Origin of the sequence: Streptomyces sp. NPDC048275 (assembly GCF_040652275.1) — a bacterium.
Taxonomy (GTDB): Bacteria; Actinomycetota; Actinomycetes; order Streptomycetales; family Streptomycetaceae; genus Streptomyces.
Map to the genome: position 1 here is coordinate 1 of NZ_JBEZLR010000032.1, position 57,671 is coordinate 57,671.

Genomic DNA, 57,671 nt, shown 5'->3' on the forward strand with positions numbered 1-57,671 from the left:
CCGGGCCTCCGCAGCCATCAACAGCCGCCGCTGGCGCTCGTCCAGATGTGGGAGCAACACCGCGAACTTCACGGCGAGTTGGTCACGAGTCTCATTCGGGATGCGCATACCACACCAACGAGCTTCAGGACGGGAAGCAACACTTTGATTCCCCGCAAGCCCTAAGGGCTGTCCCGGAAGTCGTGCACGTCTGCCCCGAATTCGTGTGCGTGCTGGTAGAGGAAGCCATGTGCGGAGTCCGGGTACAGCTTCACGAACGCGTCGGGGATCAGGCTGGCCGTGAGGTGCGAGTACCAGGGCAGGATCATCCGGTCGTCGTCGCCGTTTGCGATGAAGACTGGCTGTTGGATGGCGGCGAGCCGCTGGAGCATCCCGAAGTTCGGTGTCCCCCACTTCAGGACGGCGTCGTACTGGGCGTTGCGGGTCTGCCAGGTGGTCTCCTCGTCGCGGCCCTCGGTCCGGGTGAAGATCCTTCCCAGGAACTGCTCGCCGACGGCCCTGCTGGCGGGCGACTTGGTGAAGAACGCGTGGAGCATGCCCTCGGCGTCGGTCGTCGGTTCGCCGATCGCGCCGATGACGTCTGGCGCCCAGCCGTGCATGCCTGGTGCGCCCTGGGGGCGGTCGAGGCCAAGATCAACTTTGCCGTCAGTGACGGCCTCGCGAGTGCGAACTCCTGCGCAATGAAACTGCCGATGGAGAACCCGAGCACATCGATGCTGTCGAGTCCGAGTGCCTCGACGAAGACGATCGCGTCGTCGGCCATCTACGCGAAGGTGGTGGGAGTGGTCCCGGTGGTGGCGCCCACGCCCACGTTGTCGAAAGCGATGACGTCGCGTGAAGCGGCCAGCGCGTCGATCAGCTCGGGATCCCAGTTTTCCAGGTTTCCTCGGAAGTGCTGCAGCAGGACCAGCGGGCGTCGGCCCCTCGGCCCGAGACGCCGGTATGCGTACTTGATTCCGTTCGTTCCTGCGACCGTCGAGGTCTGGACCTCCAGGTACTTCACGCTGTCCTCCATTGCCGGTCCAATCTGTGCGATGAGTGGCAGGGCGGGAGGCGCCGGTGCCAGGCCTTCGGGCTACGTACGCTGCCCGTTGCGGCGCAGGCATCTTTCTCAGTCTCCCGAAATGCGCCGAGGGGGCACGCCTCGATTGGTCCGGAAGCAGGATGGATCAGCAACGGGGTGCTCGTCCCCCACCTATATGGGTGAGGGAGCACTGGCTGACGGACGGATCCGGGGTTGCGCTGTTCACGGCCCGCGCCACGGAGGATCGTCCCGGCTGCGGTGCTGAATCCTGGCGTGCCATCGCCGGTGAGTGGACCGTCCCATGAGGGGACGGTCGAGCCAGTCCTATGTTCAGGTCAGGGTCCGTAGCGGAGAGCCCGTGGCCCACGCTGCGATGTCTTCGACTGCGTCCTGGTAGAACACCTGGTACAGGTCCCGGCTGACGTATCCGATGTGCGGGGTCACCACTGCGTTGTGCAGGGAACGCAGAGGATGGTCGGCAGGCAGCGGTTCGCGATCGAAGACGTCCAGTGCCGCGCCCGCGATCCTCTTCTCGTTCAGCGCGTCCAGGAGGGCGGCTTCGTCGATCACGGGCCCGCGTGATGTGTTGACCAGGATCGCGGTGGGCTTCATCAGGCGCAGTTCACGTTCGCCGACGAGCCCGCGGGTGCGCTGGCTCAGCGCGACGTGGATGCTCAGCACGTCTGATCGGGCGAACAACTCGTCGCGTGGAACGTAGGTCACGCCCTTGGTCTGAGCGTCTTCCGGCCGGAGATTCTGGCTCCAGGCGATGGTCTGCATGTCGAAGGCTTTGCCGATCTCTGCCACACGGGTGCCCAGCCGTCCCAGGCCCAGGACTCCCAGAGTGGCGTGGCGCAGGCTCGTTCCCAGGCCCACCTGCCAGCCGCCGCGACGTACCGACTCCACGTTCTGGGGGATCAGGCGGGCTGCTGAGAGGATCAGTCCCCATGTCAGTTCGGCCGTGGGGTGGGAGAAGTACCCCGTTCCGCTGACGGTGATGTTCAGTCGCCGGGCGGCATCGACATCGATCGCGGCGTTGCCGGGGCCTGTGGTGACGAGCAGGGCGAGTTTGGGCAGCCGGCCCAGTGTCGAACTCGGAAACGGCGTCCGCTCGCGCATCGCCACCACGACGTCGTGGTCGGCCAGCGCCGCGATGACTTCCGCCTCGTCGCTGAACGGCTCGTTGAAGACGTCTACTTGAGCGTGCAGGGAATCCCAGTCCGCCAGGCTCAGGGCGACGTTCTGATAGTCGTCGAGTACTGCGACCTTCATGTTCGGTCACCGGCTCTCGTGATCGGCACGCTTTCATGGATACCAGGCGGAATCGTGCTGGCGGCCCGTTTGCGCCATCGGCCCGCCAGTTTCCTCCCAGCGGCTTCCGTCTCAACCGCGGGGCAGGCCTCTGGCACGTTCACCTTTCCAGTACGCCTGCGCGTCGATCTCGGACAGGGTCCAGGGCAGGAAGATGACGCGGTAGATGATCGGGGCCACCACCCGGTCCATGACGTCGTCACCACTGAAGGCGCCGCCGGACCGGGCGGGCAGTCCGACCGCGACCATCGGGACGGTGATGGCGTCGCTGCCCCGTTCGGCGATCAGTTCCTCAACAGCTTTCCTGATGGACGCGAGCACGGTGGCACTGCGGCCGCCGGTGCGGCGCCGCAGGGTCGACTCTGCAGCCATGAACATCACAGTAACGCACAGATCCTGGCCTTAGTTCGTGGCTAGCATTCCCGTACACATGGCGGCGTGGACGCCGGCCGGGCTGTTCATGGGGCTCGTGCCCACCATCATCCGCGACCTGCCAGCACTGCACAGCGGTCTCCTGACCGGCGCCACGGCCTTCGTCCAGCCCGCGGCCGCCGCCATGGCCGGCCTTTCCCTCGGCCGCCTCCCACCCCGCCGCACCGTCGCCGTCGGCGGTACGGGCGTGCTGCTGGGCACCGCGGTCAACATGGCCTGTGTCGCCACCGCGACACTCCCGCTGCTGTGGGTGGGAGGCCTCATCGGTGGTGTGGGCGTCGGCGCCTCCTTCTCCGGAGCCCTGCGCACCATCACCCCCCTCGCACAGCCCCACCAGAGGGCCGGGCTCTTCGCGGCCGTCTACCTGGTCACCTACCTGAGCTTCGTTGTCCCGGCGATCATCGCGGGACTCCTGATCACCCCGCTCGGCCTGCTCGACAGCGTCCTCGGCTACGGCATCGCCATCATCGCCACCGCCGCCCTCTGACTGCTCGCGCAGTACCGCATTCACACGCGCCGCTGACCGATGGCGCGCGCACTGGTGACGGCCGATGAGTACCAGCGGCTGTCCGCCCCTTGTCTCTCGGCGGGCAGACCGACTCCCTCACCTATACAGATGAGAGAAACACAGCCGGCTGATGACTAGGAATTGAGGTCATGAAGACCGCCGAGCGCATCCGACGCCACCTCGCGAGGACAACGCCCGGGTTCGCCACCGGCGAGGCCGAATTCCAGGCCCTCGGCCGAGCCGCGGCAGCAGCGGCCCGACCGGCCCAGCGCACGGCACGCCCCCCTGCGGGCCAGGGAAGATCCACGCACACAGATCCGCAGCACGAATAACGCATTCACCCCAGTGAGGGACAAACAATGCACTCCGCACCTCGCACCGCACCGCAGCAGTCCCTGGGCCGCTTCGGAATCTTCAGCCACGAACTGCGCTCCGAAGACCCGGCGCTTCAAGAACAGCGGCGACGCGCGGCAGCCGAGCTGGAAGGACTCGGCTTCGGCGCGATCTGGCTCGGGGGCAACAGCAGCGTGCACCACGCCGCCGCGCTCGCCGGGTCCACTGAACGCATCGCCCTGGCCACCGGCATCCTCAACATCTGGCACGAGGACGCCGACACTGTGGCCCGGCAGCGAGCCGAGCTGGAAGAAGCCCACCCTGGCCGGTTCCTCCTGGGTCTGGGCGCAAGCCACGCGCAGCTGGCCCAGAACTACCAGCGGCCCTACTCCACGATGGTCGGCTACCTCGACGCCCTCGACAACGCTGCCACCCCCGTCCCGGCCGACCGCCGGATCCTGGCGGCGCTCGGACCGAAGATGCTGCGTCTCGCCCGCGACCGGGCCGCCGGCGCCCACCCCGCCATGGTCACCCCCCAATACATCAAGCAGGCCCGGGAGGTCCTGGGCGACGGACCGCTCCTGGCTCCCGTGGTCACCGTGGTCCTGGAAAGCGACCCCGTCCGAGCACGTGCCATCGCACGCGACTTCCTCGACCTGTATCTCCGGCTGCCCAACTACACGACTAACTTCGAACGCCTCGGCTTCACCGACGAAGACTTCACCGGCGGCGGCAGCGACCGCCTGCTCGACGCCCTGGTGGCCTGGGGAACCGACGACGCGATCAGCGACCGCCTGACCGGGTTCCACACCGCCGGCGCCGACCACCTGGCCCTGCAGCTCATCACCAGCGAGGAAGGCGAGACCCCGCCGCTCACCCAGTGGCGCCGCCTCGCCGACCTCACCGGCGTCACCGCGAAGAGCGCGTAGCCGCACACGTGACGACGTCCGAAGCACCCATGACAATCATCCTCTGGAGCACGGCATGTCCACACCCGAGCAGAACAAAGAACTCGTTCTGACAGCCTTCGACACACTCTTCGGCAGGCGCGACTACGCGGCCGCGGAGGAATTCTGGTCCGAGGACTACCTTCAGCACAGCCGACACATCCCGCCGGGACGGGAGGGTCTGTTCAACCTCGTCCGCGCCCTGCCCGCCACCCTGCGCTACGACAACCAGCTCGCGGTCGCCGAGGGCGACCACGTGATGCTCTTCGGCCGGTACTCCGGCACCGGCGAGACCGCCTCCGTCGTGGCCGACGTCGTACGTGTCGAGAACGGCAGACTGGCCGAACACTGGGACGTCTGGGAGGACGAGGCGACCCGCGCCGAGTCCGCAAGCGCTCTGCCGATGTTCGGCAACCACTTCCCGCCCGACCGGGCGAGGTGAGCCGAGATGACCGGCACCAATCGCCAGTTCCGCCTCAAGGCCCGCCCGGCCGGCCCCTTCAAAGATTCCGACTTCGAGCTCGTCCAGACCCCCATTCCCGTGCCCGGCGACGGCGAGCTCCTGGTCAAGGTCACACACCTGTCGATCGACCCTGCCATGCGCGGCTGGATGAACGCAGGTCACGTCACTCCGGCGGACGTCGGAGCGGTCATGCGGGCGATCACGATCGGACAGGTCGTGCACTCCCGCCACCCCGGCTTCGCGGAGGGCGACGTCGTCCACGGCATGTTCGGCGTCCAGGAGTTCGCTCTTTCGGACGGAACCGGGGTCTACAAGGTCCACCCCGAGGAGGGCAGGTCGCTCGCGGCGTATCTCGGCGTCCTGGGCATGACCGGCATGACCGCCTACTTCGGGCTCCTGGACGTCGGCCGGCTCGCCGCGGGCGACGTGGTGCTCGTATCGGGAGCGGCCGGGGCCGTCGGAAGCGTCGCCGGTCAGATCGCGAAGATCAAGGGCGCGCACGTGATCGGGATCGCGGGCGGTCCCGAGAAGACACGCATGCTCGTCGACCGGCTCGGGTTCAACGCCGCCATCGACTACAAGCAGGACGACTTTCTCGACCAGCTGCGCGACCGCACCCCCCGATACGTCGACGTGTTCTTCGACAACGTCGGCGGTGACATCCTCAACCAGGCACTCACCCGCCTCGCCCGCGGCGCGCGAGTCGTCATCAGCGGGGCGATCTCCCAGTACGACAACGCCGATACGGTCGTGGGACCGAGCAACTACCTGACCCTGCTGTACCAAAGCGCCTCCATGGCAGGCGTCGCCGTTCCCGCATTCGCCCACCGGTATCCCGAGGCCATGGCGCAGATGTCGCACTGGCTCGCCGCCAGTCAGCTGACGAGCGTCGAGGACACGGTGTACGGCGACATCGAGACGTTCCCGGCCACGCTCAGACGCCTGTTCACCGGCAAGAACACCGGCAAGCTCGTCCTCGAACTCGAGCACCGGGCGTGAGCCCCCGCCCCGGACACACCTGCACTGGTCCGCCGGACCGACTCCCTCACCTGTTCAGGCGAGGGAAGAACAACCGACCAATGACTAGGACTTGAGGTCATGACAACCACCCAGCGCATCCACACCCCCTTCGGAGAAGAGTCGACGGCCGCCGAGGTCATCGAAGGCGTCGACCTCGCCGGCAAGCACGCAATCGTCACCGGCGCCTCCGCAGGTCTCGGCGCCGAGACCGCGCGTGCCTTCGCCGGCGCCGGCGCCTCGGTCACTCTCGCGGTCCGCAACACGGACGCCGGCGAGCGCACCGCGACCGACATCCGTAAGGCGACCGGAAACGACGCCGTCCATGTCGGCCGGCTCGACCTCGCCGACAAGGCGTCGATCACCGCCTTCACGAGATCCTGGTCCGGGCCCCTGCACATCCTCGTCAACAACGCCGGCGTGATGGCACTGCCCACGCTCGAGCGCACACCGGACGGCTGGGAACTGCAGTTCGCGTCCAACCATCTCGGCCACTTCGCGCTCGCCGTCGGCCTGCACGACGCGCTCGCGGCGGCCGGCAACGCGCGGATCGTGTCGCTGAGCTCCCGAGGCCACCACGCCTCGCCCGTGGAGTTCGACGACATCAACTTCACCTCCCGCGCCTACGACCCGTGGCTCGCCTACGGGCAGTCCAAGACCGCCAACGTTCTCTTCGCGGTCGGAGCGACCAACCGCTGGGCCACCGACGGGATCACCGCCAATGCCGTCCACCCCGGCGTGATCATGTCGACGAACCTGTCGCGCTACATGGTTCCGGACCAGGCCGCACAGCTGCGCGCCGCCGAGGCGGCCGGGGAACTGGGCTCGATCCAGGGCGCGCCGTTCCGGTTCAAGACGATCGCCCAGGGCGCCGCGACGAGCGTGCTGGTCGCGACCTCTCCCCAGCTGGAGGGCATCGGCGGTCGCTACTTCGAGGACAACAACGAGGCGGAGAAGCTGACGCCCGCGGCCGTCGGATCATCCCCCGGAACTCTCAGCACGGGTGCCTGCCGCCACCCGAGTCGTCCTCGAGGTGTGAAGGCCTGAGACCCGGCGGCGGCCGACAACGTTTCAAGTGTTGTAGGAAATCCTGTCGCACATATTGCTGACAGTGTCCCGCGCGGTTACGTTTTCGGACACGCGAGCACGGCTCATCGTGCTCGTGACACACGTCCCGTCGCAGCGTGAGCAGCCGCCACAACCACATACGCACGTGCCCGCACACCGTTCCGCCGCGCCGACCGGTGCGTATCCCATTCACTGGTTTTCTTCAGCCGCCCCCACCACCGGTCTCCCGGCGTGACCCTCTCCTCGGAGGCGCGCGTGATCAGACCTGCCATGAAACAGCGCTTGGCCGCATGGACGGCGGCCCTCGTCGTACCCGCCATGGCCCTCGTGGCCTCGACCGTCGCCACTGATTCCGCCGACCACGCGAACAACGCGGCGGACCGGGGCGGCTCGACCCCGGTCGTCCGGACCGACAGCGGTCTCGTCCGGGGCGTCACGACCGCCCGAGCCGAGCAGTTCCTCGGCCTTCCCTACGCGAAACCGCCCCTGCGCGAGCTGCGGTTCGCGCCTCCTGCCGCGCCCGCGCCCTGGACCGGCGTACGCCAGGCGGACCGGCAGTCGCCCGCCTGTATCCAGTTCGAACCCACTGGCATCCGGGAGGAGCAGACCGTCAGCGAGGACTGCCTCTACCTGGACGTATACCGTCCGTCGCAGATCCCCAAGAACACCAGGCTGCCCGTCATGGTGTGGTTCCACGGCGGCGGCCACACCCAGGGCACCGGTGTCATCTACGGCGGCAGCACCATGGCCGCGAAGACCGGCACCGTCGTCATCTCGGTCAACTACCGCCTGGGCGCGCTCGGTTTCCTCGCCCACCCGGCCCTCAGCGCGGTCACCCCGGGCGGGTCCGGCAACTACGGGCGCATGGACCAACTGGCTTCGCTGAAGTGGGTCCGCGACAACATCGCGCGCTTCGGCGGCGATCCTGGGAACGTGACCGTCTACGGCCAGTCCGCGGGCGGCAGCGCCGTCTGCGACCTGATGGCCATGCCCGCCGCGCGCGGTCTGTTCGACAAGGCGATCGTGCAGAGCTCGGTCTGCACGAGCACCCGGACGACACTGGCGGCCGGTGAGCAGAGCGGTGTCAAGTTCGCCCGGTCCGTGGGCTGTACGGACGCAGCCGACGTGGTGAACTGCCTGCGCAGGGCGTGGCCCGGGACGCTCGTCGCCAACCAGGCCAACTACCTCGGCTCCTCCAAGGTGGGCGGCGCACTCCTCCCGAAGTCCTTCACGACCGCCTTCGCCGACGGCACTTGGAACGCCGTACCGCTGCTCACCGGCAACACCCGATCCGAGAACCGCCTCACCTCGACCGCGCTCGCCGGGATCACCGCCCAGGGCTACAAGGACATGGTCCGCGAGACGTACGGTGAACGAGCCGACCGCGTACTGGAGTTGTACCCCCTGGGCAGCTTCAAGAGCCCCTATGACGCCATCACACAGGTCCAGACCGACGCGCAACGCGCCTGCCCCAACGCCCAGATGGCCCGGACCGTGGCAGCCAAGGCCCACACCGCGGTCTACCGCTACGAGTTCAACGACCCGACCTCACCGACGCTCTACGGGTTCCGCATCCCCGGCGAGGACATGTCCAACGGGCACAGCGCCGAACTCGCCTACCTCTTCGACTTCGCCCTCGGCGAGAAGCCTCTCACCGCGCAGCAGAAGCGGCTCTCGGACCAGATGATGCGCTACTGGGGCGCCTTCGCCCACAGCGGCGACCCAAACGTCAAGGGCGCCCTTTCCTGGCCGCTCCACGACGCCACCGCTCAGCAGGTGATGCAGCTGCGCACCGCCGGAGCGAGCCAGGTGATCACCACCTACACGGCGGACCACCACTGCGGCTTCTGGCTCGGCTGACGTCGGCCCGGAACCCCCCGTACGTCCCAACCCCTCACCCTCACCCTCAACAGGAAGCAGGGATCGATGAGCCGCGGAAGAATCCACGGAAAAGGCGGAAGAGTCGGCACGGCCCTGGCCATCGCAGGCCTGCTCGGTCTGGGCCTCATGACCCCACTGTCGTCGACCGGCGCGTCGGCGCAAGGCAGCGAACGCCCCACCTCGACCGTGGTGCAGACCACGGACGGCAAGGTCAAGGGCAGCAGCCAGACCGGGTACGACGAGTGGCTCGGCATCCCGTACGCCGCTTCGCCCACCGGCGCTCAACGCTGGACCGCCCCGCAGCCGGCCGCCGACTGGAAGGGCGTACGCGACGCCACCGGGTTCAGCGACCGCTGCGCCCAGCCCTCCGGCTGGGACCCGGGCTACGAGAAGCCGACCACCACCGAGGACTGTCTCTCCCTCAACGTCTATGTGCCGGAGGGCACGAAGGGGCGCCTCCCGGTCCTCGTCTGGATCCACGGCGGTGGCTACTTCGGTGGCGCCGGGCAGGACACCGACCCGCGCAAGTTCGTGGAACAGACGGGCTCGGTCGTCGTCACCGTCAACTACCGGCTCGGCCCGCTCGGCTTCCTCAACCTGCCCGAGCTGCGCAAGGAGAGCGCAAACGGCGCCGGAAACTACGGGCTGCTGGACCAGCAGGCGGCCCTGCGCTGGGTGCAGTCCAACATCACCCACTTCGGCGGTAACCCGAAGAACGTCACCATCGCCGGCCAGTCCGCCGGGGCGAGCTCCGTCTGCGCCCAGCTCGCCTCGCCCACCGCCAAGGGCCTGTTCGCCCGCGCGGGCATCATGAGCGGCAGTTGCAGCATGCAGTCCGCGGCGGCCGGTGAGACGCAGAGCCAGGCCTTCGTCAAGGAGATCGGCTGCTCCACCGCCTCCGACGTGCTGGCCTGCCTGCGCGCCAAGCCCGCCTCAGCGATCGTCGCCGCCCAGCAGAAGGCAGCCGTACGGCCCTCCCTCGGCGGCACCGCCTTCCCGACCGACCCTGGAGTCGCCGTACAGACCGGGAAATTCAACCGCGTCCCGGTCATGCTCGGCCAGACCAACAGCGAACGCGGCCTGTCCACGTTCCAGAACTACGACTACCTCGGCAAGCCGATGACCGCCGCCCAGTACGAGACGGAGGTCCGCGCGGCCTACGGCGCGAACGCCGACAAGGTCCTCGCCGCATACCCGCTCAGCGCCTACAAGACGCCCGGCGAGGCCTGGACCGCCGCCCAGAACGACTCCACCTCGTACACCCGCCGGCAACTGATGGGCACCCTCGCGCGCTGGACGCCCACCTACGCCTACGAGTTCGCCGAGAGCGACACACCGCACTTCACCTCCATCTTCCGGATCCAGCAGCAGAGCGAAACCGCGCGGAACTTCCCGTTCGGCGGCGCCATTCATGTCGACGACCTCGGCTACCTCTGGGAATACCTCGGTCAGACCATGCCGTACGACGACGACCAGCTGGAACTGTCCGAGCAGATGATCCGCTACTGGGGCCGCTTCGCCGCGAACGGCGACCCGAACGGCGCCCGCACCCCGACCTGGCCGAAGTACAGCACCAGGACCGGGGCCCTGATGTCGCTCTCCGCCTGCGACACCTCCCCGGCGAGCGGCGCCTCCCCGGCCGCCTGCTCCAAGGTCTCCACCCAGTTCGACGAGGCACACCACCTCGACTTCTGGCAGAGCCTCTCCTCCTGACGGCCCGCGCACGCCGACGCTCCCGTGCTCCTGGCAGCCGGGAGCGCCGGGCAAAGGCGCGCACACCGAGACGCCCCTCACCCCCTGAGGCCGTCACCGGTTTGGGTGGTGCCCGCGGGCACCACCCAAACCGTCTGCGTCAAGCCGTGCGTCCCACCACCTGCCACTTCGACGGCAGCTCCAGCCGTGTCCCTGCCGACGTGTACTCCGTGGTGACCAGCGGGAGTTCACCGCTCGCGAGCACGGTCAGACCCGCCGCGCCCAGGTACACCGGCACCGCGGCGTCCGCCACCTCACCCGGGGCGATCCCGTGCTCCAGGACCGGCCGGAGTTTGGGCGGTGGTCCCTCCGGGCTCTGCGCGAGGCCCATCAGAACGGGGCGCGCGTCTTCGGACAGCTCGACCAGGAAGGCGCGGCCGCGCTCCCCGACGAGAGTCGCGATGCCGTCGACGAGGACCTGCCGGTCCTCGGCCTCGCACTGGTGGAGGACACCCCGCATGTACACGTTGGCGTCGCCGATTTCCCCGTGCAGCGCCTCGACCTCGCTCTTCTCCGCGAAGTCGAGCGCCCGGTAGCCGGCCGTGCCCTCCGGGTCCGCCCGACGGGCGTGCTCCAGTGCGGCCGGCGAGATGTCGGCGCCGACGACCCGGGTGAACCGCTCGGCAAGGAACCGTGTCTGAGTGCCGTTGCCGCATCCCAGGTCCACCAGGGGAAGCTCGAAGTCCACGAGGCGCGGTTCGAAGAGGGCGAGATGGACGCCGGCGGTCAGCACGGGCTCCGCATCCCAGAACACCGCCCCCTTCTCGTCGGAGGCCTCACGCCAGAAGCCCTCCCAGGCCTCCCTGTAACGACTCGTCACGCTCATGCACAACTCCCCAGGATGCGACGCCGACCCGTCGGAGGCGACGGCCGAGATCGGTCTATCGCGCCCCGGTCACCGTCACAAGCGCCTGGCGCATTCCTTCACGGCTCATTCGACGTGCGTACGTCGGTGGGCGCCCCGCGCGCCCCTCACTCCCCGGCGGATCGACTGCGCCGCGGCGGGAGCGTCAGCTCGAACCAGACGGTTTTCCCCGCGCTCGTACGGCTCGTGCCCCACTCCCGGGCCAGCGTGCTGACCACGCGCAGACCGCGTCCGTACTCGTCGTCCGGGCCTGCGCTGAGCAGCGTGGGCAGCGCGTGGTCGTCGTCGGCCACCTCGCACAGCAGGGTGTCGCCGCGCACGAGCCGCAGCTCGACCTGACGGCTGTGCGCATGCCGTACGGCGTTCGCCACCAGCTCAGCGGCCATCAGCTCGGCCAGGTCGGCGAGCCCGCCGAGGCCCCATTCGTGGAGCTGTTCGCGGACCACGGCACGGGCCCGGCCGGCCTCGATCGGGTCGAGCGCGAGCCGCCACTCGGCGACGTCCTCGGGCTCGATGCCGTTGAGCCGCGCCATCAGCAGGGCCACGTCGTCCTTACGGCCGCCGCGGGTGTTGAGGGCGCGGATGATGGTGTCGCAGGCGTCGTCCATGGACGCGGCCGGGTGGGCGGCGGACTCGCAGAGCGTGGCGAGGCCGACGCCGATGTCCTCGCCGCGCACCTCGACCAGGCCGTCGGTGCACATCACCAGCCGGTCACCGGGGGCCACGCGTACGCGTATCGCCTCGAAGGGCACGCCGCCGACGCCGATGGGCGCGCCGGTCGGCAGGTCGAGCAGTTCGCTGTGGCCGTCCTCGGCGCGGACCAGGACGGGCGGAATGTGGCCGGCGTTGGCGATGTGCAGCTCGCCGACGATGGGGTCGTAGACCGCGTACAGGCAGGTCGCGAGGTAGTGCTCGCCGAGTCGCTGGGCCAAGTCGTCGAGATTGCGAAGGAGTTGGGCGGGCGGCAGGTCGAGCGCGGCCATGGTCTGGACGGCGGTGCGTAACTGGCCCATCATCGCCGCCGAGTTGAGGCCGTGCCCCATGACGTCGCCGACGACGAAGGCGGTTCGGGAACCGGGCAGTTTCACCGAATCGAACCAGTCGCCACCGACGCGGCCGAGGAGTGTGCCGGGCAGATAGCGGGTCGCGATGTCGCAGCCGGCCATGCGGGGCGCGATGTGCGGCAGCATGCTGTCCTGGAGGGTCTCGGCGACGCTCTCCTGGTAGGTGTACATGCGCGCGTTGTCGAGCACGAGGCCGGCGCGGGCGGCGAGTTCGGCGCCGGTGACCCGGTCCATGTCGTTGAACTCGACGCGCTCGGGGTGGCGCAGCAGGACCATGAAGCCGAGCACCACATGGCGGGCCTTGAGGGGCACGACCAGCATGGAGCGGTGGGTGATGAGCGGCCGGATGTCGCGCTTCTCGAACTGCGCGGCGATCATGTGCCCCATCTGCTCGCTGATGCGCGGCACCAGGACGGGCTCACCGGTGGTCATGCACTGGAAGAACGGCGTGTGCGCGGGGAACGGCATGGCCTCGCCGACCGGTACGACATCGTCCCAGCGGCCGGGCTCGTCCGTGTGCTCGATGGCGACGCGGTGCCACATGGTGGTCGTGTCGGGCACACCGTCGGGGAAGCCCTCGCCGGCGACGACCTGTTCGCGCAGATAGGTGCCCGCGACATCGGTGAAGCGCGGCACCACGGCCCGGCTGACCTCGATGATCGTCTGCGACAGGTCGAGGGAGGTGCCGATGCGTCCGCTGACCTCGTTGAGGAACTCCAGGTGTTCGCGCACGGCGACGTACTCGAGGTCCTCGCCCTCGTCCACCACGTCCTGGACGTCCCGCGGCAGGGGCTCGCCGGACGCGGCCGCCCGGGCCGCCAGTTCACGGCGCGCCTTGCGCTCGGTCCGTCGGGGCACACCCCAGTCGGGGGTGACCGGCACCCGGTCGTTCTGGCTGAACTCCAGGACGGGATAGCCCAGTTCGAGAACCTGCGCGACGATGCGGGCGCCCTCGCCCACGCTCATACTGGGCAGGATCTCGGGCAGTCTGCGGGCCAGTTCCTCGGCGCCGGGGAAGTCGGTGTGCAGCGCGAAGGCGGGCGCGATGCGCTCGACGGCCACCTCGTCGTCCTCGTGGCGCAGTGCGCCCGCGTCGGCGGCGAGCACCAGCAGCCGCTCCTGTCCGGGGCCGATCAGCGGGTACGCCCACCACAGCACGTCGACGCGGTCCCGGTCGGGCACCGTGAGCCGGGCGCGCCCGGCGGCCGGGTAGGAGAGCCGCCCGTCGAGGGAGGACTCCAGGTCGGGGCCGAGTCCGTCGTACGCCGCGTACGCCCCGTAGGGCGCCGACTCGTCCTGCTCGGGGATTGCGCCGGAGACGGGGAGCAGGTCGACGGCGGGGCGGCCCACCGCGTCCTCCTTGGGGGCGCCGAACAGACGCCGGGCTCCGGTGCTCCAGTGCGACACGAGGCCGTCGTGGCCCACGACCACCACGGCCAGCGGGATGCGACCGGCGTCGGCGTGCTCCGCCGCGCCGCTCCCAGCTCCGCGGCTGAGAGGTGCGCCCACTTCGGTGCCACGCGCGTTGCCGCTTTCCATGGCCCAGGCCCTTTCTCCCCACGGCTCCGCAAGATCTGTGCCGCCTCCACTACCGTACGGCGGCGGCCTGTCGCCATGTGTGGCAATACGGGAATTGACCTCTCCAGGGGGCGGCTCCGGCGCACCCGGCTCTTTCCGTGGACGGGATCAGTCCTCGTGGCCGAGTTGCAGATCCCGCTCCGTACGTCCGCCACCGGCCACTTGCAGCACGGTGGCCACCGGCGGATAGCCGGCCGCGATGACGGTGTACTCGCCGGAGGACAGGTCGATGAACCGGAACGTTCCGTCGGCGCCGGTGGTGAGCGTGTCCACCACGTTGCCTGCCGCGTCCAGGAGCGTCACGCGGGCGTCCTCGACGGGCCGTCCGCCACCGGCCCGCACGGTGCCGCGCAGCACGGCGCCACCCGCGAGTTCGACGTCCTGGCGGGTCTCGCGGGCGGCCTGCACGCTGACGGGGAGCGCGGCCGGGCGGAACGCGGGCGCGCTGGCGGCGAGGGTGTACTCGCCCGCCACCAGCTCCGTGATGGCATAGCCCCCTTCGCGCCCGCTGCGGGTGGTGGCCACCACCTCCCCGTGCACGTTGGTGAGCGTGACGATGGCGTCGCGCACCGGGGTGCCGTCCGCGGTCACCACGCTCCCGGCGAGGCGTCCCGCACCGCCGAGGACGACGTCGAGCTCCACGGGGCGCTCGCCGACCGTCACCGAGACGGCCTGCGGCTGGTGGCCCCCGGCCGCGGCGATGAGGACGTACGAGCCCGAGCCGGGCGTGGAGAGCGCGTACCGCCCGTCGTCGCCGCTGGCGCCCCGCCCGATCTGCTGTCCGGTCACGTCGATGAGGGTGAGCGCGGCGCGCGGCACGACGGTCCCGTCGGGGTGTTGGACGGTGCCGCAGACGGGGATCCCGGCGGCGTACGACGCGCGGGCCTGGGGGATCTGCGTGAGGTGTGCGGACTCGGCTTCGGCGGTGGGGGCGTTGTGGGACACCAGAGGTTTCTCCTTGAGGAAGAAGGCGATGAACAGGCCCAGGACGAGCACCGGCACGAGGTAGAGGAAGATCCGCGGCATGGCCTCCGCGTAGGCCCCGATGTAGTCGTCGCGCAGAGGGGCCGGGAGCGCGTGGACGAGCTGCGGGGTGAGGGCCTCGGGGTCCGGGAGACCGGTGCCCGGGTGCGCCGGCAGGCGATCGGCGAGCTCGTCCGAGAGCCGGTGGGCGAACAGGGTGCCGAAGATCGCGGCGCCGACGCTGCCGCCGATCTGCCGGAAGTAGTTGTTGGCGCTGGTCGCGGAGCCGAGGTCGGCCGGGCGTACCGAGTTCTGCACGGCGAGGATCAGGACCGGCATCACCATGCCGATACCGGTGCCGAGGACGGCCATCCAGATGCTGTAGTGCAGCCGGGGCGTGTCGACTTCGAGACGGGAGAGCAGCCACATGCCGACGGCCGACAGGGCGCTGCCGAGGACCGGATAGATCTTGTAGCGGCCGGTGCGGGTGATGAGCTGACCGCAGACGACCGAGGCTCCGACGATGCCGCCCATCATCGGGAGCATCAGCAGTCCGGACTCGGTGGCGCTGGCACCGTCGACCATCTGGAGGAAGGTCGGCAGATAGCTGGCGGCGCCGAAGAGGGCGATTCCGATCACCAGGCCCACCAGGCCGGTGATGTTGAAGATGCCGTCCCTGAACAGCCGCAAGGGGATGAGGGGTTCGACGGCGAAGTGTTCCACGACGAAGAAGAGGACGGTCGCGGCGAGCGCGCCCGCGCCGAGTCCCAGGATCACCCGCGAGTCCCACGCGTACTCGGTGCCGCCCCAACTGGTCAGCAGGACCAGGCAGGTCGAGGCGGCGGCGAGCAGCAGCACACCGAGCACGTCGACGCGGCCCCTGCCGAGGGGCTTGGGCAGCTTCAGTACCACGGTGACGACGGCCAGGGTGAGCAGACCGAAGGGCACGTTGATGTAGAAGCACCACCTCCAGGAGAGGTGGTCGGTGAAGTAGCCGCCCAGGAGGGGGCCCGCGACCGAGGCGAGGCCGAACGCGGCGCCGATCAGGCCCATGAAGCGGCCGCGTTCGCGCGGCGGCACGATGTCCGCGATGATCGCCTGCACGCCGATCATGAGGCCGCCCGCGCCGACGCCCTGGAGCGCGCGGAAGGCGATCAGCTGGTCCATCGTGCGCGAGCGGCCGGCGAGCACCGAGCCGATCACGAAGACGACGATCGCGAACTGGAAGACGCCCTTGCGGCCGAAGAGGTCGCCGAGCTTGCCGTAGACCGGGAGCCCGATGGTGGACGTCAGCAGATAGGCGCTGATCGCCCAGGACATCTTGTCCAGGCCGTGCAGCTCGCCGACGATCTTCGGGAGCGCGGTGGCCACGATCATCTGCTCCAGGGCGGCGAGCAGCAGCGCCAGCATGAGCCCGAAGAAGACCAACCGCACCTGTCGCGGGCTCAGTCGGGCGGACTCGGCCGCCGCCGGAGCGGAGTGCTGCGGGGGCGCGGCAGCCGGTTCGTCCTGCACCAGAGTGATCCCGCCCACTACCGCTCCCCTCGTCGCACTCACTTCGTCGCGCCCACTGCACAATTCCCGCTTATCGCGACAACTACGAGCAAGCGCGACGAGTTACGGCATAATGCCGCGCCGCGAGGAGATCCACTCGAAACGGTGAGGGTGACAACACGCCCCGGAGAGTTGCCTCTTGGACCAGGAGTTCGACCAAGTGGCCATTGGGCTACTTCTGCGTCTCGGTGGCGAGCTTGTCGAGCACCAGGTCGTAGATCCGGCCAAGGCCCTTGGGCGCGAAGGTCCTCTCGAAGAAGCCGCCGATGCCGCCCGCGCCGTTCCAGACGCTGCTGACGACGACGCGCGACGTGCCCTCGCCGGCCGGGGTGACCCGCCAGGTGGTGACCATGGAGGAGTTGCGGTCCTTCTCGACGAGCTCGCCGTCGGTGGGCTCGCTCACCTCGAGCAGGCAGTCGCGGACGCGCTTGCTGGTGGCCTGGAGCTTCCAGTGGACGAGGGTGCCCTCGCCGTCGCCGCCCTCGCGCACCTCGTACTCGCTGAAGTGCTCGGGCAGCAGCTTCGCGCGTGTGCCGCTGTAGTCGGCCAGGGCGTCGAACACCGCCTCCGCGTCCGCCGCGATGACCCGCTCCGTCGTCGCCTCGACCTGCGCCATGGCACTTCCTCCAGCACTTGTTCTCTCGGGGTTCGCGGAAAGCCAACCACCACGCGGTCCGGCCGCCCAAATCGGGGTCCCCGACGGGGCGCGAAATACCGGGTCGCACGATCAAGGGAACATGTGTTCTATTCTGTGGTCCGTGCTACCGAGGAGGCGTCATGCGCTGGGAGAACCTGACAGTGGACCCCGCCGGGGACCGCGCCCGGGACGCCGCGCTGTTCGGCGCGGACGCGGTGACCACCCGCACCTTCGACAGCCCGGAGTTCCGTGGCATCACGTTCCACGAGATCCGGGCCCGCTCGATCGTGAACCGGGTGCCGGGGGCCTCACGCATGCCCTTCGAGTGGACCGTGAACCCTTATCGGGGCTGCACGCACGCGTGCGTGTACTGCTTCGCACGCAAGACGCACAGCTACCTGGACCTCGACACGGGCATCGACTTCGACTCCCAGATCGTGGTGAAGGTCAACGCCCCGGACCTGTTGCGTCGGCAACTCGGCTCGCGCCGCTGGCACGGCGAGCACATCGCGATGGGCACCAACGTCGACTGTTATCAGCGGGCCGAGGGCCGCTACCGGTTGATGCCCGGCATCATCGCGGCCCTGCGCGACCACGCGAACCCCTTCTCGATCCTGACGAAGGGCACGCTGATCCTGCGCGACCTCGACCTCCTCGAGCAGGCCTCCCAGGTCACCGACGTCGGGATCTCCGTCTCCGTGGGCTTCACCGACCTCGAGCTGTGGCGCACCGTCGAGCCGGGCACACCGGCCCCGGAACGCCGCCTGGACGTCGTACGCACCCTGACGGACCACGGCATCGACTGCGGGGTCCTGATGGCCCCCGTGATCCCCTTCCTGGGCGATCACCCGGCTCAACTGCGCGCCACCGTCAGCGCGATCGCGGCCTCGGGGGCCACCTCCGTGACCCCGCTGGTGCTGCATCTGCGGCCCGGCGCCCGCGAATGGTTCATGGCCTGGCTGGAGCGCCACCACCCGTATCTCGTGCGCCGTTACGAGCGGTTGTACGCGGAGGGCGCGTACGCCCCGAAGTGGTACCAGCGCCGGATCACCCGTCAGGTCCACGAGCTGGCTCAGGAGTACGGCATCGGCCCCACGCGCGCGGGGATGCCCCGCAGGATCACGGCCCCCGAGCCCGCCGCGCCGGAGCCGACCGCTGCCGAGCCGACCCAGCTCACGCTGCTCTGACGGCATCCGAGCGCATCCCACGACCCAATCGGGTCAAGTCTTTACACAACGAGTTATTCCGGGCCTCCATTCCGGGACGATGCCGCGAAGGCCGTGGCCTGCACGGCTCAGAATCCTCCGTCCTGGGAGGCCTTATGACGAAACGCGCAGCTGCTCTGTGCGGGGCTGCCGCCGTGGTGGCCGGGATGATCACGTCGATCCCCGCCGACGCGAGCGCCGGCTCCGCGACCGCACCGCGCACCACCCAGACCGCGAAGCTCAGCTGGACGAAGTGCGGCACCGCCGACTACCCGACGCTCCAATGCGCGTCCCTGAAGGTGCCGCTCGACCACTCCGACCCGCTCAGCGAGCGCATCACACTCGCCCTGTCACGCGTCCCGCACACCGCGGAGACGTACCAGGGGCCGCTCTTGGTGAACCCGGGCGGCCCCGGCGGCAGCGGGCTCCAGATGGCCGGATTCGTCGCATCCTCGCTGCCCAAGAAGGTCGCGGCGCAGTACGACGTCATCGGCTTCGACCCGCGCGGTGTCGGCGCGAGCAAGCCCGCCCTGGACTGCAAGCCCAAGCACTTCGGCCCGGTGCGCGTGGACTCCCTGCCCAGCACACCGGCCATGGAGAAGGCCAACCTCGACCGCGCCGAGTCCTTCGCCAAGGCATGCGGCAAGAAGTACGCGAACCTGCTGCCGTACATCGACACGGTGAGCGCGGTCCACGACCTCGACTCGATCCGGAGCGCTCTCGGCGCCGAGAAGATCAACTACTTCGGGTACTCGTACGGCACCTACCTGGGCGCCGTGTACGGAAAGCTCTACCCGGAGCGGGTACGGCGCCTGGTGCTCGACTCCGTCGTCGACCCCGACGGTGTGTGGTACGACGACAACCTCGGCCAGAGCTACGCCTTCAACGACCGCCACCTGGCCTTCATGGCGTGGGTCGCCCGGCACGACGCGACCTACAAGCTCGGCAAGGACCCGGCCGTGGTCGAGGCCAAGTGGTACGCGATGCGGAAGGCGCTGGCCGAGAAACCCGCCCAGAAGAAGGTGGGCGCCTCCGAGCTGGAGGACACCTTCCTCCCGGGCGGTTACTACAACGGCTACTGGCCCACCCTCGCCGAGGCGTTCGCGGCCTATGCGAACAACAAGAAAGAGGAGCCGCTCGTCAAGGCCTATGGCAACTTCGGCGCCATCGACGCCGCGGGCGACAACGGCTACAGCGTGTACGCCGCGGTGCAGTGCCGCGACGCGTCCTGGCCGCGCGACTGGAACCAGTGGCGCAAGGACACCTGGGCGGTGCACGAAAAGGCGCCGTTCATGGCCTGGAGCAACGCCTGGTACAACGCGCCGTGCGCGTTCTGGCCCACGGATTCGGTGCGGCCGGTGGACGTCTCCAACGACGCCCTGCCGCCCAGCCTGCTCTTCCAGGCCACGAACGACGCGGCCACTCCCTACGAGGGTGGCGTGACGGTCCACCGCGAACTGCGCGGCTCCAGCCTGGTGGTCGAGGAGGGCGGCGGGAACCACGGCATCGTATTGAGCGGAAACACCTGCCTGGACAAGCATCTGGAGGCGTATCTGGCCGACGGCAAGGTGCCGCGCGGCGGTGGTGAGGTCGACGCGGTGTGCAAGAAGCTGCCCGACCCCAAGCCGCTGAGCACGAGGGTGACGTCCACCACGTCGCAAGGTTCGACGCTGCACGGGCTGCTCGGCTTCCACGGCTGAGCACGTCCACGGCGGCCCGTCGGGGGCGTTGTCGGACCCATGGTCCACCATGGACGCATGAGTGAGCCGACCCGCGTTCCCCTCCCCGACGGGCCTGACCGCGTTCACCCGGGCGCCGGCATGGACGACCGCACCCGCATCCGTGAAATGACCCTCGCCGACTGCGACCGCGTGGCCGAGATCCGCGTCCGCGGCTGGCAGACCGCGTACCAGGGGCTGCTACCCCAGCCCTACCTCGACGCGCTCAGCGTGGAGCAGGACGCGGCCCGGCAGCGCATGCTGTTCACGCACGGCGGCGCGGTCGTGAACCTGGTCGCGGAGCGGGCCGGCGAAGTGGTCGGCTGGGCCTGTCACGGCCCGTATCGGGACGGCGAAGTGCACACCGAGGACGCCGAGTTGTACGCCGTCTACGTCCATCCCGACCGGGTGGGGGACGGGGTGGGACGCGCGCTGCTGCGGGAGTCGGTCGGCCGCTGTGCCGACGCCGGGCACGAGCGGATGCTGCTGTGGGTCCTCAGGGAGAACGCGGGGGCACGACGGTTCTACGAGCGGGCCGGGTTCGGCCCCGACGGCGCGGAGGAGCCGTTCGACGTGGACGGTGCCGTGGTGCCCGAGGTGCGGTACGTCCGTGCGCTCACCGACTCGGGGGCGCGCCGGTAGCAGGGGAACATCTTTCCGGTTCCGACCGCTCCCTTTCGGACACCACGGACTACGCTCGAAGCACCCCGCCGCGCCCCGCCCGGAGCAGGTCCGGCCGTCTGCAGTGCGACGAGGCGGTGAGCCCGGCCGACGAGGCGCTGCGGGAGGCGGCCCGGCGGCCGCCCGCCGCGGTCCTGCCGGGCACATCTTCAGCCCCGGCCGGACAACCGGTCCGTACGGCGTTCGAGGACTAGGGCCTGTCCGGCGGATCATGCCGCAGACGCGGGGCTTGGCACGCCCATCTGCGGCGTTGTCGTCGGTCAACGACTCCCCCACTCTCGACTTCGCTCGAGCGGGGGGACCCCCATCGCGTCGCCTCCCTCCTCCGCCTTGCAGCCGCACGCACCAAGCCCCGCTCACCAGCACCTACGAGGTGCCGGTGCTTCCCTGCAACCTGATCCGCCGGACAGGCCCTAGGCCGGGCCGAAGCGGGGGCTGGAGGCGGGGCCCCAATTCGTCTGCCGGGCGAGAGACGGCATCGAGGCACCCGGTTGCCGAAGGCGGGCCCCCCGTTCACCGCGACGGCGACGTCACTTCGGCAGCCGCGCCAGCGCCCGCACCGCCGCCTCGGCGAGCGCCGGATGCGCGAGCGCCTCGTTCAGGACGGGTCTCGCCCGCATGTCAGCCATCGCGCCCAGCCCCTCCACACAGGCGAGCGCGACTCGGCGGTACGGATCCTGCGGGCGCAGCCTGCGTCGCAGCGTGGTGATCAACGCGGGTACGGCTTCGGGAGCGCGCAGCTCGACCAGGAGCCGTACCGGATGGAGGGCGTAGGCGACGCGCAGCTCGTTGGTGGCGAGCGCGGCCGCCGCGCGGGCCGTGCGCGGATCGCCGAGCCGGGCGAGTGCGTAGGCGGCGGATGCGCAGCGCTGCGGGTCACGGTGGTTCAGGAGCAGGACGAGCGCTTCGAAAGCCCGTACGTCCCCGGCGACTCCGAGCCGAAAGGCGACCAACTCCCTTGCCCACAGCGGCTGTCCGGGCTCGGTCAGCGCGGCCGCCGCGACGTCGAGGTCCTCGGTCGCCAGGAGACGGTCGTACATCGCCGAGACTCCCGCCTCGTTTCGTAGACGCTCCGTGAGTGATCGCAACTCCTCGTCCATAACACTGAGCCTAGAGGCGCCTCCTGGAGCACGGGGACCTACATCACAAACTCGGGGGCTGGCGCGCTCGTTACTCGCGGGTTAAGCTCAGACGAGCGAGTTACCCACTCGCGTCTTACTCGCGGTGGCCTGGTGACGCAGCCACCGAGAGAGCAGTCGGTTCGGTACCTCAGGTATTTCAGGTACCTCAGTACGACGTGGCTCCGGGACAGGGCCGGTCGGCTTCACCATTCACCGGGCGTGTGCGCTCGTCAGCCCGGCAACCACCCGCACTTCGTGCGCTCCTTTCGGCGTACCCGCGTGCGCTCCTCAGTCGTCACCCTCATTTCTGGAGTCCCTCGATGGCCACTCCCCTGTCCGACACCCGTCTGTCCCCGCTCAAGACCATTGCCGTCATCGGCCTCGGCACGATGGGCACCGGCATCGCCGAGGTCCTCGCCCGGGCCGGCCGCGAAGTCGTCGGCATCGACATCAGCGAGGCCGCGGCCACCCGGGCCGTCACGGCGATGGAAGCCTGCACCGCCCGCGCCGTGCAGCGCGGGCGTCTCACCGAGCAGGAGCGCGACGACGTCCTCTCCCGCTTCCGCACCTCCACCGACCTGGCGGCCGCGGCCGACGCCGACCTGGTCATCGAGGTGACCCCGGAGTCGTACGACATCAAGCAGCAGGTCTTCCGGGCGCTCGACGGCATCGTCCGCCCGGACACCATCCTCGCCACCGGCACCAACGCCCTCTCCGTCACGCGCCTGGCCGCCGACTCGGCCCGCCCCGAGCGCGTCCTGGGCCTGCACTTCTTCAACCCGGCGCCCGCGATGAAACTGGTCGAGGTGGTCTCCTCGGTGCTGACCTCGCCCACAGCCGTCTCGGCGGTCACCAACCTCGCGCTCGACCTCGGCAAGGAGCCCGTCGCGGTCGGCGACCGCCCCGGCTTCGTCGCCGACGGGCTGCTGTTCGGCTACCTCAACCAGGCCGCCGCCATGTACGAGGCCAAGTACGCCTCCCGCGAGGACATCGACGCCGCGATGAAGCTCGGCTGCGGACTGCCCATGGGCCCGCTCGCCCTGCTCGACCTGATCGGCATCGACACGGCGCGTACGGTCCTGGAGGCCATGTACACCGAGTCCCGCGACCGGCTGCACGCGCCCGCACCCATCCTCAAGCAGCTCAGCGAGGCGGGCCTGACCGGCCGCAAGTCGGGGCGCGGCTTCTACTCGTACGAGGCTCCCGGCAGCGCGACCGTCGTGCGGGACGCGCTGACTCCGCTGACCGGCGGCCCCGAAACGCCTGGTCGTACGGTGCGCTCCGTCGGCGTCGCCGGTTCCGGAACCATGGCGTCCGGCATCGCCGAGGTCTTCGCGAAGGCCGGGTACGAGGTCGTCCTGGCCGCCCGCAGCGAGGAGAAGGCGCAGGCCGCCAAGGCCCGGATCGGCAAGTCGCTCGCACGCTCGGTCGACAAGGGCCGGATGACCGCGGAGGCCGCCGCGGGCACCCTGGATCTGATCACCCCGGCGGGCTCGTACGACGCCTTCTCCGAGGTCGATCTCGCCCTGGAGGCGGTCGCCGAGGACCTGGAGGTCAAGCAGCAGCTGTTCGCGGTGCTCGACAAGGTGTGCAAGCCCGGCGCGATCCTCGCCACCACCACCTCCTCGCTGCCCGTCGTCGCCTGCGCCCGCGCCACCTCGCGCCCGCAGGACGTGATCGGCATGCACTTCTTCAACCCGGCACCGGCGATGAAGCTCGTCGAGGTCGTGCGGACCGTCCTGACCGCGGACGACGTGCACGGCACGGTCCGCGAGGTCTGCACGAAGATCCGCAAGCACCCGGTGGACTGCGGTGACCGTGCCGGTTTCATCGTGAACGCGCTGCTCTTCCCGTACCTGAACAACGCGATCAAGATGGTGCAGGAGCACTACGCGACGCTCGACGACATCGACGCCGCGATGAAGCTGGGCGGCGGGTACCCGATGGGTCCCTTCGAACTCCTCGACGTGGTCGGCCTGGACGTCTCGCTGGCCATCGAGAAGGTGCTGCACCGCGAGTTCCGCGACCCCGGTCTCGCCCCTGCGCCGCTCCTGGAGCACTTGGTGGCCGCGGGCTGCCTCGGCCGCAAGACGGGCCGCGGCTTCCGCGAATATGCCCGCCGCTGAGCGTCCCGGCGACTGGTTCGGTGACAGCGCCGACTGGGGCGGACTGCTCGACCCGGCCGGACACCCCCCGCCCCTGGAGGGCGGGGGGTTCCCCGGCCATGCGCGTTCTCCTGCGCACATGCAGTACGTTCGGGTCATGTCCCAGCCCGCCAAGTCCTCACGTACACCAGCTACGCCCGACGCGCCGGAAAGTGCCGCAGGCAGTCGCGCCGCCGCCCAACGGCTCAAGATGCGCCGTGAATTGGCGGCCGCGGCCATGGAGCTGTTCGCGACCAAGGGGTACGAGGCGACCACCGTCGACGAGATCGCGGCCCGGGCCGGGGTGGCTCGCCGCACGTTCTTCCGCCACTTCCGTTCGAAGGAAGAGGCGATCTTCCCCGACCATGACGACACCTTGATCCGCGCCGAGGCCGTCCTCAACGCGGCACCGGCGCACGAGCACCCGCTCGACACGGTGTGCCGCGGCATCAAGGAAGTCATGAAGATGTACGCGGCGCAGCCGGAAATCTCCGTCTCGCGCTACAAGCTGACCCGCGAGGTGCCGACACTGCGCGAGGCCGAGATCGCCTCCGTGGCCCGTTACGAGCGGCTGTTCACCCGGTATCTCCTGGGCCACTTCGACGAGCACGCGCACGACGACGACGCGAACGACGATCCGCTGCTCGCGGAGGTCGCGGCGTCCGCCGTGGTCACCGCGCACAACCATGTCCTACGGCGCTGGTTGCGGGCCGGGGGGCAGGGTGACGTCGAGTCCCAGCTCGACCACGCCTTCTCGATCGTCCGGAAGACCTTCGGGACCGGGATCGGGGCGGGGCGGGAGGCGGCGCCTCGGACGGCGCCGGCTTCCTCGTTCACGGAGGGGGACGTCCTGGTGACCGTGGCCCGGGTCGATGCCCCGCTGGACCAGGTCATGCGAACCATCGAACAGGCGCTTCGGGAACGGTCGTAGCGCCCTCCGTCACAGAACCGCGGCTCCGCCGCGTGTCCCCCATCGCCGGACGGCCTGAAATGTCACGCCCGTCCGAGGAGTGAACCACCTTCGACCGTCCCGGACGCCGACCCGCGCGCCTCGCGCGGGGCCGGCCCCGAGCCCAGCCAGGGGGCGCCGTTCGGATCACCTCGGGTCCGCGGCGCCCGGCACGGCACCTCGCCGCGTTGTCGCGTCACCTGAGTCGCCCGATCCCCCCGTGCCCTTGTCGGCAACATGAAGAGGCCTCACGTTCCCTCGCAGGCGTCCTCCGACCACCTCGTCGCCCCCTGCCCTCCCCCGTGCCCCCTCGGCGGCCCGTCCCGTGCCCTTTCGGCTCTCTTGCCAGGCCCTCCATCCCCCTCTGAGCAGGCCATTTTGATCGATCAAACGGTTGTTTGATCGATCATCGCTCACGTGTTACGTAAAGATTTCACCTGAGCGCAGCTTTTGGCACTGCGTGCCTTGTCAGGTGACACGGCGTGCCATACGTTGATGTTGTCCGGGCGGCCGGCGTGCAGAGACCTTTCGTACGTCGGCTGTCCCCGCAAGCCTCCCCCAGGCTCCGCCCGGGGGTACCCCCAGGCGAGCGCGCCCGGACGCCTGCGTCACAGGCAACCTCCTGCGCCACAAAGCGCTGCCACAGCACCACACCTCCGCCGAACCGACGGCACACCCCTCACCCCACAGCAGCAGCACCGACGTAACCCTCAGCGTTCCCCCTCAGGACGCATATCGCCGGAGGCACCACCGTGAAGGAAATCCTGGACGCGATTCAGTCGCGGACCGCCACGTCCGCCGACTTCGCCGCTCTGCCGCTCCCCGAGTCCTACCGCGCGATCACCGTGCGCAAGGACGAGACGGAGATGTTCGCCGGTCTCGCCACCCGCGACAAGGACCCCCGCAAGTCGATCCACCTGGACGACGTGCCGGTGCCGGAGCTCGGACCGGGCGAGGCCCTGGTGGCCGTCATGGCCTCCTCCGTCAACTACAACTCCGTGTGGACCTCGATCTTCGAGCCGATGGCGACCTTCGGCTTCCTCGAGCGCTACGGCAAGCTCAGCGAGCTCACCAAGCGGCACGACCTGCCGTACCACATCATCGGCTCCGACCTGGCGGGCGTCGTCCTGCGCACCGGCCCCGGCGTGAACGCCTGGAAGCCCGGTGACGAGGTCGTCGCGCACTGCCTGTCCGTCGAGCTGGAGTCGTCCGACGGCCACAACGACACGATGCTCGACCCCGAGCAGCGCATCTGGGGCTTCGAGACCAACTTCGGCGGCCTCGCGGAGATCGCGCTCGTCAAGTCCAACCAGTTGATGCCGAAGCCCGACCACCTGTCGTGGGAGGAGGCCGCCGCCCCGGGCCTGGTGAACTCCACCGCGTACCGCCAACTGGTCTCGCGCAACGGCGCCGGCATGAAGCAGGGCGACAACGTGCTGATCTGGGGCGCGAGCGGCGGTCTCGGCTCGTATGCCACGCAGTTCGCGCTCGCCGGTGGCGCCAACCCCATCTGTGTCGTCAGCAGCGAGCAGAAGGCGGACATCTGCCGGAAGATGGGCGCCGAGGCGATCATCGACCGCAACGCCGAGGGCTACCAGTTCTGGAAGGACGAGCACAACCAGGACCCGAAGGAGTGGAAGCGCTTCGGGAAGCGGATCCGTGAGCTGACCGGGGGCGAGGACGTGGACATCGTCTTCGAGCACCCGGGGCGCGAGACCTTCGGCGCCTCCGTGTACGTCACCCGCAAGGGCGGCACGATCGTCACCTGCGCCTCGACCTCGGGCTACAACCACGAGTACGACAACCGCTACCTGTGGATGTCGCTGAAGCGCATCATCGGCTCGCACTTCGCGAACTACCGGGAGGCCTGGGAGGCCAACCGGCTCGTCGCCAAGGGCAAGATCCACCCGACGCTCTCCAAGGTGTATTCCCTGGAGGAGACCGGACAGGCCGCGTACGACGTGCACCGCAACCTCCATCAGGGCAAGGTCGGAGTCCTGGCGCTCGCCCCCCGTGAGGGCCTGGGCGTGCGCGACGAGGAGAAGCGCGCGCTGCACATCGACGCCATCAACCGCTTCCGGAACGTCTGAGGTCACCCAGATGACAGAGCGCCAGACCGCCCCTGCGCCGGCCGGCACGGAGCGCCCTCCGGCGCAGGGGCGAAAAGAAAGGGACCGGCCGTGGTTGATGCGGACCTACGCCGGTCACTCCACCGCCGAGGCGTCCAACGAGCTGTACCGGCGCAACCTGGCCAAGGGCCAGACCGGCCTGTCGGTCGCGTTCGACCTGCCGACGCAGACCGGCTACGACCCCGACCACATCCTCGCCCGCGGCGAGGTCGGTCGGGTCGGGGTTCCGGTCTCGCACCTCGGTGACATGCGCCGGCTGTTCCAGGACATCCCCCTGGAGCAGATGAACACCTCGATGACCATCAACGCCACCGCCATGTGGCTGCTGGCGCTCTATCAGGTCGTCGCCGAGGAGCAGGGTGCGGACATCACCCAGCTGCAGGGGACGACGCAGAACGACATCGTGAAGGAGTACCTGTCGCGGGGGACGCATGTCTTCCCGCCGGGGCCGTCGCTGCGACTGACGACGGACATGATCACCTACACGGTGTCCCACATGCCCAAGTGGAACCCGATCAACATCTGCTCGTACCACCTCCAGGAGGCGGGGGCGACCCCGGTCCAGGAGATCGCGTACGCGATGTCCACGGCCATCGCGGTGCTGGACGCCGTCCGTGACTCCGGGCAGGTACCCGCCGAGAAGTTCGGTGACGTCGTCGCCCGTATCTCCTTCTTCGTGAACGCGGGCGTCCGCTTCATCGAGGAGATGTGCAAGATGCGGGCGTTCGGCCGCATCTGGGACGAGATCACACGCGAGCGGTACGGCATCCAGAACCCCAAGCAGCGGCGCTTCCGGTACGGCGTCCAGGTCAACTCCCTCGGTCTGACCGAGGCGCAGCCGGAGAACAACGTCCAGCGGATCGTCCTGGAGATGCTGGCCGTGACGCTCTCGAAGGACGCACGCGCGCGTGCCGTGCAACTGCCCGCCTGGAACGAGGCGCTGGGTCTGCCCCGTCCCTGGGACCAGCAGTGGTCACTGCGCATCCAGCAGGTGCTGGCGCACGAGAGCGACCTGCTGGAGTACGAGGACATCTTCGAGGGCTCGCACGTCATCGAGGCCAAGGTCTCGGCTCTTGTCGAGGAGTCGCTGGCCGAGATCGACCGGATCGAGGAGATGGGCGGGGCGATGGCCGCCGTCGAGTCGGGCTATCTGAAGTCGCAGCTCGTCTCCTCGCACGCCGAGCGCCGGGCCCGGATCGAGGGCGGCACCGAGAAGATCATCGGCGTCAACATCTTCGAGTCGACCGAGCCGAACCCGCTCACCGCCGACCTGGACGCGGCGATCCAGACGGTCGACCCGGCGGTCGAGGCCCGTGTCGTCGCCGCGCTCCAGCACTGGCGCGACACGCGCTACCAGCCGCCGTTCAACCACCCGCGCCCGTGCAAGGCGCTGGAGCGGCTGAAGGAGGCGGCGAAGGGCACCGGCAACCTCATGGAGGCCACCCTGGAGTGCGCCCGCGCCGGAGTCACGACCGGCGAGTGGTCCGGGGCCCTGCGCGAGGTGTTCGGCGAGTTCCGGGCTCCGACCGGTGTCTCGTCCGCGCCCGTCGCGGTCACCGCCGAGGAGGGCACCGCACTGGCGCTGGTGCGCCGCAAGGTCGAGGAGACCGCCCGCGACCTCGGCGTCGGCAAACTCCGTTTCCTGGTGGGCAAGCCGGGTCTGGACGGGCACTCGAACGGCGCCGAGCAGATCGCCGTGCGGGCCCGCGACGCCGGGTTCGAGGTGGTCTACCAGGGAATCCGGCTCACGCCCGAACAGATCGTGGACGCTGCCGTCGCCGAGGACGTGCACGGCGTCGGGCTGTCCATCCTGTCCGGCTCGCACGCGCAGTTGGTGCCGGACGTGCTGGAGCGGCTGCGCGAGGCCGGCGCCGCCGACATCCCGGTGATCGCGGGCGGAATCATCCCGAACGCCGACGCCGAACAGCTGCGGGCCGCGGGAGTGGCCGCGGTCTTCACCCCGAAGGACTTCGACATCACCGGAATCATCGGTCGTATCGTCGACGAGATCCGGAAAGCGAACAAGCTCGACCCCCTGGAGGTCCCCGCATGACCACGCCCGTCAACCGCCTTCGTCCGCGGCGTTCCTGCCTGGCCGTGCCCGGCTCGAATCCCCGCTTTCTGGAGAAGGCCCAGGGCCTCCCCGCGGACCAGGTCTTCCTCGATCTGGAGGACGCCTGCGCCCCGCTGGCCAAGCCCGACGCACGGCACACCATCGTGAAGTTCCTCAACGAGGGCGACTGGACCGGCAAGACGCGGGTCGTGCGCGTCAACGACTGGACGACGCACTGGACGTACCGGGATGTCGTCACCGTCGTCGAGGGGGCGGGCCAGAACCTCGACTGCATCATGCTGCCGAAGGTCCAGGACGCCCAGCAGATCGTCGCCCTCGACCTGCTGCTGACCCAGATCGAGAAGACGATGGGCTTCGAGGTCGGCAAGATCGGTATCGAGGCGCAGATCGAGAACGCGAAGGGGCTGGTGAACGTCGACGAGATCGCCGCCGCCTCACCGCGTGTAGAGACCATCATCTTCGGCCCGGCCGACTTCATGGCGTCGATCAACATGAAGTCGCTCGTGGTCGGCGAGCAGCCCCCGGGCTACCCGGCGGACGCGTACCACTACATCCTCATGCGCATCCTGATGGCCGCCCGTACGCACGACCTCCAGGCGATCGACGGCCCCTACCTCCAGATCCGCAACCAGGAGGGCTACCGCGAGGTCGCGCAGCGCGCCGCCGCCCTCGGTTTCGACGGCAAGTGGGTCCTGCACCCGGACCAGGTCGCCGCGGCCAACGAGATCTTCTCGCCCTCCCAGGAGGACTTCGACCACGCCGAGCTGATCCTGGACGCGTACGAGTACTGCACGTCCGAGGCGGGCGGCAAGAAGGGCTCCGCGATGCTCGGCGACGAGATGATCGACGAGGCCAGCCGCAAGATGGCCCTCGTCATCTCGGGCAAGGGCCGGGCCGCCGGCATGCAGCGCACCAGCAAGTTCGAAGCCCCGGAGGCCTGAGCCGCATGCAGTTCGGACGCACGTACGAGGAGTTCGAGGTCGGCGCGGTCTACAAGCACTGGCCCGGAAAAACGGTCACGGAGTACGACGACCACCTCTTCTGTCTCCTGACGATGAACCACCACCCGCTCCACATGGACGCCAACTACGCCGAGAACACGACGGACTTCGGCAAGAACGTCGTGGTCGGGAACTACATCTACTCGCTCCTGCTCGGCATGTCGGTCCCGGACGTATCGGGCAAGGCGATCGCCAACCTGGAGATCGAGTCGCTGAAGCACGTCGCGCCGACCTTCCACGGCGACACGATCTACGGCGAGACGACGGTCCTCGACAAGACGCCCTCGAAGTCGAAGAACGACCGTGGAATCGTCTATGTCGAGACCAAGGGGTACAAGCAGGACGGCACGCTGGTCTGTGTGTTCCGCCGCAAGGTGATGGTCCCCACCGAGACGTACATCAAGGAGCGCGGCGGCGAGCAGCCCGGCCGCCCCCAGCTCAAGGAGCAGGAGAAGTAGCCATGGCGCGACTCGCCCAGACCGCCGGTCTCACCGACGTCCAGCAGGAGATCCTCTCCACCGTCCGCGACTTCGTGGACAAGGAGATCATCCCGGTCGCCACCGAGCTGGAGCACCGCGACGAATACCCTCAGCAGATCGTCGACGGCCTCAAGGAGTTGGGCCTCTTCGGCCTGATGATCCCCGAGGAGTACGGGGGCCTGGGCGAGTCCCTCCTGACGTACGCGCTGTGTGTGGAGGAGATCGCCCGCGGCTGGATGTCCGTCTCCGGGATCATCAACACGCACTTCATCGTGGCGTACATGCTCAAGCAGCACGGCACGCAGGAGCAGAAGGACCACTTCCTGCCCCGGATGGCGCTGGGCGAGGTGCGGGGCGCGTTCTCGATGTCGGAGCCGGGCCTTGGCTCGGATGTGTCCGCGATCACGTCGAAGGCGGTCAAGGACGGCGACGAGTACGTCCTGAACGGCCAGAAGATGTGGCTGACGAACGGCGGCACGTCGACCCTGGTGGCCGTGCTCGTACGGAGTGACGAAGGACACTCCCCCGAGGAGGCAGCCGCCAAGCCCCACAAGTCGATGACGACCTTCCTGGTCGAGAAGGAGCCCGGCTTCGGCGAGGTCCGTCCCGGCCTCACCATCCCCGGGAAGATCGACAAGATGGGCTACAAGGGTGTCGACACCACCGAGCTCATCATGGACGGACTGCGCGTTCCGGCCAATCGGGTACTCGGCGGCACGACCGGCCGAGGGTTTTACCAAATGATGGACGGAGTGGAGGTCGGCCGCGTGAACGTGGCGGCCCGTGGCTGCGGTGTGGCTCAGCGCGCCTTCGAGCTGGGCGTCTCCTATGCACAGCAGCGTCACACTTTCGGCAAGCCGATCGCCCAGCACCAGGCCATCCAGTTCAAGCTCGCGGAGATGGCCACCAAAGTCGAAGCCGCCCATGCCATGATGGTGAACGCGGCACGCAAAAAGGACTCCGGGGAACGAAACGACCTCGAGGCAGGGATGGCGAAGTACCTCGCCTCCGAATACTGCAAGGAAGTGGTCGAGGACGCTTTTCGGATCCACGGCGGCTACGGCTTCTCCAAGGAGTACGAGATCGAGCGCCTCTACCGCGAGGCGCCGATGCTGCTGATCGGTGAAGGGACCGCCGAAATCCAGAAAATGATCATCGGGCGCCGACTGCTCGAAGAGTACCGACTCCAGGGTTAGATGTTCCGGTTCGGGGTGTTTTCTCCGAGAAGAAGATCACACCCCGTAGGCTCTCTTCGGCCGCCGACTCGGCTTCCTGGCTTGCCCAGTTGCGGCCCCTGACCGGTACCATCCCGGGAAAGCCGCCGTCCCCCGTTACAGCGCGGCATCATCCGCTACGAAGGTCATCCATGCCCCACAGCCAAACCTCTGCACCTCGCGGCCGGGTCCGCCTCGCGCGCGGAGCATCGCCGTGGCTTCTCCCGACCGTTGCCACCGCAGCACTCAGCCTGGCCCGCGCGCGCCGCTCCGGCGCCGCCAAGGCCGTGGCCGTACCCGCCACCGCGCTCGCGGCGGGCATGCTGTGGTTCTTCCGCGACCCCGAGCGCGAGATCACCCAGGGCCGGGTCATCTCGCCCGCCGACGGTGTGGTGCAGAGCATCATGCCCTGGAAGGACGGACGCACCCGCGTCGCGATCTTCATGAGCCCGCTCAACGTCCACGTCAACCGTGCGCCGCTCTCCGGCACGGTGGCATCGGTCGAGCACATCCCCGGTGGGTTCGTTCCGGCGTTCAACAAGGAGAGCGAGAACAACGAACGCGTCGTCTGGCACTTCGACACCGAGCTCGGTGACATCGAGATGATCCAGATCGCCGGCGCCGTCGCTCGCCGTATCGTGCCGTACATCCCCCAGGGCACCAAGGTCGAGCAGGGCGACCGGATCGGCCTGATCCGCTTCGGCTCGCGCGTCGACATCTACCTCCCCGAGGGTGTCGACGTCGATGTGGAGGTCGGTCAGAAGACCGTGGCTGGGGTGACTCGAATTGACCGTGATTGATCCCGAGACGCAGACCGGCACCGGCTGGGTGCCGGAGGCCGACGAGGTGGACGACGAGGAGGAGATGCCTCTCTCGCTCCGCCTCTCAATAGCGGACACCCTCACGCTCGGCAACGCCACGTGCGGCTTCATGGCGGTGTACTTCACCACCACCGGCATCCTGATCCCGCATCTCACGGGCAGCCAGGAGTCCGGCATGGCCCGCCACAGCGCGGCCACGGCCGTCATCCTCATGCTGTGCGCGGCGGTCTTCGACCTCTTCGACGGCCTGGTGGCGAGGAAGCTCCGCTCCTCCCCCATGGGCGCGGAGCTGGACAACCTCTCCGACCTGATCAGCTTCGGTCTGGCTCCGGCGTACTTCGTCCTCGTCTACGGCATGGTCGCGGACGACGCACATCAGCGGGTGGCGGCGGTGGGAGCCATCGTGGTCCTGCTGGCGGTCGTGCTTCGCCTTGCGCGCTTCTCCTGCGTCACGGTGAAGGACGGCACGTTCCAGGGCATGCCCTCACCCTTCGGGGCGCTCACGGTGGTCTCCATCGTCCTCCTCGAGCTGCCCTTCGTCGCCACGCTGATGGCGATCCTCGGCACGGCGTGGCTCATGGTGAGCCGGGTCGAGTATCCGAAGCCGCGGGGGCGTCTCGCGGTGGCGATGCTCTCCTGGATCGTCCTCAGCATGGGGCTGCTGGCGGCCTGGGCGTTCGACGCGCCGGGGGGCCAGCTGCTCCTCCAGACGGGCTGTGCGCTACAGCTCGTACTCGGTGCGGTGATTCCCCTCTTCGCCACGGCTCGGAGGGTGAACAACTTCCGCGACAACCGGCGTGAGGCGCGGGCGGCGCAGTTGCCGTAGCGGTTCGTTCGGCAGTACGTGGCGGGGCCCTGAACCGGGTGGTTCGGGGCCCTGCGGCGTTCCCGGGCCGGGTAGTTTTTCGCCCCCGCCGCCCCTACCCGTCCCATCCGTTCCTGGGGGCTCCGCCCCCAGACCCCCGTTCGGCCTGAACGGCCTCGTCCTCAATCGCCGGACGGGCTGAGATACCTAGGGGCGCGGGGCTGTGACATGGTGCGGCTCCGCCGCGTGGGCGCGCCCAGCCCCCACCCTCCCGCAGCAAAAGAACCACATGGTGGGGGTCCGGGGGCGGAATTCGCCCGCTCAGCCCAGGAAGTCCCGTCCGATGTTCTCCGCCACCCTCTCCAGAATCGGCCCCGCATCGGAGATGCACCGCGCGATGTCGGGCTCGACCTCTGTGAGCGGGTACGCACGCCGAATGCCGGCCTTGCCGAGCGCCTCCGGGTGCAGGCCCAGACGGCCGCACACCGCGACCACCTCCTTACCCGCCGCACGGGCGGCCGCCGCGACGCCGGCGGGAGCCTTCCCGTGCAGGGTCTGCTCGTCGAGAGACCCCTCACCGGTGATCACGAGCGTCGCACGGTCGAGGGCGGGCGCGAAGCCCAGCACATCGAGCATGACCTCGATACCGGGTCGGAAACGGGCGCCCAGGACCAGCGCCCCGTACCCGATCCCGCCCGCGGCCCCCGCCCCCGCCGCCTGGGCGTACTCCGCGGCCCTGGCCCCGATCGCGCTCTTCAGGACCGTGGCGTAGTGGGCGAGCGCCGCGTCCAGGATCTCCACGTCGTCGGGGCTCGCCCCCTTCTGCGGGCCGTATACGGCGGACGCGCCCTTCGGCCCGGTCAGCGGATTGTCCACGTCGCTCGCGAGGACGAAATCGACCGAGGCGAGCCGTGTGTCCAGGCCCGACAGGTCGGCGCTCGCCAGCTCGCCGAGCGCGGCGCCGCCGGGAGCCACCGGCTCCCCCTCCGCGTCCAGGAACCGCGCCCCGAGCGCGGACAGCATCCCTGCTCCACCGTCCGTCGTCGCGCTGCCGCCCACTCCGAACACGATCGTGCGAACCCCGGCGTCCAGCGCGGCCCGGAGCAGCTCTCCTGATCCGTAGGTGGACGAGGTGAGCGGCGCGAAGACCCCGGCGGGCAGCCGTTGCAGTCCGCTCGCCTCCGCCATCTCCACGACCGCCGTGTCGCCGCGCAACGCGAACGCTGCCGTGACCTCGTCACCGAGCGGCCCGGCGACTCGTACCTCCCGGCGCTCGAACCCGGCCGCGACCGCCGCGTCCACTGTCCCGTCGCCGCCGTCGGCCACGGGCAGCGCCTCCACCTGGACGCCGGGTGCGACCCGGCGCAGCCCGGCCGTCACGCGCTCCGCAACCTGTACGGCGGTCAGCGACCCCTTGAACTTGTCCGCGGCGATCAACACCCGCTCAGTGCTCGCAAGCGTCGTCTTCACAGCAGCGTCCGACACCTTGTTTTCCCCTTGCTTTCTGGCCTTGCACACGTCAAGGCAGTCGCGCCGCTGCGACCTTAACCGGAGGACGCCCCTGACGTCATGCCCCCGCCCAGCCCGCGGAACACCGCGCGTGGGCGCCCGAAATTGGGTAAACCGGAGCCATGACCCCTATGGGCACCGAGCTCGCGGACCGCATCCTCGGGGGCTGGCTGGGCCGGATCGCGGGCAACATGCTCGGCAAACCGGTCGAGCAGGGCGACCACTGGACGCGGGAACGCATCGACCGCTATCTGCGGCAGGCCGCCGCCCTGCCCCTCACCGACTACCTCCCCGAGCCCGCTGCCGACGGCAACGGCGACAGTGGCGAGTTCGCGCTGCGGCCCGAGTGGCGGCAGTGCGTACGCGGCCGTATCCACGGCAGCTGCCGCGACGACGACGTGGACTACGCGATCCTCGGTCTCGACCTCCTGGAGACGCACGGTTTCGGCTTCAGCACCGAGCAGGTCGGTGACCTGTGGCTGCTGCGGCTGCCCTATCTGCAGACGTTCACGGCTGAACGGGCCGCGTACCGCAACCTCGCCAATGGGCTGAAACCGCCGCTGACAGCGACGTACGACAATCCGTACCAGGAGTGGATCGGCGCTCTGATCCGCGCCGATGTCCACGGCTGGACCAGCCCGGGCGCGCCGCGTCGCGCGGCCTCCCTGGCCCGCCGGGACGCCGTTCTGTCGCACACGGGCAACGGCGTGTACGGCGCGATGTGGGCGGCGGCACTGATCTCGGCGGCCTTCACCGCGCCCAGCGTGCGGCACGCGCTGGACACGGCGCTCACGGTGATCCCCCCGAGCTGCCGCCTCGCTCGTACCGTACGCCGGGTGCTCACGCTGCACGAGACCCGGATGACCTGGGAGGACACGCTCACGACGGTCTCCGAGGAGACCGCGGGGCTCGGCTGGATCCACACGATCCCGAACGCCGCGATCCTCACCGCGGGGCTCCTGTACGGCGACGGTGACTTCACCCGCACCATCACGCTGACCGTCCGGGGCGGCCTGGACACCGACTCGAACGGCGCGACCGCCGGCTCGGTGGCGGGGGTCCTGTGCGGGGCGGCGGCCATTCCCGCACAGTGGAAGGACCCGTTGGAGGACACCGTACGGAGTGCGGTGTTCGGTTTCGACAGGGTGCGGATCAGTGAGCTGGCCGCGCGGACGGTCCAGCTCGTGCAGGCCGAGACGGCGGACCCACCGGAGCCGCCCGCAACACCCTGAACACGTGGGCGTGACGCCCGTCGCCCGCGGCATCAGCCGGTCGCACAGCGGACCGGACCGGCTCACCGGCTCAGCCCGATCTGCCATCTGTCATGTCGCCGAGCTGGGCAGCATGTCCGAGGAGCGGCTGCGCAGGCTCGCTACGCTTCAGCGATGACCACTCAAGACTTCGCCACGTACATCGCGGGCCTGCCTCGCGTCCTCGTCGGTGCCGCCGCCCTGTTCCGTGACACCGATGGCCGCGTCCTGCTGGTCGAGCCGAACTACCGTGAGGGCTGGGCCCTTCCGGGCGGCACCGTCGAGTCGGACGACGGGGAGACCCCGCGCCAGGGCGCCCGCCGGGAGACCGCCGAGGAGATCGGCCTCGACATCGAACCGGGCCGGCTCCTCGCGGTCGACTGGGTGCACGGTACGGCGCGGCCCCCGCTGGTGGCCTATCTGTACGACGGCGGGGTCCTCGGCGAGCAGGAGCTGAAGGCGATCCGGTTGCAGGAGGAGGAGCTGCTGTCGTGGCGGCTGGTGCCGCGGGAGGAGTTGGCGGAGCACTTGCCGGGTGCGCTCGGCCGCCGGGTGCTCACCGCGCTCGATGTGCTGGCCGAGGGCGCGGGGACGGCGGAGCTGGAGAACGGGCGGAGGGTGGGCTGAGGAGTGCCTCCTCGCGGCATGGGAAGTGTCGCTCCGCTCGTGGGGAGCGTCTCTTCGCGCCCGGGGTGTGTCGCTTCGCGCGGACGGCAGGCCTCGGGCGGGGCTATCGTGGCGGGATGTCCGCGCCTGAACTGATCCGTATCGTCTCCCGCGACTCGCCCATGGCGCTCGCCCAGGTGGAGCGCGTCCGCGCCGAACTGGTCGCGCTGCACCCACGGATGCGAACCGAGGTCGTACCCGTGAAGACGACCGGCGACAAGTGGATGGGCGACCTCGCCCAGGTCGAGGGCAAGGGTGCGTTCACCAAGGAGGTCGACGCGGCGCTGCTGGCCGGGGAGGCGGACCTGGCGGTGCACTGCGTCAAGGATGTGCCCGCCGACCGGCCGCTCCCGGCGGGCACGGTGTTCGCCGCGTTCCTCAAGCGCGACGACATCCGCGACGCCCTCGTCCGCCCCGACGGGCTCACCCTCGACCAACTGCCGCCCGGGACCCGGATCGGGACCTCTTCCGTGCGGCGCGTCGCCCAACTGGCCGCCTCCCACCCCCATCTGCGGTGCGTCCCGTTCCGCGGCAACGCCAACCGGCGGCTGGAGAAGCTTGCCGCCGGCGAGGCGGACGCGCTGCTGCTGGCCGCCTCCGGACTGGAGCGCATCGGCCGCCGGGACGCGATCACCGAAGTCCTCGACCCCGAGACGATGATGCCGCCGATCGGCGCGGGCATTCTCGCCCTCCAGTGTCGTGCCGGTGACACCACCCTCATCGACACCGTCAGTGCCCTCGGCGACCCCGACACCCACCGTGAGGCGAGCGCCGAGCGCATGTTCCTGCACGTTCTCCAAGGCCACTGCAACAGCCCGATCGCCGGATTCGCGAAGGCCGACCGCAACGGCGACCTGTCCTTGCGCGCATGTGTGTTCACCCCGGACGGCAAAACCCGCCTCAACGCCCAGGAGTGGGCCGGCCACCTCACCCCGGACACCCTCGGCATGTCCGTCGCCATCGCCCTCCTGCGCCAGGGCGCCCGCGAACTGATCGACACCATCGCGCACTGAGGCGGGCCTCGAGGAGCTCCGAAGGCGCAGGCCGTCGTACGGCTGTCGTGCTTGTCTGCCCTGTCTCCCCCCGAGAACCGAGGAACCCGTACCCCATGAAGCGAACCGCCCTGGCTTCCTCCGCGTTCTGCGTCGCCGTTCTCACCGGCCTGACCGGCTGTGCAGGGGGCGACTCGGACACCGGCGCGGCCGGCGATCCCAAGGCCACCGATTCCCCGGTGAAGGAACTCAGCCCGACCGAGCACCTCGCGAAACTGATGGTCACCGCGGCCGACCTCGGCGACGGGTTCTCCGTGAAGGAATTCTCCTTGGAGAAGGACGAGTTCGCCTTCGCCGAGTCCACGGACGAGATCACCCTCGACAAGGTTGCCTGCCACCCGCTGGCATCCGTGCTGAACCAACTGCCCCTCGGCAGGCCGAAGGCCTTCCTCACCCACGTCGTCTCGCCGGAGGAGTCCACCGGCGGAGCCACCTACATCACGCTCGCCACGTACGACGAGGGCATGGCGACGGCCGCCATGGACACCCTCCTCGCCCGTGCGGTGGACTCCTGCAGCCTCGGCTTCACCGCCAAGGCGAACGGCAACACCGACACGTACGACTCGGTCACGCCCGAAGAAGCCGGCACGGCGGGCGACGAATCTCTCGCTTACAAGGCCGCGATAACGTACAACGGCGTTACTCACACGGTTCGCAGCACCGTCGTACGCAGCGACGACGTCCTCGCCGTCTACTACGCGGAGGACAGCACGGCCCTGGCCGACGCCAAGTCCAGCGACGCGAAAATCCCGGCGGCCGTACTCACCGCACAGAACGCGAAGCTCGGGTGAACGACGTCCGCCGACGCGGTCCAGCGGATGTCGTGTGCGGATTTGTCAACTTCCCTACCTTTGGATGACATTGATCGGCACAATGCCTCTGTGCCGCACTACGACTACATGGAGTTCACCCTCGACGACGGGGCCCACGTCCGGCTCGAACTCGCTGCCGCGGGCCAGGAGTCGGTGGGGCCGGCCACGGATGCCGATCTACCGGGCGGTATTTCCGGGGTGGTGCCGGTCGGGCGTGGCGCGCGGGTCGCGTCGCTGGCGACGGACGGACTGCGCAGCGTACTGAGCCCGCTGGGGCCCGTACTGCAGCAGGTGCACGACTCGATCCGCGGGATACCCGATCCGCCGGACGAGATCTCCGTCGACTTCGGCATCCAGATCGGGCAGGACCTGAAGCTCGGCATCGTGGGCGTGGGCGGCCAGGCCAGCATGACGATTTCGGCGACCTGGCAGCTTCCCCGCCGGGCCGAGCCGTGACCTGGTTCGGTCCGGCGGACGATCCGGCGGACAAGGACGCTCGGGGTGCGCTGGTGCGTGTCCTGTCCGCGGATCGCGGGCGCACCGCGGGCGCGGGTGTCTATCTCCTCGGCCGCAGGCTGCTGACCTGCGCCCATGTCATCAACGCGGCACTCGGACTGCGCAGCCTCAGCCCGCACAACCCGGGGAAGATCACGCTCGACGTGTCCTTCCCGGTGCTGTCCGCCGCGGACGTACTCCCGGCCCGGCTGGTCGCCTGGATACCGCCCCGGTCATCGCAGTACGGCCCGGTCGCCGACGGCTCCCTGGAGTGGGACGGCGATCTGGCCGTCCTGGAACTGGACGAGGATCCGCCGCCGCCCGTGAGCCCGGTGCGCTGGCTGGAGATGGAGCGCGGCCAGCAGGTGCGGGCCTGGTACGGGGGCGGGCAGCCGTTCTCGTACGCCGACGCGCGGGTGGGGGCGTACGACGGCCGGATCTGTTATCTCGACGGGCAGTTGTCGGGCGCCGCGGTCGACGAGGGCTACAGCGGCGGCCCCCTGTGGTCGGTGGCCGATGGGGCGGCGGTGGGTCTGGTCATGGGGCGGATCACCGCTCCGGACGGTGCGCTCTCGGCTCAGCACACGGTGCGGCGCAGTTGGGGGCTCGGCTGGCAGTCGGTGCTTCGGGAGCTGGCCCAGGTGGGGGCGGCGCCCGATGGGGCCGCGCGGGCGAACGGCTCGCGGGAGCGGTCCGCGGCCACCCTCGCCGAGGCCGAGTCGGTGCGCGACATGATGGTCGGCCCGCTGCACAGCCTGCTCGGCGACCCAAGGGCGCGTGCCGACCACGCGACCGTACTCGCCGCCCAGCTCGCCCTGCGGGCTCCGGCCGACGGATCCGCGCCGACCGTGGAGGAGCTGGCCCATCTGCTCGGCGGCACGGAGCGGGCGCTGCCCACGCTCGCCGAGTCGCTCGCGCCCAAGGTGGCGGACGACCCGCGCGGCCGGGCCGAACTCGACCGGCTGCTGGCCCTGGGCCGGCTCACGGAGGCCGCCCGTCTGCTGTCGGTGGCCGAACACCGGGCACTGGTGAGCAAGTTGGAGCACCTCACCGAGCACGATCCGGGCCTGCTGTCGCGAGCGGCCACCGCCGCGCTGCCCTACGTCGACCTGCCGCGCTCGCTGCAGGCGGCCCGCCTCGCACCCGCCGCCGTGCCCGCGGTCGTACGCGAACTGGAGAACTGGCACGGGGACGGGTCACCCGTCCCCGACGAGACGCCCCGTCTGCCGGCCCTGCTGCGCGTCGTCGAGTACGTGGCGGCCGAGACGAGCGGCGACCTGGCCCGCCAGGCGCTGCGGGAGTGGAGCGGCCGGGTCGCCACCCGTCTCGGCATCCACGCGTCGGCGTTGCGGGAGCGGCGCGGGGACGCGGACCGCTGGTCCCGGCGGACCGCGCCGGCCGCCGTCCGGGTGCTGGTGGAGCTGGACCGGTACGCCAAGGACCCGGTCGGCCACTACCGCTGCTCGGTGTGGCGGCTGCGCCCCGACGGCACGCCCGCGCGTGCCGCGACGGAGTCCGACCGGCCGCGTACCGGACGCGAGATCGCCCGGCTGATCCGGGAGGTGGCGGGCGGCGCGGAGGGCGCCGGGGACGGTGTCGCGCTGGTCGCCGTGTCGGTGCCGCCGGACGCCCTGGAGCTGGCGCTGGACGAATGGGACGGGGCGGGTGCCGACGAGTACATCTCCGCCCCGCTCGGCGAGGACTTCCACCTCGTGCTGCGCTGCCCGAAGATCCGGCGACGCTCACGTACCGGTCCCGCCGATCTCAAGCGGCGCTGGAACACCCGTCACCAGAGCGACACCCTCCTCGCCGACCACAGGATCGGCGGCAGAGCCGGACTCATCGGGCTGCTCAAGACAACCCATCGGGACACCGCTCGCGTCCTTGTGCAGGGAAGCACCGAGCACCGCGGCGAGCTATTGCCGGTGTGCCTGGTGATGGGGGTGCCGGTCGTGCTGTGGGACCGGGCGGCCTCCGGTCCGGACGACGGCCACCCGCTCGACGACCTGGCCCCGCACGGTCCCGTGGACGGACTCCCGGAGCGCGTACGGCACTTCAGGGTCCGCGCCTACGCGGACCGGGCGGTACCCGCGCGCCCCGCCCTGGTGTGGGAGGACCTCGGGCTGCCGCTGCCGGACGAACTCCAGCTCGCCGACCCCTCGGAAGGAACGGAGCGGACAGCATGACTCATCAGGATCATCGGACTCATCAGGCGGATGGGTGGCGGCTGTTCCGCGGTGACCGCACAGCCCGGCAGGTGGAGTTCCCCGACGCGCCGCCCTGGCGGCAGTTCGGCGACGGTACGGGCAGCAGCCGGGCGCGGCATCGCCCGTACCTGATCGGGCGCACGGAGGCCGACGTCGTCAGCGCCGCCCTCCATCTGCGCCGTCCGCTGCTGGTCACCGGGCACCCCGGCACCGGCAAGTCCTCGCTGGCGCACGCCATCGCGCACGAACTGTCCCTCGGCCCCGTCCTGCAGTGGCCCGTCAACAGCCGTTCCGTCCTCAAGGACGCCCTGTACGGGTACGACGCGATCGGCCGCCTGCGCGAGACCCATCTGCGTCAGGAGCGCGGGGAGACCGAGCCCGACATCGGCACCTATGTCAGGCTCGGCCCGCTGGGCACCGCGCTGGTGCCGCGCGACCGCCCGCGGATGCTGCTCGTGGACGAGCTGGACAAGGGCGATGTCGATCTGCCGAACGATCTGCTGACCGTGTTCGAGGAGGGCGAGTTCGAGATTCCGGAGCTGTCCCGGCTGCCGGAGACACAGTCCGAGGTGCCGGTGCTGACCCATGGCTCGGGCGGCGAGCGGGTCACGGTGACGCGGGGTGTGGTGCGGTGCCGGGAGTTCCCCGTGGTGGTGATCACCAGCAACGGCGAACGGGACTTCCCGCCGGCCTTCATGCGTCGCTGCGTACGGCTCGATCTGCCGGACCCGGACGAGGCCCGGCTGCGGGACATCGTCGCCGCGCATCTCGGCGAGGACGCGCTGTCCGACGTGGAGGACCTGCTGCACGCCTTCATCAACCGCCGGGCGCCCGGCGAACTCGCCACGGACCAACTGCTCAACGCCGTGTTCCTGCGCAAGGGCGGGGTCGATCTGGACGCCGAAGGGCTGCTGGACGCCGTACTGCACCGCCTGGGCGGGATGGTGTGACGTGTCGGACGACGGCGAGGACAGCGGGGGCACCGGCGTGCCGGAAGAGCCGTCGGTCCTCCCTCCGCTGAGCAGGCTCGGCCGGCTCGCCGGGCACGAGCTGTCCATCCATGAGCTGCTCGACACCCTGTGGCTGGCGACGCGGCTTCCGCCGGGTGCCGACGCACCGCTCGCGAGCGCGCTGGCCGCGGATGCCGCGCTCCCGCCGTGCGCGGGCGCCACGGACACCGGGCGTCCGGCGGACGGCTCGGCCCCGACGGAGCGCGACTTCCGCCCACCCGCCGCACCGCCCCAGCCGCCGCCCCCAGCCCAGCTGCTGGGCGCGCTGCACGCGGCGGCGGCCGCGCGGAGCGCGCCCGAGTTCGCCGATCTCGCCGCACCGGGCCTGCGCGACGCACCCGGCGAGGGCGCGCTGCCCGTACGGGTGCCGGAGGAAAAGGCGCTCGGGTCGGACGAGCTGCGCCTCAGCCGTTCCCTCCGCCTGTTGAAGCAGCCCCAGCCCGGCCCGCTGAAGCGGGAGTTCGACGAGGAGGCCACGGCGGCCGCGATGGCCGAGACGGGACTGCCCGACGTGGTGACACGCCCGGCCCGGCAACGCTGGCTCGATCTGACGCTGCTCATCGACGACGGCATCTCCATGCTGCTGTGGCGGCGGCTGGCGATGGAGCTGCGAGCCCTGCTCGAACGCCTGGGCGCCTTCCGCGACATCCGGGTGCACGGACTGGACACCAGATCGGCGGGCGCCCCGCTGCTGCGTTCCCGCCCCTTCGACCCGCACGCCCCACTGCTCTCCCCCGCGTCGGTCGCCGACCCCTCGGGCGGCACGCTGGTGCTGGTGATCAGCGACGGCGTCGGCGCCTGCTGGCGGGACGGGCGGCTGCACGCGGCGCTGGAACGCTGGGCGCACCAGGGACCGACGGCGATCATGCACGCGCTGCCCTCCCACATGTGGGACGGGTCGGGCATCCGCTCGGAGCCCTGGCTGGTGACGACCCGGCGGCGCGGCGCGGCCAATGACACCTGGGAGGTGGCCGACCCGCTGCTGCCGTCCGGGCTCGGCGACGAGTTCCCCGGCGTCCCGGTCCCCGTACTCGAACCGTATCCGCCGGCCGTCGCCACGTGGGCGCGGCTGGTGGCCTCGCCGGGCGGCAGCGCGGAACTGCCGCTGCTGGCACCGCTGCAGGCGAAGGGGCCCCGGCACGGTGCCGACACCCGGGGCGGCGGCGCGGGAGACGCCGTGCTCAGATTCCGGGACGCCGCGTCGCCGCAGGCCTACCGGCTGGCCGCCCATCTCGCCGCCGTGTCCCCGCTCACGGTGCCCGTGATGCGGCTGGTCCAGGCCGCCGTGCCGTGGCGGGCCGACACCGCCCATCTGGCCGAAGTGTTCCTGGGCGGCCTGATGCGCCAGGTGGAGCCGGCCGACGAGCGGCTGCCGGCCCAGCACCGCAGATTCGGCTTCGCCGGCGACGCCCAGGAGATCCTGCTCGACACCGCGTCCCCGATCGATCTGCTGCGCACCACCCGGGCCGTCACCGAGCGGCTGCGCACCCTGGTGGGCCGCTCGCCCGACTTCCCCGCCTGGCTGGCCCACCCGTCCGGTACGGGTGAACTGCTGCCCGGAACCCGGCCGTTCGCCTGGCTGGAGGACCGCCTCCTCACCCATCTCGGCGCCAAACCGATGGCCCCCGCGCCGCCGCGGCCCACCGAGTACGAGCCGGTGCGGCTGCCGTCGGGCCTGGAGGACGCCCCCTCGTGGCTGCCGCGGCAGTTTCGGGACCCCCGCACCCTGGGTCCGTACCGGCTGCTGCAGCGCGACGGCACCAGCGGCCAACCCACCGCGTACATCGGGGAGGACGAGTCCGGGCAGCGGGTGCTGCTGCGGGTGTTCGACTCCCCCGTGGCACGGGAGCTGCTCGACGTCGAACGGCAGGCGCTGCGCCGCATGGACGGGGTGTACGCGCCCGCCATGGTCCGCAGCGACCTGGAAGGCCCCACTCCGTGGCTGGCCCTGCGCCTGGACACACTGGTCAGCGGTCTTCCGGCGCCCCCGCTGCGGGCCGTGCTCGACGCGGCCGGGGCGCTGCCCGGCACCCCGCTGTTCACGTGGCTGGGCTGGAATCTGGCTCGGGCGCTCAGCCGCTGCCACGCCAAGGGAATCGTGCACGGAGCGCTGACCCCGGGCACCGTGCTGGTCACCGAGTCGACGCTGCGCCTCATCGGCTGGATGTCCGCGCGCATCGACGGCGCGTGGACCGCGTCGACGCCGTTCATGTCGGCCCACTCCCCCTATCGGGCGCCCGAGGTGACGTTCTGGGGTGAGTCCCGGATCACTGCGGGCGACGTGTACGCCCTCGGCTCGATCCTGCTGCAGGCCGCGACGGGCCGGGCGTGGCGCGGGTACGAGAACGCGGCGCTGCGCAGGAGCCCGGAGCTCGCGGAACTCGACGAGACGATCGCCGAGCTGCTGCTGCGCTGTGTCGAGCCCGAGCCCGAGGAGCGGCCGACCGCCCGTGAGGTGGCGGAGGCGTTCGGAGCGCTGCTGCCGGACGGGGCGGAGTGGGATGACGTCGAGGACGAATCGGAGGGCTCCGGCACGCCCGAAGTGGATGCCGCCGACGACGAGGAGCGCGACCGCGAGCAGTGGATGCGCACGATCCGGGCACCCCTGAGCCAGCCCATGCGGATCGCGCTCGTGGGCGTCAAGGACGGGGTCGGCTGCACCACGACGACGATGGTGCTGGGGGCCGTACTCGCCGACCAGCGGCAGGAGCGGGTACTCGCCATCGACGCCGACCGGCACACCGGAAGCCAGGTCCGCATCGGCGGCCGGGTGTTCCGCAACACGCTGGCCAGCCTGTCCGACCTGGCCGAGTCGCTGCACGAGGTGCGGCATTTCGAGGATCTGCAGCTGTTCCTGTCGCCGCACCGCTCAGGGCTCCAGGTGCTGGCCAACGACTCCGTCTCCCGCGCCTCGGGAGTCGGCCAGTTCACCGACCACGACTTCCGCCGGGTGACGCACACCACCCAGGCGTACTTCGAACTCACGCTGGTCGACTCGGACAAGTTCATGCCCTGGGTGCTCAGGGAGGCCGACCGCGTGGTCATCGTCTCGCGGGCGGATCCGGCCGGGCTGACGCAGGCGCAGCAGGCCATGGACCGGCTGGTGGCCCTCGACCTGCCGGACCTGGTCCGCGAGGCCGTCGTCGTCCTCAACCACAGCCGCCCCGCGGCCGGCTGGACCCTCGATTCCGGCAGCATCCGAGGCCTGAGCTCACGCTGCCGCGGCGTCGTCAACGTGCCCCGCGACGGTCACCTGACCATGGGCAGCACAGTCGAACTGTCCTGGCTCACGCCCGACGCGTACAAGGCGTATCTACGGCTCGCCGCCCTGCTGTTGGGCCCGCGCTCGATGTTCCCCTGACCTCCACGAACACCCCGCGACGGCGGTTACTTGTCGATCTGGAGTACCGCCATCATCCCCGCGTCCTCATGGTTGAGGATGTGGCAGTGCAGGACCGTCTTGCCCGGATAGTCGAGGAACCGGATACGAATGACCATGTTTCCGCGTGGAGGGACGTCGACGGTGTCCTGCAAGCCGTAGTTGACCTGCGGCTTGCCGTTGATGCTCAGCACCTGGAAGTCGTTGGTGTGGATGTGGAACGAGTGGACCTCGTCGCTGTCGTTCTTGATCGTCCACTCTTCGACGGTGTTGAGTTTGGCCCGGAAGTCGATGCGGCTGTGGTCGAACTGCTTGTGGTTGATGTAGAAAAGCGTGCCCGCCTTGTTCTCCGTGAAGGTGACCGTCTTGCGTCCCGCGACGGCCTCCTTCGCCAGGTCGTCCACCGGGGCGAAGGCTGTGGGCAAGGCCGCGGGTCGCATCGGTGCGCCGTCGGACCGGACCGTGGCCAGCGTCGCCCGGGGGAACTGGTTACCGGCCTTGCCGGTGTTGTACGGCAGGGTCCGCAGTTCCGACACGCCGGCCTTCGGGCCCTGGACGAGCACGTCGTAGCGGGCGCCTGCCGGGATGACCAAGGAGTCGACGGAGTAGACCTTGTTCACCGGGTAACCGTCCCGGGCGACGATGTGGAACTTGGTGCCCGGCAGCGTCACTTTGTAGAAGATGTTGGCCCCGATGTTCGCGAGGCGCCACAGCTGGGTCTCGCCGGGCCTGATCCGGCTCCGCGGGTTGAGCTGCCCGTTGACGGTGCGTGTCGTGGGTGCGCCGATCTTGAGATTCGTGGTCTTGATCTGGTCGCCCACGAGTTGGAAGTCCTTGAGCGCGACGACGTGTTCTGTGATCCCGTGGAGCGGCGCGGGCAGATACTCGTCGAGGCCGTCGACCACGATCAGGCCGGCCATGCCGCCTGCGGTCTGCGCGGCGGAGAGCGTGTGCGGGTGCGGGTGCGGGTGGTACCAGTACGTTCCCGGCTCCAGGCTCTTGGGGAAGGTGTACTCGTAGGTGAAGGTCTTCCCTGGCTCGATCTTGAGGAAGACGTTGTCCGAATTGCCGACGGGTGAGACGTGCATGCCATGGACGTGCAGATTCGTCTGATGGTCGAGCTGGTTGGTGAAGGAGATCTCCATCCGGTCCCCCGGCCGCAGACGCAGCGTGGGCGGCATGTACATCCCGTTGTACGTCAGGGCCCACAGATCGCGGCCTGCCAGGCGCACCTTCTTGCGTTCGACGACGATCCTGGTCCTGAGCAGTCCGTCGCTGCTCACGATCTGTGGGGGGGCGCGCAGATCTTCCGTTGCCCGCGCGGTGAGGGCCGGCGACGGGGACACGGTCTGCAGGGAAACCGCCGACACCTCCCGATGGCCGTGTGCGCTCGTCTCGGTATGCGTGGTACACCCCGCCGCCAGTGAGAGCGCGGCAAGTGCGGATCCGATGACGGTCCGGGTGCGACGGGCGTGTGCGGACAAGCTGAACCCCCATGCACTGCACATGTGGAAGGCGGACGGCCGTGAGCTGCCATCACGCATCGGAAAATCGGGCGAAATCGGTTACGACCCGGAGGAACGGGGCGGGCATCACCTTGATGTGCGAGCGCCCTCTTGATCCACGTCATTTTGCGCAGACGTGGATCTCAGCCGACCAGCCCGCGCGGGCCACGCCCTGATATCCGCTCGCTCCGAGCAGGCAAGCGTCCTACTCTCGGCCCATGAACAGGCCACTCGTCGCCATCCTCAGTGGAGCAGGGATCTCCACCGATTCCGGGATTCCTGATTATCGTGGCCCGAACGGGCTGTGGCGGCGGGATCCGGAGGCCGAGAAGCTCGTGACGTACGAGTACTACATGGGTGATCCCGAGATCAGGCGCCGGGCGTGGCAGATGCGGCGGAAGAACCGGACGCTGCGGGCGGAGCCGAACGCGGCGCACCGGGCGGTGGCCGAGCTGGAGCGGTCCGGGATACCGGTGCGGGTGATCACGCAGAACGTGGACGGGCTGCACCAGCTCGCCGGGATGCCGGCCCGCAAGGTGCTCGAACTGCACGGCACGGCGCGGACCGTGGTGTGCACGAAGTGTCATGCGAAAACGCCGATGGAGGACGCCCTCGCCCGGGTCGAGGCCGGTGAGGACGATCCGCCGTGCCTGGAGTGCGGCGGGATCCTCAAGTCTGCGACGGTGATGTTCGGGCAGCGGCTCGATCCCGTGGTGCTCGGTGAAGCGGTGGCGATCACCAAGGCGTGCCAGGTGTTCATCGCGGTCGGCAGCAGCCTCCAGGTGCAGCCCGCCGCCGGGCTCGCGGGGGTCGCCGCCGACCACAGGGCCCGGCTGGTCATCGTCAACGCCGAGCCGACGCCGTACGACGACCGGGCGGACGAGGTCGTACGGGAGCCCATCGGGACGGCGCTGCCCGCGCTGCTGCGCCGACTGAGCGCCGAGAGCGGTTAGGGTGGGCCCTCGGTGAGTCCTTCAAGGAAGGGCGAGTCCTTCAGAAAAGGGCACACCCTCGCTCGAAGTCCAGCAGGCGCTGCTTGCGGTCCAGGCCGCCGCCGTAGCCCGTGAGGCTTCCGTCGGCGCCCACCACACGGTGGCAGGGCACGATGATGCCGATGGGGTTCTTGCCGTTGGCGAGACCCACCGCCCGGGAGGCCCCCGGGTTGCCGAGAGCCTCGGCCAGTTCGCCGTACGAACGGGTCTCGCCGTAGGGGATCCGGCGCAGCTGGTCCCAGACCGTGCGCTGGAAGGGTGTGCCGATCAGCCGGAGTTCAAGTGTGAACTCCTTCGACTCGCCTGCGAAGTAGGACTCCAACTGGTCTGCCGCCTCACCGAAGGGCGTGTCGTCGCGCTCGCCGAAGTTCTCCTGCGGTGGGCGGTGGCGCTGGTCGACCATGTAGAGGCCGCACAGGACGCCGTCGTCGGCGACGAGGGTGAGGGGGCCGTAGGGGCTGTCGATGACCGTGTGCTGTTTCACTGGACGTCCTTGAAAAGGATTACGCAAAGGGCTTATACGGGGAGGAAGTTGATCGGGTGACTGTCCGTCGCCCACAGATACTGGACCGCGTACGCCCGCCACGGGCGCCACGCCGCCGCGCGCGCCGTCAGGGCTCCCGGCGTCGACGGCAGGCCCAACTCCTGGGCCGCGCGCCGGATTCCGAGGTCGGTGGCGAGAAAGGCGTCGGGGTCACCGAGGGCGCGCATCGCGATGACGTCGACCGTCCAGGGGCCGAAGCCGGGGAGGGCGAGGAGCCGGGCGCGGGCTTCCGCCCAGTCGCTCTCGACTCCCAAGTGGAGTGACTTGTCGGCGAGTTGACGTACGAGCGTGGTGAAGGTGATGCGGCGGGTGCGCGGCATCGCCAGCGATGCCGGGTCGAGCGCGGCGAGGGACTCCGCGGACGGGAAGAGATGGGTGAGGCCACCCTCCGGGTCGTCGACCGGGTCGCCGTGCGCGGTGACCAGGCGGGCCGCGTGAGTGCGGGCGGCGGCCGTGGAGACCTGCTGGCCGAGCACGGCCCGTACCGCGAACTCGGCCTCGTCGACCGTGCGCGGCACCCGGCGGCCCGGCGCCTTGTCGACGAGCGGGGCGAGCAGCGGGTCGGTGCGCAACTGGTCGTCGACGGCGACCGGGTCGGCGTCCAGATCGAGCATGCGGCGACAGCGGCTGATGGCGACGGGCAGGTCCCGCAGGTCGCTGAGGGTGAGGCGGCAGGCGACGTGGTCGGCGTTCGGGGCGAGACCGACGATGCCGTGGCCGTAGGGCAGCCGCAGGGTGCGCCGGTACGCGCCGTCGCGCCACTCCTCGACGCCGGGTACGGCGGTGGCGGCGAGGTGGCCGAAGAGGTTGTCGGGGTTGAGCGGGGCGCGAAACGGCAGCCGCAGGCTCAGCATGCCCGGCGTCGCCGCCGCCCCCGGTGTGAGTGCCGTCCGCTTCTTGGGGAGTCGGGCGCGCAGCTCGCTCGGGGGGAGGGCGAAGACCTCGCGCACGGTGTCGTTGAAGGTGCGGATCGAGGAGAACCCGGCGGCGAAAGCGATCTCGGCCATCGGGAGCGGGGTGGTCTCGATGAGCAGCCGCGCGGTCTGGGCGCGCTGGGCCCGGGCGAGCGCGAGCGGTCCCGCGCCCAGCTCGGCCAGCAGCTGCCGCTCGATCTGGCGGGTGCTGTAGCCGAGCCGGGTGGCGAGGCCGGGTACGCCCTCGCGGTCCACGACTCCGTCGCCGATCAGGCGCATGGCACGGGCGACCAGGTCGGCGCGCTGGTTCCACTCGGGCGAGCCGGGGCTGGTGTCCGGGCGGCACCGCTTGCAGGCCCGGAAGCCGGCCTGCTGGCAGGCCGCCGCGCTCGGCAGGAACGTCATGTTCTCCGGCTTCGGCGGCACCACCGGGCAGCTGGGCCGGCAGTAGATCTTCGTGGTCAGAACCGCTGTGAAGAACCATCCGTCGAAGCGCGCGTCCTTCGACTGGACGGCCCGCACACAGCGCTCGGTGTCGGTGTGCATCCCGTTCCGCATCTCTCAAGCATCGGGCACGCGCGAGGGCGGGGCTGGCGAGAATCCGACATCGAGGTGCGGCGACCTGAGGCTGGAGGTCCGACCACCAAGCCCCTCAGAGACGCTGGTCCAGGCCCGACCTGTCCCACGCGGATTCCCGCAGCAGCCGCAGTCCGTTCAGCCCGACCAGCACGGTCGAGCCCTCGTGGCCCGCGACGCCGAGCGGCAACGGCAGGTGGCCCAGGAGGTCCCACAGGACGAGGACCGTGATGAAGGTACCCGCGACGACGAGATTCTGGGTGACCAGGCGGCGGGCCGCACGGGACAGCCGTACGACCGCGGGGATCGCCGCCAGCTCGTCGCGCACGAGGACGGCGTCGGCCGTCTCCAGCGCGAGGTCGGAGCCGGCCCGGCCCAGGGCGACCCCCGAATGGGCGGTGGCCAGGGCGGGGGCGTCGTTGACCCCGTCCCCGACGAACAGGACCTTGCGGTCGGCCAGTTGCAGATCTCGTACGGCCGCGACCTTGTCCGCGGGCAGCAGACCCGCGCGTACGTCGGTGATGCCGGTGGCCTCGGCCACCTCGGCGGCGGCGCACGGGTTGTCGCCGGTGAGCAGCACGGGTGAGGTGGCGGTCAGCGCGGTGAGCGCGGCGACGGTCTCGGCGGCGTCGGGGCGGAGGCGGTCGGTGAGGGTGAGGGTGCCGACGGGGACGCCGGCGCGCGCCACGAGGACGACCGTGCCGGCGTCGACAGGGCGGTCGGCGTCGGCGGGACTGTCGGGGTGGCCGGGGCTCTCGGGGTCGGCGGGGCTGTCGGGATCGGGGCGGGTGACCGTGATCACCTGGCCTTCGACCAAGGCGGTGACGCCGTGTCCCGGCTTCGCCCTGAAGTCGACGGCGGGCGCGAGACGCAGGCCGCGGGTCCGGGCGGCGGCGACGATCGCGCGGGCGAGCGGGTGTTCGCTGGGGTGCTCGGCGGCGGCCGCCAGCGCCAGCAGGGCGTCCTCGTCGAGGCCGGACGCCTGCGACGGACGTACGGCCGTCACCTCGGGCACGCCCTCGGTCAGCGTGCCGGTCTTGTCGAGAGCGGCCGTGTCGATCTCGCCGAGGCGTTCCATGGCGAGGGCCGACTTGACCAGGACCCCGTGCCGTCCGGCGGTCGCGATGGCCGAGAGCAGCGGGGGCATGGTGGCCAGTACGACCGCGCACGGCGAGGCGACGATCATGAAGGTCATCGCCCGCAGCAGCGCGCCGGTGAGGTCCGCGCCGAAGGCCATCGGCACGGCGAAGACGGCGAGCGTGGCGGCCACCACACCCACCGCATACCGCTGTTCGACCCTCTCGATGAACAGTTGCGTCGGCGCCTTGGTCCGCGAGGCATCCTCCACGAGGGTGACGATCCGGGCGATCACCGAGTCGGCGGGATCGCGCTGAACGCGGACGCACAGGGCGCCCGTGCCGTTGAGGGTGCCCGCGAAGACCTCGTCGCCCGGGGCCTTCACCACCGGCAGCGGTTCGCCGGTGATCGTCGCCTGGTCGGCCTCACTGGTGCCGTCCAGAACCCGTCCGTCGGCGCCGATCCGCTCGCCCGGGCGGATCAGCACCACATCACCGACGGTGAGTCGGCTCACCGCGACCGACTCCTCACCGTCGGCAGTCACCCGGGTCGCCGTGGCGGGCGCGAGGTCGAGCAGGCCGCGTACGGAGTCGGCGGTGCGTGCGGTGGCCAGGGCCTCCAGGGCACCGGAGGTGGCGAAGATGACGATCAGCAGCGCACCGTCGAGGACCTGCCCGATCGCGGCCGCGCCCAGGGCCGCCACGATCATCAGCAGGTCGACGTCCAGGGTCTTCTCGCGCAGCGCCCGCAGCCCTTCGATGGCCGGTTCCCAGCCGCCGGCGACGTACGCGATCGCGTAGAGCGGGCCGTACATCCAGCCGGGCGCCCCGGCGAGATGCGGCGGGAGCGCGAGCAGGAAGGCGGCGGTCGCGAGGAGCGCCCAGCGGGCCTCCGGCAGCGCGAGGACACGGGTGCGGCGGCGCGGGGCCGTCCGGAGGGGTGCGTCGACGGCGGGAGACGAGGCAAGAGTGGAAGGCACGCGGGCACCATACAGGAACACATGAAGACTCATTCATGCCTTCATGTGTGGTAGGTAGGATGCGTCCATGGGTCATGGAGCCGTCACCGCCGCGCAGGACGCCACCGAGCGCGTACGTCTGGACGCGGCCAACGTCGCGAAGGTGGCGACCACGCTCCAGGCACTGTCCACCCCCTCACGTCTGCTGATCCTCGCCCGCCTGCGCGAAGGACCACTCCCCGCCACGGAGTTGGCCGCCGAGGTGGGCATGGAACAGTCCGCGTGTTCGCACCAGTTGCGGCTGCTGCGCAACCTCGGACTGGTGGTCGGCGAGCGCCAGGGCCGGTCGGTCGTGTACGCGCTGCACGACCATCACGTCGCCGAACTCCTTGACCAGGCGGTGTATCACGTGGAGCATCTGCGGCTCGGGCTGAGCGACGCGTCCGAGTGACGTGGAGGTCGCCATGGAGGTTGACGCCCGGCCCGCCCCCCACAATCGGGCGCTGTCACCACCACGGTCGCTGTCGCCGGTTCACTTACAGCACCCGGCGGCGCACCAGCACGCCCAGCGTCACCAGTCCCGGAAGCAGCGGCAGCCACATCGTCAGCAGCCGGTAGCCGAGCACGGCCGACGCCGCCGCACCGCCCTGGGCTCCGACCAAGGTGAGGGCCAGGATCAGAGCCGCGTCCAAGGAACCGATTCCGCCGGGGGTGGGAAGCAGCACGGCGGCGCTGCTCGCGGCGAGGTACGCCAGCGCGACCTGGGCCGGGGGCAGCGGCAGCTCGAGGGCTTGGGCGACCGCGACGACCACGGCGGCGTGCAGCGAGGGGAAGGCGACCGAGCCGCCCCACAACGCCGCCGTCCGCGCCGGGACTTCGTGCACGGCGCGGACGTCCGCCAGCACGGCCCGCAGCGCGCGCCGCAGCGGGCCGGACAGAAGGGCCACGGCAGCCACGACCACCCCGACGGTCACGGCGACCACCGTCGGGGAGACGTGCGGAAGGCGGAGCACGCCGGGACACGCGGACGCGAACACGGCGATCAGGAAACACCGCGAGACAGCGCCCGCGGTGGCCTTCACCCCGAGCGCGGTCGCCGACCGGGCGACCGGCAGACCGCACCGGGTCAGGAAGCGCAGATTGACCGCGCCGGCGCCCAGCCCCGCCGGCAGCACGTGATTGGCGGCGGAGGCCGCGAACTGCACGGCCATCAGCCGCCCGGCGGGCAACGGCCGTGCCACCGCCCCTTGCTGGGCAAGAGCCGAACACCCCCAGGTCGCCGCGGTGGCCACGGCCGCCACGAGCAGCCAGCCGCGGTCGGCGACGGCCAGCCGATCGGCGCCGGCCGCGATCACCGACCAGTGACGCCGCGCGAGACAGCCGACGCACACCACCACCACGAGCGTCACCGCGGCCTGCAGGGGGACCCGTCTGCTGACGGTCGTCGTGGCGGCGCCCGGCGGCATGGGGTTCATACTTCTCGGCCCGCCCGGGCAGCGGGAGCGACGGAGGAGCACACGGCAGGGAAGTCGGTCGCTGCGGCCTCGTGACCGGTCAGCGCATAGGGCGGCCGCACCTCCAGCCGGTCCTGATGGGCGACGGCGGTGCGGCGCACGGGGAGACGCCCGTGGCGTTCGGCGGCGCCGACGTGCGGGAGGTTCAAGGTCGTGGCCATCGTCCACCCTTCGGCCCGACAGGCTGCAGGGCACCTTCGCCGTACAGGACGTAAGGCGAAGGTGGAAATCGCGAAAATCATGGTCAAGTTACCGTGAACCGCACGAGGGTGCAGGCCGGAAGCGCCGACCGGAGCGCGGTATGCGGGACGCCCGCCCGAAACCCGGCACGAAGGAGACGCTCCAAAGCCCGGCACGAAGGCGCCCCTGCGGACCCCGGCACACTGCTCAGCCCTCCGCCAGCACCTCGGCGAAGACGTCGTATGCCTTCTTGTCGAACAGCACGAACCGCACCTCCTCGACGGACGGATCCGCGCTCTCGCGCACGGTCCGTACGGCGATCCGCGCCCCGTCGTCCATCGGCCAGCCGTAGATCCCGGTGGAGATCGCGGGGAAGGCGACGGTCCGCGCGCCCAGCTCGGCGGCGACGCGCAGGGACTCCCGGTAGCAGGAGGCGAGCAGCTTCGAGCGGTCCTCGGCATGGGTGAACACCGGTCCAACGGTGTGGATCACCCACCGTGCGTCCAGCTTGCCTGCGGTCGTGGCGACCGCCTTGCCGGTGGCCAGGCCTTTGCCGTAGTGGGAGGCGCGGAGCCTGCGGCACTCGGCGAGGATGGCGGGGCCACCGCGGCGGTGGATGGCCCCGTCCACGCCGCCCCCGCCGAGCAGCGACGAGTTCGCGGCGTTGACGATCGCGTCGGCGCTCTCCCGGGTGATGTCTCCCTGGGCCAGGGTGATGGCGGTCATGACTGCCTCGACCTCCTCCTTACGTCCATGACCGCATTGTCCCCCACGCGTCGGACACCCGCCGAAGGTCAGACCACCACGCCGTCGATCTCGAAGGTCTGTACGGACGCGGCGGCGAAGGGCACGGTCAGCGTCTTGCCGCTGAGGTAGGTGTCCGTGCGCGCGGTGTACAGGTCACCGCCGCCGGAGGTCAGGGTGTTCCAGCGTCGTACGAGACCGCCGCTGCCCCCGGTGACCTGGGTGAACCTGGACAGGTCGAACGTGAGGTTCTGGGCGGCACCGGAGTTGACGGCCACGACGACCAGCCGCCTCGCGCTCGCGTCGTAGGCCGCGACCGCGTATCCCACACCGGTGTCGAGGATGGTCATACCGGGGCGGATGTGACGGCTGAACTGGGCCATCACGTAGTACTTGGTCTGCACGGTGGTCGGCTGGAGGGTGCTCGCGTCGTAGGCGATCATCGCCCAGCCGGAGCTGGGGTCCATCACCTGCCAGTAGACCCACGCGGTCGGGTGCAGCCAGCGGAAGTCCAGACAGAGGTTGCTCGCCAGAGTGAGGCCCGTGGCGTCCGAGTCGCCGGTCTCGGAGTTCCACAGCTTCTTGCCCGCCGCGCCGACGACATCGGTGTAGAGCAGGTCGCGGCGGCCGCCGGAGCCCTGGTAGCCGTGCACATTGACCTGGCTGACCAGCGCCTTCGTCGACGAACCGAACGAGTTCCAGGTCGTGCGCGCCAGGTCGTAGCTCGTCTCGTCGGATGCGGAGATCCGGGTGGCGGTCAGGCCGCGCTTGTCGAGTTCGCTGCGCAGATACGGGAGGACGGCCGCCTGGACGGCGGCGTCCATGTGGCAGCCCTCCTGGGTGCCCGTCGCCGTCCACCAGCTGGAGGACGGCTCGTTGAAGGCGTCGACGGTGCTGAAGTTCACGCCCCAGTTGTTCTTCGCGTACAGCGCCACGCTCGCCAGGTGGGAGGCGTGCTGGCGGTAGTTCCAGGACTGGAGGTTGTTGCCGCCGCCGGCCGCGCCGGACGGGTTGTGGTTGAGGCACATCCACCACATCGGCGAGTTGGCAAACAGCTCACTGACGGCGCCGCGTTGGGTCGCCTTGACCAGGGCCGCCCGCTGAGCGGCATCGGCCGTCCAGTCCCAGGCGGAGGACGTGGGGTCCTCGTTGTTCCAGTCCTGCCAGAACCCCTCGATCTGCTTGAAGGCGGGGATGTTGGGGGAGGCGACCATGGTCGTGCCGCCCACACTGTTCCAGCTGCACGCGCCCAGGTTGTAGCGGGCGATGTTCAGGCCGAGGCCCGGCAGCGTCCTTCCGCCGTACGCGACGGACTTGGTGGTGAAGAAGATGTCGGCGAAGTCGTCGCGCGCGCCGAACACATTGGCCCACCAGGCGAGAGAGGTGCCCCAGCCCTCCCAACTTCCGTACGTCGCACTGGGGTTGACCCCGATGGTCGCATCGGCCCGAGCAGTGCCCGTAGCCAGCGCGCTGCCGAGGAGTGCGCCGCCCGCCGCGGTCAGCACCGATCTGCGCTTGATCATATGGAGTCTCCTGTCACGGTCATGTCACGGCCCCTTTGCATGGTCGGGTGGGGGCAGAACCGATGTCGAGACGTGTGACAGCGCTTTCTTCCTGTGCCGGAGGGACGGGCCTTCTTCTTGTGCCGGGAAGGACGGGCCTTCTCGTCGTGCCGGAAGGGACGGCTGTGTCGGTGACGCGCCGCGGACGCGCCCGCGGTCAGGACTGCCGCAGCCGCCGCCACACGGCCTTCGCCGCGTTGTGCCCCGACATCCCGTGCACACCGGGGCCCGGCGGGGTGGCCGAGGAGCAGATGAAGACGGCCGGATGCGGGGTGCTGTACGGGAACAGGGAGAGCTTGGGGCGCAGTAGGAGCTGGAGTCCGGAGGCGGCGCCGCAGGCGATGTCTCCGCCCACGTAATTGGCGTTGCGCGCGGCGAGTTCACGTGGGCCGGCGGTCGCGCGGGCCAGCACGCGGTCGCGGAAACCGGGCGCGAACCGCTCCAGCTGCCGCTCGATGGCGTCCGTGAGGTCCCCCGTCCAGCCGTTGGGAACGTGCCCGTACGCCCAGAAGACCTGCTTGCCCTCGGGTGCCCGGGACGGGTCGACGACGCTGGGCTGGACGGTGATCAGGAAGGGGGCGTCCGGCGCCCGGCCTTCGCGCGAGGCCGCGCGCAGGGCCGTGCTGATCTCGGCACGGCTCGCGCCGACCTGCACGGTCCCGGCGGTACGCGCCTCCTTGGCCGTCCAGGGCACGGGTCCGTCCAGCGCGTAATCGACCTTGAAGACCCCCGCGCCGTACCGATAGCCCTCGTAATACCGCCCGAAGCCCGCGATCCGGGACAGGGCGGAGGGCGAGGTGTCGAAGACGTACGCGCGCGCGGGCGGCAGGTCGTCGAGGCGCTTGACCTCGTAGTCGGTGTGGACGGCGCCACCGAGGTCCTTGAGGTACGCGGTGAGCGCGTCGGAGATGGACTGGGAGCCGCCGCGCGCGACGGGCCAGCCGCGGGCGTGCGCGGCCAGGGCGAAGACCAGGCCGACGGCGCCGG

At 70.1% G+C, this 57,671-nt stretch carries 49 protein-coding genes (1 of these 49 running past the window's edge); 30 read left to right on the forward strand and 19 right to left on the reverse strand.

Features of this window, described 5'->3' with window-relative positions; all coding sequences use genetic code 11:
- Positions 1-161 precede the first annotated feature (161 nt).
- The 4 genes from AB0D57_RS20310 to AB0D57_RS20325 all read right to left on the reverse strand — a co-directional run bounded on the left by AB0D57_RS20310 (position 162) and on the right by AB0D57_RS20325 (position 2,707).
- Positions 162-599: an alpha/beta hydrolase gene (locus AB0D57_RS20310; protein ID WP_362074345.1), complete on the reverse strand. Its 438-nt coding sequence runs from the start codon at positions 597-599 to the stop codon at positions 162-164.
- A 164-nt stretch (positions 600-763) separates the two neighbouring features.
- A complete protein-coding gene (locus AB0D57_RS20315) occupies positions 764-1,003 on the reverse strand; it encodes a hypothetical protein (RefSeq protein WP_362074348.1) in 240 nt (79 codons plus the stop codon).
- Between the two features lie 351 nt (positions 1,004-1,354).
- On the reverse strand, positions 1,355-2,296 hold the full coding sequence (locus tag AB0D57_RS20320; RefSeq protein WP_362074351.1) for a D-2-hydroxyacid dehydrogenase family protein: 942 nt from the start codon (positions 2,294-2,296) through the stop codon (positions 1,355-1,357).
- Positions 2,297-2,407: 111 nt separating this feature from the next.
- Positions 2,408-2,707: a hypothetical protein gene (locus tag AB0D57_RS20325; protein ID WP_362074354.1), complete on the reverse strand. Its 300-nt coding sequence runs from the start codon at positions 2,705-2,707 to the stop codon at positions 2,408-2,410.
- Between the two features lie 37 nt (positions 2,708-2,744).
- Here AB0D57_RS20325 and AB0D57_RS20330 point away from each other — a divergent pair, with 37 nt between their 5' ends.
- The 7 genes from AB0D57_RS20330 (at position 2,745) to AB0D57_RS20360 (ending at position 10,697) form a co-directional block, all read left to right on the forward strand.
- A complete protein-coding gene (locus tag AB0D57_RS20330) occupies positions 2,745-3,254 on the forward strand; it encodes a hypothetical protein (protein WP_362074357.1) in 510 nt (169 codons plus the stop codon).
- 380 nt (positions 3,255-3,634) lie between these two features.
- The gene (locus tag AB0D57_RS20335; protein ID WP_362074360.1) at positions 3,635-4,537 is read left to right on the forward strand and encodes an LLM class F420-dependent oxidoreductase; all 903 of its coding nucleotides are present in this window, start codon (positions 3,635-3,637) and stop codon (positions 4,535-4,537) included.
- A 55-nt stretch (positions 4,538-4,592) separates the two neighbouring features.
- A complete protein-coding gene (locus tag AB0D57_RS20340) occupies positions 4,593-4,997 on the forward strand; it encodes a nuclear transport factor 2 family protein (RefSeq protein WP_362074363.1) in 405 nt (134 codons plus the stop codon).
- Positions 4,998-5,003: 6 nt separating this feature from the next.
- On the forward strand, positions 5,004-6,017 hold the full coding sequence (locus tag AB0D57_RS20345; protein ID WP_362074366.1) for an NADP-dependent oxidoreductase: 1,014 nt from the start codon (positions 5,004-5,006) through the stop codon (positions 6,015-6,017).
- 99 nt (positions 6,018-6,116) lie between these two features.
- Positions 6,117-7,082, forward strand: coding sequence for an SDR family NAD(P)-dependent oxidoreductase (locus tag AB0D57_RS20350; RefSeq protein ID WP_362074369.1), 966 nt, complete (start codon positions 6,117-6,119; stop codon positions 7,080-7,082).
- Positions 7,083-7,373: 291 nt separating this feature from the next.
- On the forward strand, positions 7,374-8,963 hold the full coding sequence (locus AB0D57_RS20355; RefSeq protein WP_362074372.1) for a carboxylesterase family protein: 1,590 nt from the start codon (positions 7,374-7,376) through the stop codon (positions 8,961-8,963).
- Between the two features lie 66 nt (positions 8,964-9,029).
- A complete protein-coding gene (locus tag AB0D57_RS20360; protein WP_362074375.1) occupies positions 9,030-10,697 on the forward strand; it encodes a carboxylesterase family protein in 1,668 nt (555 codons plus the stop codon).
- Between the two features lie 139 nt (positions 10,698-10,836).
- Here the strand turns inward: AB0D57_RS20360 and AB0D57_RS20365 are convergent, their stop codons facing one another.
- The 4 genes from AB0D57_RS20365 to AB0D57_RS20380 form a co-directional block, all read right to left on the reverse strand.
- Entirely contained in the window at positions 10,837-11,562 is a 726-nt protein-coding gene (locus AB0D57_RS20365; RefSeq protein ID WP_362074378.1) for a class I SAM-dependent methyltransferase, read from the reverse strand.
- A 146-nt stretch (positions 11,563-11,708) separates the two neighbouring features.
- Positions 11,709-14,204 (reverse strand): SpoIIE family protein phosphatase, encoded by a 2,496-nt coding sequence (locus AB0D57_RS20370; RefSeq protein ID WP_362074381.1) that lies wholly within the window; start codon positions 14,202-14,204, stop codon positions 11,709-11,711.
- Positions 14,205-14,351: 147 nt separating this feature from the next.
- Complete coding sequence (locus AB0D57_RS20375) at positions 14,352-16,739, reverse strand: MFS transporter (RefSeq protein WP_362074384.1); 2,388 nt, start codon at positions 16,737-16,739, stop codon at positions 14,352-14,354.
- Between the two features lie 193 nt (positions 16,740-16,932).
- Complete coding sequence (locus AB0D57_RS20380) at positions 16,933-17,376, reverse strand: SRPBCC family protein (protein WP_362074387.1); 444 nt, start codon at positions 17,374-17,376, stop codon at positions 16,933-16,935.
- Between the two features lie 161 nt (positions 17,377-17,537).
- On the opposite strand from AB0D57_RS20380, the gene AB0D57_RS20385 reads away from it, so the two are divergent.
- The 3 genes from AB0D57_RS20385 (at position 17,538) to AB0D57_RS20395 (ending at position 20,962) form a co-directional block, all read left to right on the forward strand.
- Positions 17,538-18,584, forward strand: coding sequence for an Rv2578c family radical SAM protein (locus AB0D57_RS20385; RefSeq protein WP_362074390.1), 1,047 nt, complete (start codon positions 17,538-17,540; stop codon positions 18,582-18,584).
- 134 nt (positions 18,585-18,718) lie between these two features.
- Positions 18,719-20,302: an alpha/beta hydrolase gene (locus AB0D57_RS20390; protein ID WP_362074393.1), complete on the forward strand. Its 1,584-nt coding sequence runs from the start codon at positions 18,719-18,721 to the stop codon at positions 20,300-20,302.
- Between the two features lie 120 nt (positions 20,303-20,422).
- Entirely contained in the window at positions 20,423-20,962 is a 540-nt protein-coding gene (locus tag AB0D57_RS20395; RefSeq protein ID WP_362074561.1) for a GNAT family N-acetyltransferase, read from the forward strand.
- Positions 20,963-21,531: 569 nt separating this feature from the next.
- On the opposite strand, the gene AB0D57_RS20400 is transcribed toward AB0D57_RS20395, so the two are convergent.
- A complete protein-coding gene (locus AB0D57_RS20400) occupies positions 21,532-22,101 on the reverse strand; it encodes an adenylosuccinate lyase (protein WP_362074396.1) in 570 nt (189 codons plus the stop codon).
- A gap of 341 nt (positions 22,102-22,442) precedes the next feature.
- On the opposite strand from AB0D57_RS20400, the gene AB0D57_RS20405 reads away from it, so the two are divergent.
- From AB0D57_RS20405 to pssA, 9 genes are all read left to right on the forward strand, one after another.
- Complete coding sequence (locus tag AB0D57_RS20405; RefSeq protein ID WP_362074399.1) at positions 22,443-24,248, forward strand: 3-hydroxyacyl-CoA dehydrogenase family protein; 1,806 nt, start codon at positions 22,443-22,445, stop codon at positions 24,246-24,248.
- A 136-nt stretch (positions 24,249-24,384) separates the two neighbouring features.
- Positions 24,385-25,197: a TetR family transcriptional regulator gene (locus tag AB0D57_RS20410; RefSeq protein ID WP_362074402.1), complete on the forward strand. Its 813-nt coding sequence runs from the start codon at positions 24,385-24,387 to the stop codon at positions 25,195-25,197.
- Between the two features lie 770 nt (positions 25,198-25,967).
- A complete protein-coding gene (gene ccrA / locus AB0D57_RS20415; RefSeq protein WP_362074405.1) occupies positions 25,968-27,305 on the forward strand; it encodes a crotonyl-CoA carboxylase/reductase in 1,338 nt (445 codons plus the stop codon).
- A gap of 10 nt (positions 27,306-27,315) precedes the next feature.
- Positions 27,316-29,397: a protein meaA gene (locus tag AB0D57_RS20420; protein WP_362074408.1), complete on the forward strand. Its 2,082-nt coding sequence runs from the start codon at positions 27,316-27,318 to the stop codon at positions 29,395-29,397.
- Entirely contained in the window at positions 29,394-30,359 is a 966-nt protein-coding gene (locus AB0D57_RS20425; protein WP_362074411.1) for a CoA ester lyase, read from the forward strand. The genes AB0D57_RS20420 and AB0D57_RS20425 overlap by 4 nt, the downstream gene beginning before the upstream one ends.
- 5 nt (positions 30,360-30,364) lie before the next feature.
- Positions 30,365-30,877 carry a MaoC family dehydratase gene (locus AB0D57_RS20430; protein WP_019071295.1) on the forward strand — a complete coding sequence of 171 codons (513 nt, stop codon included), beginning with the start codon at positions 30,365-30,367 and terminating at the stop codon, positions 30,875-30,877.
- Positions 30,878-30,879: 2 nt separating this feature from the next.
- Positions 30,880-32,094: an acyl-CoA dehydrogenase family protein gene (locus AB0D57_RS20435; RefSeq protein ID WP_362074415.1), complete on the forward strand. Its 1,215-nt coding sequence runs from the start codon at positions 30,880-30,882 to the stop codon at positions 32,092-32,094.
- A gap of 170 nt (positions 32,095-32,264) precedes the next feature.
- A complete protein-coding gene (locus AB0D57_RS20440; protein ID WP_362074418.1) occupies positions 32,265-32,912 on the forward strand; it encodes a phosphatidylserine decarboxylase in 648 nt (215 codons plus the stop codon).
- A gap of 28 nt (positions 32,913-32,940) precedes the next feature.
- Positions 32,941-33,759 carry a CDP-diacylglycerol--serine O-phosphatidyltransferase gene (pssA, locus tag AB0D57_RS20445; RefSeq protein WP_362074564.1) on the forward strand — a complete coding sequence of 273 codons (819 nt, stop codon included), beginning with the start codon at positions 32,941-32,943 and terminating at the stop codon, positions 33,757-33,759.
- 300 nt (positions 33,760-34,059) lie between these two features.
- Here the strand turns inward: pssA and AB0D57_RS20450 are convergent, their stop codons facing one another.
- Positions 34,060-35,178: a glycerate kinase gene (locus tag AB0D57_RS20450; RefSeq protein ID WP_362074567.1), complete on the reverse strand. Its 1,119-nt coding sequence runs from the start codon at positions 35,176-35,178 to the stop codon at positions 34,060-34,062.
- Positions 35,179-35,369: 191 nt separating this feature from the next.
- Here AB0D57_RS20450 and AB0D57_RS20455 point away from each other — a divergent pair, with 191 nt between their 5' ends.
- From AB0D57_RS20455 to AB0D57_RS20495, 9 genes are all read left to right on the forward strand, one after another.
- A complete protein-coding gene (locus AB0D57_RS20455; RefSeq protein ID WP_362074421.1) occupies positions 35,370-36,479 on the forward strand; it encodes an ADP-ribosylglycohydrolase family protein in 1,110 nt (369 codons plus the stop codon).
- A gap of 4 nt (positions 36,480-36,483) precedes the next feature.
- On the forward strand, positions 36,484-36,636 hold the full coding sequence (locus AB0D57_RS20460; RefSeq protein ID WP_362074424.1) for a hypothetical protein: 153 nt from the start codon (positions 36,484-36,486) through the stop codon (positions 36,634-36,636).
- A complete protein-coding gene (locus AB0D57_RS20465; RefSeq protein WP_362074427.1) occupies positions 36,633-37,124 on the forward strand; it encodes an NUDIX hydrolase in 492 nt (163 codons plus the stop codon). The genes AB0D57_RS20460 and AB0D57_RS20465 overlap by 4 nt, the downstream gene beginning before the upstream one ends.
- Positions 37,125-37,240: 116 nt before the next feature.
- Positions 37,241-38,176, forward strand: coding sequence for a hydroxymethylbilane synthase (gene hemC, locus AB0D57_RS20470; protein ID WP_362074430.1), 936 nt, complete (start codon positions 37,241-37,243; stop codon positions 38,174-38,176).
- A gap of 95 nt (positions 38,177-38,271) precedes the next feature.
- Positions 38,272-39,006 (forward strand): hypothetical protein, encoded by a 735-nt coding sequence (locus tag AB0D57_RS20475; protein WP_362074433.1) that lies wholly within the window; start codon positions 38,272-38,274, stop codon positions 39,004-39,006.
- A 90-nt stretch (positions 39,007-39,096) separates the two neighbouring features.
- Entirely contained in the window at positions 39,097-39,483 is a 387-nt protein-coding gene (locus AB0D57_RS20480; RefSeq protein ID WP_362074436.1) for a CU044_2847 family protein, read from the forward strand.
- A complete protein-coding gene (locus tag AB0D57_RS20485; protein WP_362074439.1) occupies positions 39,480-41,708 on the forward strand; it encodes a trypsin-like peptidase domain-containing protein in 2,229 nt (742 codons plus the stop codon). Before AB0D57_RS20480 ends, AB0D57_RS20485 begins: the two co-directional genes overlap by 4 nt.
- On the forward strand, positions 41,705-42,679 hold the full coding sequence (locus AB0D57_RS20490; protein ID WP_362074442.1) for an AAA family ATPase: 975 nt from the start codon (positions 41,705-41,707) through the stop codon (positions 42,677-42,679). Before AB0D57_RS20485 ends, AB0D57_RS20490 begins: the two co-directional genes overlap by 4 nt.
- Before the next feature lies 1 nt (position 42,680).
- A complete protein-coding gene (locus AB0D57_RS20495) occupies positions 42,681-46,100 on the forward strand; it encodes an SAV_2336 N-terminal domain-related protein (RefSeq protein WP_362074445.1) in 3,420 nt (1,139 codons plus the stop codon).
- 26 nt (positions 46,101-46,126) lie between these two features.
- On the opposite strand, the gene AB0D57_RS20500 is transcribed toward AB0D57_RS20495, so the two are convergent.
- Positions 46,127-47,464 (reverse strand): multicopper oxidase family protein, encoded by a 1,338-nt coding sequence (locus tag AB0D57_RS20500; RefSeq protein ID WP_362074448.1) that lies wholly within the window; start codon positions 47,462-47,464, stop codon positions 46,127-46,129.
- Positions 47,465-47,841: 377 nt separating this feature from the next.
- Here AB0D57_RS20500 and AB0D57_RS20505 point away from each other — a divergent pair, with 377 nt between their 5' ends.
- Positions 47,842-48,576 carry a Sir2 family NAD-dependent protein deacetylase gene (locus AB0D57_RS20505; protein WP_362074451.1) on the forward strand — a complete coding sequence of 245 codons (735 nt, stop codon included), beginning with the start codon at positions 47,842-47,844 and terminating at the stop codon, positions 48,574-48,576.
- A 40-nt stretch (positions 48,577-48,616) separates the two neighbouring features.
- Here the strand turns inward: AB0D57_RS20505 and AB0D57_RS20510 are convergent, their stop codons facing one another.
- The 3 genes from AB0D57_RS20510 to AB0D57_RS20520 form a co-directional block, all read right to left on the reverse strand.
- On the reverse strand, positions 48,617-49,099 hold the full coding sequence (locus AB0D57_RS20510) for a methylated-DNA--[protein]-cysteine S-methyltransferase (RefSeq protein WP_362074454.1): 483 nt from the start codon (positions 49,097-49,099) through the stop codon (positions 48,617-48,619).
- Positions 49,100-49,131: 32 nt separating this feature from the next.
- Positions 49,132-50,631 carry an AlkA N-terminal domain-containing protein gene (locus AB0D57_RS20515; RefSeq protein WP_362074457.1) on the reverse strand — a complete coding sequence of 500 codons (1,500 nt, stop codon included), beginning with the start codon at positions 50,629-50,631 and terminating at the stop codon, positions 49,132-49,134.
- A 94-nt stretch (positions 50,632-50,725) separates the two neighbouring features.
- Positions 50,726-52,738 carry a heavy metal translocating P-type ATPase gene (locus AB0D57_RS20520; protein WP_362074460.1) on the reverse strand — a complete coding sequence of 671 codons (2,013 nt, stop codon included), beginning with the start codon at positions 52,736-52,738 and terminating at the stop codon, positions 50,726-50,728.
- A 34-nt stretch (positions 52,739-52,772) separates the two neighbouring features.
- Between AB0D57_RS20520 and AB0D57_RS20525 the strand changes: the two genes are divergently transcribed.
- A complete protein-coding gene (locus tag AB0D57_RS20525) occupies positions 52,773-53,135 on the forward strand; it encodes a metalloregulator ArsR/SmtB family transcription factor (protein ID WP_362074463.1) in 363 nt (120 codons plus the stop codon).
- 85 nt (positions 53,136-53,220) lie between these two features.
- On the opposite strand, the gene AB0D57_RS20530 is transcribed toward AB0D57_RS20525, so the two are convergent.
- From AB0D57_RS20530 to AB0D57_RS20550, 5 genes are all read right to left on the reverse strand, one after another.
- A complete protein-coding gene (locus AB0D57_RS20530) occupies positions 53,221-54,150 on the reverse strand; it encodes a lysylphosphatidylglycerol synthase domain-containing protein (RefSeq protein ID WP_362074570.1) in 930 nt (309 codons plus the stop codon).
- A gap of 5 nt (positions 54,151-54,155) precedes the next feature.
- On the reverse strand, positions 54,156-54,359 hold the full coding sequence (locus AB0D57_RS20535; RefSeq protein ID WP_362074466.1) for a hypothetical protein: 204 nt from the start codon (positions 54,357-54,359) through the stop codon (positions 54,156-54,158).
- 226 nt (positions 54,360-54,585) lie between these two features.
- On the reverse strand, positions 54,586-55,104 hold the full coding sequence (locus AB0D57_RS20540) for an O-acetyl-ADP-ribose deacetylase (protein WP_362074469.1): 519 nt from the start codon (positions 55,102-55,104) through the stop codon (positions 54,586-54,588).
- Positions 55,105-55,172: 68 nt separating this feature from the next.
- On the reverse strand, positions 55,173-56,645 hold the full coding sequence (locus AB0D57_RS20545) for a beta-1,6-galactanase (RefSeq protein WP_362074472.1): 1,473 nt from the start codon (positions 56,643-56,645) through the stop codon (positions 55,173-55,175).
- A gap of 196 nt (positions 56,646-56,841) precedes the next feature.
- Positions 56,842-57,671, reverse strand: the 3' portion of a protein-coding gene (locus AB0D57_RS20550; protein WP_362074573.1) for an NAD(P)/FAD-dependent oxidoreductase. Its footprint extends 580 nt past the window's final position; the window shows 830 of its 1,410 coding nt (coding positions 581-1,410); its start codon lies beyond the right edge, outside the window; the stop codon is at positions 56,842-56,844.

Bases quoted from the DNA above. Each gene is read 5' to 3' on its own strand.
- AB0D57_RS20310 (WP_362074345.1), bottom strand. From the start codon at position 599: ATGCACGGCTGGGCGCCAGACGTCATCGGCGCGATCGGCGAACCGACG.
- AB0D57_RS20320 (WP_362074351.1), bottom strand. From the start codon at position 2,296: ATGAAGGTCGCAGTACTCGACGACTATCAGAACGTCGCCCTGAGCCTG.
- AB0D57_RS20325 (WP_362074354.1), bottom strand. From the start codon at position 2,707: ATGGCTGCAGAGTCGACCCTGCGGCGCCGCACCGGCGGCCGCAGTGCC.
- AB0D57_RS20335 (WP_362074360.1), top strand. From the start codon at position 3,635: ATGCACTCCGCACCTCGCACCGCACCGCAGCAGTCCCTGGGCCGCTTC.
- AB0D57_RS20340 (WP_362074363.1), top strand. From the start codon at position 4,593: ATGTCCACACCCGAGCAGAACAAAGAACTCGTTCTGACAGCCTTCGAC.
- AB0D57_RS20345 (WP_362074366.1), top strand. From the start codon at position 5,004: ATGACCGGCACCAATCGCCAGTTCCGCCTCAAGGCCCGCCCGGCCGGC.
- AB0D57_RS20350 (WP_362074369.1), top strand. From the start codon at position 6,117: ATGACAACCACCCAGCGCATCCACACCCCCTTCGGAGAAGAGTCGACG.
- AB0D57_RS20355 (WP_362074372.1), top strand. From the start codon at position 7,374: ATGAAACAGCGCTTGGCCGCATGGACGGCGGCCCTCGTCGTACCCGCC.
- AB0D57_RS20360 (WP_362074375.1), top strand. From the start codon at position 9,030: ATGAGCCGCGGAAGAATCCACGGAAAAGGCGGAAGAGTCGGCACGGCC.
- AB0D57_RS20365 (WP_362074378.1), bottom strand. From the start codon at position 11,562: ATGAGCGTGACGAGTCGTTACAGGGAGGCCTGGGAGGGCTTCTGGCGT.
- AB0D57_RS20370 (WP_362074381.1), bottom strand. From the start codon at position 14,204: ATGGAAAGCGGCAACGCGCGTGGCACCGAAGTGGGCGCACCTCTCAGC.
- AB0D57_RS20380 (WP_362074387.1), bottom strand. From the start codon at position 17,376: ATGGCGCAGGTCGAGGCGACGACGGAGCGGGTCATCGCGGCGGACGCG.
- AB0D57_RS20385 (WP_362074390.1), top strand. From the start codon at position 17,538: ATGCGCTGGGAGAACCTGACAGTGGACCCCGCCGGGGACCGCGCCCGG.
- AB0D57_RS20390 (WP_362074393.1), top strand. From the start codon at position 18,719: ATGACGAAACGCGCAGCTGCTCTGTGCGGGGCTGCCGCCGTGGTGGCC.
- AB0D57_RS20395 (WP_362074561.1), top strand. From the start codon at position 20,423: ATGGACGACCGCACCCGCATCCGTGAAATGACCCTCGCCGACTGCGAC.
- AB0D57_RS20400 (WP_362074396.1), bottom strand. From the start codon at position 22,101: ATGGACGAGGAGTTGCGATCACTCACGGAGCGTCTACGAAACGAGGCG.
- AB0D57_RS20405 (WP_362074399.1), top strand. From the start codon at position 22,443: ATGGCCACTCCCCTGTCCGACACCCGTCTGTCCCCGCTCAAGACCATT.
- AB0D57_RS20410 (WP_362074402.1), top strand. From the start codon at position 24,385: ATGTCCCAGCCCGCCAAGTCCTCACGTACACCAGCTACGCCCGACGCG.
- AB0D57_RS20420 (WP_362074408.1), top strand. From the start codon at position 27,316: ATGACAGAGCGCCAGACCGCCCCTGCGCCGGCCGGCACGGAGCGCCCT.
- AB0D57_RS20425 (WP_362074411.1), top strand. From the start codon at position 29,394: ATGACCACGCCCGTCAACCGCCTTCGTCCGCGGCGTTCCTGCCTGGCC.
- AB0D57_RS20430 (WP_019071295.1), top strand. From the start codon at position 30,365: ATGCAGTTCGGACGCACGTACGAGGAGTTCGAGGTCGGCGCGGTCTAC.
- AB0D57_RS20435 (WP_362074415.1), top strand. From the start codon at position 30,880: ATGGCGCGACTCGCCCAGACCGCCGGTCTCACCGACGTCCAGCAGGAG.
- AB0D57_RS20440 (WP_362074418.1), top strand. From the start codon at position 32,265: ATGCCCCACAGCCAAACCTCTGCACCTCGCGGCCGGGTCCGCCTCGCG.
- AB0D57_RS20455 (WP_362074421.1), top strand. From the start codon at position 35,370: ATGACCCCTATGGGCACCGAGCTCGCGGACCGCATCCTCGGGGGCTGG.
- AB0D57_RS20465 (WP_362074427.1), top strand. From the start codon at position 36,633: ATGACCACTCAAGACTTCGCCACGTACATCGCGGGCCTGCCTCGCGTC.
- hemC (WP_362074430.1), top strand. From the start codon at position 37,241: ATGTCCGCGCCTGAACTGATCCGTATCGTCTCCCGCGACTCGCCCATG.
- AB0D57_RS20475 (WP_362074433.1), top strand. From the start codon at position 38,272: ATGAAGCGAACCGCCCTGGCTTCCTCCGCGTTCTGCGTCGCCGTTCTC.
- AB0D57_RS20490 (WP_362074442.1), top strand. From the start codon at position 41,705: ATGACTCATCAGGATCATCGGACTCATCAGGCGGATGGGTGGCGGCTG.
- AB0D57_RS20505 (WP_362074451.1), top strand. From the start codon at position 47,842: ATGAACAGGCCACTCGTCGCCATCCTCAGTGGAGCAGGGATCTCCACC.
- AB0D57_RS20515 (WP_362074457.1), bottom strand. From the start codon at position 50,631: ATGCGGAACGGGATGCACACCGACACCGAGCGCTGTGTGCGGGCCGTC.
- AB0D57_RS20520 (WP_362074460.1), bottom strand. From the start codon at position 52,738: ATGAGTCTTCATGTGTTCCTGTATGGTGCCCGCGTGCCTTCCACTCTT.
- AB0D57_RS20525 (WP_362074463.1), top strand. From the start codon at position 52,773: ATGGGTCATGGAGCCGTCACCGCCGCGCAGGACGCCACCGAGCGCGTA.
- AB0D57_RS20530 (WP_362074570.1), bottom strand. From the start codon at position 54,150: ATGCCGCCGGGCGCCGCCACGACGACCGTCAGCAGACGGGTCCCCCTG.
- AB0D57_RS20535 (WP_362074466.1), bottom strand. From the start codon at position 54,359: ATGGCCACGACCTTGAACCTCCCGCACGTCGGCGCCGCCGAACGCCAC.
- AB0D57_RS20540 (WP_362074469.1), bottom strand. From the start codon at position 55,104: ATGACCGCCATCACCCTGGCCCAGGGAGACATCACCCGGGAGAGCGCC.
- AB0D57_RS20545 (WP_362074472.1), bottom strand. From the start codon at position 56,645: ATGATCAAGCGCAGATCGGTGCTGACCGCGGCGGGCGGCGCACTCCTC.